The following is a 54,772-nucleotide window of genomic DNA, read 5'->3' on the forward strand; positions in this document are numbered from 1 at the left end:
CCAAAAGCCAAAACGGAGCGAGGCCTCGCGACCAAATCGCTCCGCGAGCCTGTCCTTGCTAACTGCGCAACAGGTCCCTTGTGGGAGAAGGTGTCGCCGAAGGCGACGGATGAGGGGTGCTCCAGGGAAAGCAAGCCTCTCACTCCGCTGGAACACCCCTCATCCGTCTCGGCGCTTGCGCGCCGATCCACCTTCTCCCACAAGGGGAGAAGGAAGAGACCTCAGCTCGCCAGCCGGCTTACCATCTCGTGCTGGGCGTAGGCGCGGCCGAAGCGGTTGGCGAGGAAGGCGTCGAGGGCGATGTCTTCCTGCTTGACAAAGCCCTTCGCCGGCAGCGAGCCGTCGGCCAGCATGTCGAGCACGGCGCAGATACCTGAGGCGGTGGTGATCTGAATGGCGCTGCGCACGATGTTGCCGACGCGCTGCGAATAGATCTTGTTGGCGTAGGTCTCCTGCAGCAGGCGGCCGTTGCGGCGGCCCGAAACGGTGACGAAGACGATGACCACGTCCTGCAGCGTCGCCGGCAGGGCGCTCTCGAAAATGTCCTTCAGGACGTCGCGGCGGTGGCGGAGCCCAAGGTCGTTGAGCAGCGCCTTCATGATCGCAGCGTGACCGGGATAGCGGATGGTGCGGTAGTTCAGCGTGCGCACCTTGCCCTTCAGCGTCTCGGCCAAAGTGCCGAGGCCGCCGGAGGTGTTGAAGGCCTCGTAGGTGACGCCGTCGAGCGAGAACTCCTCGCGTTCCTCCAGCGGCGGCACCTCGATCAGCTCGCCCTCGACGATCGCCTCGCAGGGCTCGCAATATTCGTTGATGACGCCGTCGGTGCTCCAGGTGAGGTTGTAGTTGAGCGCATTCGATGGATATTGCGGCAGCGCGCCGACGCGCATGCGCACGCTTTCCAGCGTGTCGAAGCGGCTGGCGAGATCGTTGGCGACGATCGAGATGAAGCCCGGCGCCAGGCCGCATTGTGGGATGAAGGCGCTTTTGGCGTCACGCGCCAGCTCCTTGACGCGGCGTGTGGAGACGACGTCCTCGGTGAGATCGAGATAATGCACGCCAGTGGCGGCGGCCGCCTCGGCGATGCGCGTGGTGAGGTGAAAGGGCGCGGCGCTGAGCACGGCGAATTTGCCGGCAAGCACGTTTTCGAGCTCACCCGAGGCAGTGATGTCGAGCTCCTGCGTCGCAACGCCGGCCGGCAGTTCGGCGGCGGCAAGCTGAGCCGCCGAGCGGTCGACCAGCGTGACGTGGTAGTCGCCCGTGGCGTTCAGCATTTCAGCGATGGTCGAGCCGATCTTGCCGGCGCCGACGACAACGATGTTCTTCATGATCATATCCCCTGCCAATGCTGAATTCGATTTGGCGAGAATCCTCGCAGCTTGCCTGTCGAAAAGAAGCGTGGAATCTGGCAATATGAAACTTAAGTTTGAGCGATTTGCCGAAAGGTTTCGTCGAAATGATCAGTGAAGCCGAACAAGCCCTGCTTACCTTGTTGCGCGCCAACGCGCGCGCCTCGACCGCCGAGCTCGCGCGCCAGCTTGGCGTGTCGCGCACCACGGTGCAGAGCCGCATCGAGCGGCTGGAGCAGCGCGGCATCATCACCGGATACGGGGTCAGGCTGTCGCCCGATTATGAGCAAGGGCTGGTCAAGGCGCATGTGCTGCTCACCGTCACGCCGAAACTCGCCGACAAGGTGGTGCGCAGCCTGCAGGCCATGCCGCCGGTCCGCACGGTGCATTCGGTGAGCGGTAATTTCGACATGATCGTCATCGTTGACGCGCCGTCGATCCGCGACCTCGACGCGCTGCTCGACAAGATTGGGGCGATGGACGGGGTCGAGCGGACGTCTTCGTCGATTATTCTGTCGACGCGGGTGGATCGGTAGGCGGGGGTCTGAGATGTTGGCGCGAGGCCCCCCTCTCTGTCCTGCCGGACATCTCCCCCTCAAGGGGGGAGATTGGCAGCCTCGGCGCCGGCGCCTTTTCTGCAGCATTGGTGATTGGCGAAAGCCGGCGTGACATCTGATCTCCCCCCTTGAGGGGGAGATGCCCGGCAGGGCAGAGAGGGGGGCGAAGGAATGGGGCGTTTGTTTTTCCTCGCTCCGATCAAGCCCTGCGTCTCTCTGGCCCCTCATCCAGCCACGCTACATCCTCCGGCGTCAGCTTGATATCCAGCGCCCTAAGACTGTCCTCCAGCTCGCCCAGCGTGCGCGGGCCGATCAGCGGGACCGAGGGGAAGGGCTGCGCCAGCACGTAGGCGAGCGCGACATGGATCGGGCTCTTGCCGAGTTTTCGCGCCAGCTCGATGGCGCGGTCGCGGCGGCCGAAATTCTTTTCCGAATACCAGACCCGCACCAGCTCCTCATTTTCGGTCCGGTCGCGGCCGGCGCGGTCGGTGAAGAAGCCGCGGCCCTGGCTCGACCAGGCGAAGTTGGGCATCTGCCTTGCCGTCAGCCAGGCTTTCCAGGCATCCGTGGAGGAGGTGACGCAACCGGCCCAGATCGGCTCCAGCATCTCGGCCAACGAGAAATTGTTGGAGAGCGCGCCGGGCTTCTGCTTGCCGTTCTTTTCGGCATAGGCAATGGCCGCATCCATGCGCTCCATCGTCCAGTTGGAGCCGCCGAACAGGCCGCGGATGCGGCCGGCTTTGGCCTCGCGATCCATCGCGTCGACGAATTCGCCGACCGGCACGTCCGGATTGTCGCGATGCATGAAATAGATGTCGACATGGTCGGTCTGCAGCCGGTCGAGCGACTGTGCCAGCTGCTTGCCGATCACGTCGGGATAGCAGAGCGGCGAATGCGCGCCCTTGGCGATGATCACCGACTGCTCGCGCACGCCGCGATTCCTGAGCCACTGGCCAAGCAGCGTCTCGGTGTAGCCGGCGCCATAGACGAAGCCGGTGTCGAACAGATTGCCGCCGGCCTCGAAATAGGCGTCGAGCAGGATCGAGCCGGAGGAGAAGGTGCGGAAATCCTCGAAGCCCAGCGCCAGCAGCGACATTGCGCGCGGCAGGCCGGGAATGGCGCGCTTGCCGATTGCCTTGCCATCGGTCCGCAGCGGCCGGCCAGAGAGGGTGTTGACGCGCTTAGCCGGCTTTTCGATGTCATATTCCAGGCCCACCGCGGCACGCCATTTGTCGAGAACGCGCAGCGTGCCGAGGCTGTCGGCCCAGCCCATGCCCGGCCAGGCGAACTCCTGCCGTCCGGCCAGGATCGCCTCGCCGGCGGCATCGACCTCGAAGGAATAGACATGGCGGGTCTCGTCGAGGCTGATCACCTCGCGAGCCGCCCCGGACCGGATCACCTCGATCCGGCCCGGTCCGACGTCGCGGTTGCCACCGGCGAACCAGAAATCGGGCACCTCGATCTGACCCTTGGTGCCGAAGATGCGCAGCACATTGTCTTGGTTGAGCGAGATGCTGCAGGAGATCTCGGCGACGATGCCACCCGGGAAGTGCAGCAGCGCCGAGGCCCACTCATCGACGCCCGATTGGCCGAGATGGGCCGCGCCGACGACCTTGTCCGGCTCGAGGAAAGGCTGCCCGGCGGCGGCGCCCGCGATCAGCCGCGCCATCGACACCGGATAGCCGCCGACATCGAGAATGCCGCCGCCGGCCATGTCGTTGGCATAGAGCCGATGTTCCGGCATGAAGCCCGGCATGGCGAAGCCGAAGCTCGACTTGATCATGCGGATCTCGCCGATGGCGCCCGACTTGATCAGCTCGACCAATTGCAGCGTCTGCGGGTGCAGCCGGTACATGAAGGCTTCGCCGAGAAACGTGCCGGCCTTGCGCGCCGCATGCATCATGGCGTCGGCCTCGAAGGCGGTCAGCGCCAGCGGCTTCTCGCACAAGACATGCTTGCCGGCCTCGGCGGCCTTGATCGCCCATTCGGCATGGCCCGGATGCGGGATCGAAATATAGACGGCATCGACTTGCTTGTCGGCGAGCAGCGCGTCATAGCCGTCGAGGATGCGCGCGCCCGGAAAGGTCTGGGCCAGGCCCGGCTTGGCGGGATTGCGGGCGCCGAGCGCGACCAGCTCGCCGTTGCGCGACCCCGCCACGCCGCCGGCAAAGGATTTCGCGATGCTGCCGGGTCCGAGAATGCCCCAGCGGATTTTTCCAGATGTCATGTCGAATTCTCCATGGTCGCCGCTACGCCTGGCGTGCCGGCAAAGAAAATTTTGCGGGTCAGCGGATCCTGGCGCCCGCCTTGTCGAAGAGCAGCGCCCGTTCCGCCTTGATCGAGACCGTGAAATGGTCGCCGCTGGCGCGCTGGCGCGAAGCCTCGCGCTCGACGATCAGCTCCTCGGGTCCCGCATTGGCGTAGACATAGCTCACCGAGCCCAGATGCTCGGCGACGTCGGCCTTGACCGGGATGTCGCAATCGCCCTGGCCGGCCTCGAAGAAATGCTCCGGCCTGACGCCGAGCACGACCTCGGCGCCGAGGGCGGGAAAAGTCTCGCAAAGCGGCTTGCGCAATCTGGCGCCGCCGTGATGGGCGAGCTCGATAATCGCGGCGCTGTTCGTCGTCTCGACGACCTTGGCGCTGAGGAAATTCATCTTCGGCGAGCCGATGAAGCCGGCGACAAAACGGTTGGCCGGGTCGTCATAGAGATCGAGCGGCGCGCCGATCTGCTCGACATTGCCGGCTTTGAGCACAACGATGCGGTCGGCCAGCGTCATCGCCTCGGTCTGGTCGTGCGTCACATAGATCATGGTGACGCCGAGCTCCTTGTGCAGGCGCGAGATCTCGACCCGCATCTGCACCCTGAGTTCGGCGTCGAGATTGGACAGCGGCTCGTCGAAGAGGAAGACCTGCGGCTCGCGCACGATGGCGCGGCCGATGGCGACACGCTGGCGCTGGCCGCCCGACAATTGCTTCGGCCGCCGCTGCATCAATTCGTCGATGCGCAGGATTTCCGCCGCTCGCTTCACCCGGCGCTCGGTGTCGGCCTTCGGATTGCCGTTCATCCTCAGCCCGAAGCTGAGGTTCTGCTCCACCGTCATATGCGGGTAGAGCGCGTAGGACTGGAACACCATGGCGATGCCGCGGTCGGCCGGCTCGACATCGTTCATAACCTTGCCGCCGATGGCGATGTCGCCGCCGCTGATGTCCTCCAGCCCGGCGATCATCCTGAGCAGCGTGGACTTGCCGCAGCCGGAGGGGCCGACGAAGACGACGAACTCGCCGTCGGCGATGTCGATGTTGGCGCCGTGGACGACTTCGAAGATGCCGAAGCGTTTGACGACATTGGTGAGGGTGACGGCCGCCATGTCAGAGCGAGATGTAGTTAGGTTGCATCATTCTGTGTCCCAGTCGGCGAGGCATCTCGCGCTTCCTATTTGACCGCGCCGGCGGCGATGCCGGCGATGAAATGGCGCTGCAAGAGCACGAAGACGACGAGCATCGGCACCGTCAGCATCACGGCGCCGGCCATGATGCCGCCCCACGAAACCTTGGTCAGGCCGATCAGCGTGCCGAGCGCCACCGGCGCGGTCATCGCGCCCGGCTGGCTGTTGATCAGCAGCGGCCAGAGATAGTTGTTCCAGGAGGCGAGGAAGAGGATGATCGCGAGCGCCGCCAGCATCGGGCGGGCCAGCGGCAGCGCCACGAACAGGAAGATGCGCCATTCCTTGACGCCTTCGACGCGGGCGGCGTCGAACAGCTCGGCCGGCATCATCGAGAAAGCCTGGCGCATGAAGAGCACGCCCAGCGAATTGAACAGCGGCGGCACGATCAGCGCGATCCAGGTGTTGGCCAAGGCGAAGTCGCGCGCCACCATGATGAATTGCGGGATCAGCACCACCGCATAGGGAAGCGTGATGGTGCCGAAGATGATGGCGACGACCGCGCCCTTGCCATGGAATTCGTAGCGCGCCAGCGCCCAGCCGGCCATCGAGGTGAGCAGCACCGAAAGGACCGTGTAGGTCACCGCCACCGAGACCGAGATGCCGATGGCGCCGATGAAGTTGGTGTCGCGCTGCAGGTTGGCGACATTGTCGAGGAAATTGTCATGCGGCAGGAGCTCGATGCCGGGGCTGAAGATGCCGTTGTCCGGCATGGTGGAGAACACCACCATCATCCACAGCGGAAACAGCCAGACCAGCGCCAGCGGCGTCAGGAAAAGATGCAGCGCAATGACGCGGCCGAGCCGTCTTTGCGAGCGCGAAGTCATTTCGGCTCCCTCATCAGCCAGAGCTGCACCAGGGTGATGGCGATGGCGAGCCCGGCCATGGTATAGGCAACGGCCGAGGCGTAGCCGAAATTTAGCGAGCGGAAGCCTTGGCGGTAGAGCAGTAGGCCGAGCGTCTCGGTGCCGCCGCCCGGGCCGCCGCGCTCGGTGATCAGGAACGGCTCGGTGAAGAGCTGCATAGTGCCGATGATCGACAGCACGGCGCAAAAGACGATGACCGGCTTCAGCAGCGGCAAGGTGATGTAGAAGAACTGCTTCACCCTGCTGACGCGGTCGAGCGTCGCCGCCTCGTAGACATCCTCCGGGATCGACTGCAGGCCGGCGAGGATGATGATGGCGTTGTAGCCGGCCCAGCGCCAGGTCACCGCGATCATGATCAGCGCCATGGCCGGCGTGACGTTGGAGAACCAGTCGATCTTTGAGATGCCGACGCTCTCCAGGAGCTTGTTGACGATGCCGAAATCGAGGCTGAACATCAGCCGGAAGACGGCCGAATAGGCGACCTCGCCGACCACAACCGGGGCGAAGAAGGCGAAGCGGTAGAGGCCGCGCGCCTTCAACAGCGGCGAGTTCAAAAGCACCGCCATGACGATCGCCAGCGAGATCATCACCGGCACCTGAATGACCAGGATCAGCAGCGTGTTCTTCAGCGCATTGTAGAAGGCGGGGTCGCCGATCAGGCGGCCCCAGTTGAAGGTCGGCGCGAAGCGCCACGGCACGGTGCGCGTCGCCTGGAAGGAGATGATGAAGGAAGAGATGATCGGCCAGATCCAGAAGATGGCGAAGATCAAAAGATAGGGCGTGAGGAAGCGGTACGCGGTGGCGTTCTGGGTGCGCATCAGCTTCCTCCTTTCGTCTGTCTTTGCCTTCTCCCCCTGTGGGAGAAGGTGGCCGCGAAGCGGCCGGATGAGGGGTGTTCCAGGGAACGCCAACGTCTCACTCCGCTGGAACACCCCTCATCCGTCTTGGCGCTGCGCGCCAATCCACCTTCTCCCACAAGGGGAGAAGGTGGAGCGGTGCCTATTTAACCGGCAAACCTGTCGCGGCGGCGATCTGCTTGGCGGCGTCGTCGAGCGCGGCCTTGGCGTCGGGATAGCCGTTGGCCAGATATTTCGTCTGCACCGCGCGGACGATGATCTCGGCGTCGCTCTGGAACTGCGTGCCGCGGCTCGGCACCACCTTGGGCAGCGTGGCCAGGATATCCTTCCAGACCGGCTGGCCGCCCCAATAGGGCTGCGGCTGCGAGACGTAAGGATCGTCGAGCGCCGAGATCAGCGACGGCACCAGGCCGAAATCCTTCAGCATGGTGATCTGGCCGTCATTGGTCTCAAGCGTGTATTTCAGATAGGCGTAAGCCGCCTCCTTGTTCTTGGAGGCCGAGGTGATGGCCAGGGACGAGCCGCCGAGATTGGCGGCGCGCGGGCCGTCGGCGGTCAGGCTCGGCATCAGGTAGACGCCCCACTTGCCGCTCTCCTTCGGCGATTCGGTGCGGATCGTGCCTTCATACCAGCCGCCATAGACCTGGCTGGCGACGGTGCCGGCGGTGTTGTTGGTGATCTTGGTCGACCAGTCCGCCGACGACACGATGCCGGCGTCCTTCATCTCCTTGACCTTGGTCATGGCGTCGACGCATTTCGGCTCGGCCACGGTGATCGACTGGCCGTCCTCGGCGAAATAGGCGCAGCCCTGCTCGTTGGAGATCATGCGGAAGAATTCGGTGTCGCCGTTGAAATCGGCATTGGTCATCGACACGCCCGGATTGGCGTCCTGGATCTTCTTGCCGGCGGCGATGAAATCGTCCCAGGTCTTGATCGAGGCCGGGTCGACGCCTGCCTTCTCGTAGAAGTCGCGGCGGTAGAAGACGGCCACCGGGCCGGAATCCCAGGGCATGGCATAGGCCTTGTCGCCGACTTCGAGCTCGGTGCGCTTGAAATCGGGGAATTTCTTCTGGTCTTCCGCCGTGTAGCCCAGCGTGTGCAAGTCGACGAAGCAGTCCGGGAACTGGCTCCAGTAATTCTCCGCCTCGCCGTTCTCGATCGACACGATATCGGGCAGGCCGACGCCGCCGGCGGCGCAGCCGGCGATCGATTTGTCATAGGTGGGCTGGTTGCCGAGATCCTGAACCGTGACCTTGATGTCGGGGTATTTCTTGTTGAAGCCCTCGACCGTCGCCTTCAATGACGAGGCGGCGATGTTCCAGCTCCAGATGGTGATCTCGCCGGACTGCGCCAGCGCCGGGCCGGAGCCCAGGGCAAGCATAAGCGCGGCGCAGGTCAGTGTAGTGCGCATTGAAATCCTCCCATTTCATTTGCTCTCTCACTGTGAGCGTGGCTAGACTATGCGGCGCGGAAGGCTTGTCGCCGTCAGAGGGAATAAGAAGTTGGCGGAAAGTAAGATGCCGGAGCGTCCATTCTACCAGCCTGGCGCGAGCAGCGTCGAAGGACTGCCGCTCATGCTGCAGATGTTTTACAACCACCCGTTGGTGATGCTGAAACCGCACTGGCACGCCCAGGTGGAGGTGAATTTCATCGTGCAGGGCCGCGTGCATTACCGCATGGCCGAGCATGAGATCTCGCTGTCGGCCGGCGAGATGTGCCTGTTCTGGGGCGGCCTGCCGCACCAGATGGACGATCTTTCCGACGACGCCGTCTATGCCGGCGCGCATCTGCCGCTGGTGCATTTCTTCCGCCTGCATCTGCCGGCCGACATACGCCACCGGCTGATGACCGGCGCGACGCTGGTGACCAATGCGACCGACCAGTCGGACAACGACAATTTCAAGCGCTGGAACGAATATGCGCGCTCGGGCGATCCGGCGAGGGCCGAGCATGCCGTCAACGAGCTGCTGCTGCGGCTCGAGCGGGTACGCTTCGAGCCTTACCGGCTGGTTCCGGAAAGGGTGGCTGGCCAAGGCGCCGGCAATGCCTTCGACCAGCAGTCCTCCCGTAATGTCGGGCGCATGTGCGATTTCATCGCCGAGAATTTCCTCTACGACGTCGACTGCGTGACCATCGCCGCTGCCGCCGACATCCATCCCAAATACGCCATGAGCCTGTTCAAGAAATCGACCGGCATGACGCTCAACGAATATGTCAATCTGCTGCGGTTGAGCTACGCGCAGGCGCTCCTGATGCATGAGGACGCCAATGTGTTGAGGGTCGCCATGGACTCAGGCTTCGGCTCGCTCAGCGCCTTCAACAAATCGTTCCGCAAGCTTGCCGGCATGTCGCCCTCCGATTTCCGCCGGGCGGGCGGCGGGCGGTAAAAATGGCCGACGGTCGCCCACCCGTCGTCGCCCATCGCGATCGTCATTCTAGGGCGGAGCGGGAAGCGAAGCGTACCGCGTAGACCCTAGAATCCATGCCGTGACGTTAAGGCGTTGCAGCGGTTACAGAATCTTCTGCACCGTTGCATTTCCCGGCAGAAGTTAATGGCATGGATTCTAGGGTCTGCGCGCGTCGCTCCGCTCCTTGCTCCGCCCTAGAATGACGACGTCACCGGAGTTCCCACGGCCGGAAAGCTGACGGTCACGCCGAGGCCCGGATTGCGGTCCTCGAGCGTTATCGCGGCGCCATGCAGGTCGGCCACCGCCTTGACAAGGCTGAGGCCCAGGCCGCTGCCGGGCGTCGTGCGGCTGGCATCGAGCCGATAGAGCCGGCGGAACACTTTTTCGCGCTCCTCGGCGGGAATGCCCGGGCCATTGTCGCGGACATGAATGAGGACGTGGTTGCCTGCCCCGGTCACCGCGAGCTCGATCGCGGTGCCCGGCGGGCAATGCCTGAGCGCGTTCTCGACCAGATTGGCCAGCATCTGCATGAGCAGGTCGCGGTCGCCGTGCACATACCATTTTGTATCCGGAACGATCACGGTGGACAGAGACTTGCCGTCGTCCTCGGCGACATCGGCATAGACTTCGCCAATGGTCTCGACGACCGGTCCGACATCGAGATCGACGAAGCGCGCCTTGCGGGCGCCGGCTTCGATCTGGGCGATGCGCAGCAAAGCGTCGAACGTGCTGTTGATCTGCTGGCTCTCGGTGCGGGCGTCGGTCAGCTCGGTCGAGACATCCTCGCCCGACACCGTCTTGTCGGCGGCGGATTCCAGGATCATCTGCAGCCGGTTGAGCGGCGTCTTGAGGTCATGGGCGATGTTGGCGCTCACCTCGCGCATGCCGTCGACTAGGGCAGACAGGCGATCGAGCGCGGAATTCACCTGGGCCGAGACGGCGTCGATGTCGTCGCCATTGCCGGTCAGCGGGATGCGGGCATCGAGACGCCCATGCGAGACGTCGACCATAGTATTGGCGATGCCGTCGAGGCGGCGCTGGACGCGCGAGGCAAGCACGGCGCCGCCGCCGATCGCCAGGACGGTGATGAAGAGCGTGGCCCAGCCGAAGCTCATCAACACGATCCTTTCCAGATCCTCGGTTTCCGAAAGCGAGAAGGCGACCGTCAGCTTGTTGCCGCCGACCGTGCCCGAATAGGCGCGATATTGGGTATCGGGCGGCACGCCCGGCAAGTCGGCGGCGAACATGGAAAAGCCGTTCGGCAGGCTGGAGGCGGTGAAATCCCCGGCGAGACGGTTGCCGTTCCGATCGGTGAGGGAAAAGATTTCGTCCTTGTCCTGGCTGAACTGGGCATGGTCCCTGACGGTTGAAATGAGGTCCTCCTCGTCGCCCTCGGCATGGGTCGCGGCGATGAGCGAATAGGTCTCCTTGATCGATTGATCGAGCTGCCTGGCGAGCGAGGCGCTCATCAGCTGATAGACGATCGCGCCCGACAGGATGAAGGCCAGCAGGAACAGGAAGGCGAAGGTCAGCGCCAGCCGGAACGGCGTGCTGCGCAGCAGGCTGGAGCGCGTCCCGCTCATGCGATCGCGGAAGCGGTTGGCCGCCCCGCGATTGCGGAGGCAAGATCAGGCCGGGACATGCAGGCTGTAGCCGGTGTTGCGCACGGTGTGGATCAACGGCACGTCGAAGGGCCTGTCGACCTTGGCCCTGAGCCGGCTGATATGCGTCTCGACGACACTGGTCTTGGGGTCGAAATGAAAATCCCAGACGCGCTCGAGCAGCATGGTGCGGGTGATGACGCGGCCCTCGCCGCGCATCAGCACTTCGAGCAGGCTGAACTCGCGCGGCTGCAGGTCGATCGGCTGGCCCTGCCTGGTGACGCGGCGCTGGATAAGGTCCATTTCGAGGTCGGCGACACGCAAAGCCGTCTTCTGCTCCTGCGCCGCCGGCCGGCGGCCGAGCGCATGGATGCGGGCAAGCAGCTCGGAAAAGGCGAACGGCTTGACCAGATAGTCGTCGCCGCCGGCCTCGAGGCCCTCGACCCGGTCGTCAACGCCGCCGATCGAGGTGAGGAAAATAGCGGGCGTGCGGATGCCGGCGGCACGCACCGCCTTGATCATCGACAGGCCGTCGAGGCCGGGCACCATGCGGTCGGCGACGATCACGTCATAGGCGTTGCGGGTCGCGGCGAAGAGCCCGTCATGACCGTCGCGCAAGAGATCGCAGACATGGCCGGCCTCGGTCAGTCCCCTGACGATATAATCCGCGGTTCTCGGATCGTCTTCAACAAGCAGAAGTCGCATTGTCCGGTGCCGTCCTTGCCCACCTCAACCATTTGTTTTTACGAGCTTTCAGACCGAGTGCCGCTACACATTTTTGCGAGGGACAGCCGATATCCGTCGCGACCGCCGACGGCAGCGGCGAAGAACCGGGCGGCCGGCGGCGAGAGCGACCTCATGGTCGTCCCGCGCTCGCGCCCAGCGTGAGAAGAAGCTCGTCCAGTTGCCCGAACGTCTCGCCCATCGCATCGGCCGCCCCGGTGCCGGCAGCGTCGAGAGCTTCTTTCGAGGGATAGAGCTCGTGCATCACCAGCAGCGTCTTGCCACCCTTTTCCTCGAAGGTCACCGTGGTGACGGGTCCACCGTCGCCGCCTTCGTCATTGGTCCAGGCGAGGCGCGAGTACGGCACCACATCGACATACCGGCCGAAGAACTCGGCGGGGTTCGAGGCATCATGGCCGAACGCCAAACGGTACCCGCCTCCGACGCGAACATCCATCTCGCAGGAACGCAGGATCATGCCCATAGACTTGGGCGCCCACCACCGCTTGAACAGTTCGGGCTTGGTCCACGCCTCGAACACGATGCGTGCGGGGGCGTCGAAGGTTCGCGTAACGACCAGCTCACGGTCGGACCTCCGTTCTACTGTCGTGCGAGCAGGCTCACTCCGTTCCATCGACTTCCTCCTTCCGTTTCAGTTCCTCGACAACTTTGTCCAGCTCTTCGAAGCGTGCGTCCCAAAGCCGGCGGTAGCTCTCGATCCAAGCCGCCTCTTCCTCCAGTCCGCGCAGGCCGAGCGTGCAGGTCCGCACCCGCCCGGCTTTCCGGGTGGTGACGAGCCCCGCCTGTTCCAAGACGCCGATATGCTTCTTCATGCCTGTGAGGGTCATGTGGAATTTCTCGGCAAGGTCCGTGATCGAGGCCTCCGCGCGTCCGAGCTGCTCCAGAACGCCGCGCCGTGTGGCGTCCGAGAGCGCGGCGAACGAGACATCGAGGCGGGCTTTCGGATACTGAACCATTTGGTTCAGTATCTAGCGCATCGTTGAGCGGTGCGCAAGGGGATAGCGGGCGGGCTGCGCTGCCGGCCCTCCCGGACCGAGCCAGTCTCGCTGCTGCAGCTTACGGTCAATCGCGACATGCTCTAGTCGAGGAGCGCCAGCTCGTCTTCGTCGATCAGTTTTCTCAGCGTCATATGGAGAACGATGGCCACGATGCAGCCGAGGAAAATCAGGCTGGTGAAGGTGGCGCCGAAGCCCAGCCCGCCATAGTCGACCGGATGCGAGAGCAGGTCGCCGAAGGAGGCGCCGAACGGCCGGGTCAGGATATAGGCAAGCCAGAAGGCGAGGACGCTGTTCAGGCCGAGGAAGAACCAGGCAAAAGCGATCGCCGCGATCACGCCGCCGAAGATGAGGCCGGTAGCGAGATAGCCGATATCGAAGCGCTCGGCCACCAGATCGCCGGCAGCCGTGCCGAGCGAGAAGGTGAAGAGGATCGCCAGCCAGTAGAAGATCTCGCGCCTGGCGGTGAAGATGGTGTGGATCGAGAGGGTCCTTTCGCTGGCATACCAGACCGCGAAAGTCAGTGCGAGGGCGACCGAGAAGACGATGGTCGTCGTCTCCAGCCGCACGCCGAAATCGTCGATGAGGTTGTCGGCGACCAGGGTGCCGACGACGCTGATCAGCACGACGGCGAGCCAATAGGCCCAAGGTACATAGCGTTTCTGTGCGAATTGCAGGACGAGCGCGACGATGAGGATGCCGCCCATGATCAAGGACGTGACAGTAAGGCCGAGGCCGAGCTTCACGGCGAGGTAGTCGGCCGCCGTCTCGCCCATGGTCACCGCCATGATCTTGACCAGCCAGAAATCGATGGTGACGTCCGGGACGCGGTTGGGGGTGAGGTTGTCGGCTTGAGAGATCATGGCGCGATCCGTTGTTCGTTCGAGCCGCCTCGAATTCCGTATGGCGGCGACGCCCAAATTAGGCAGGCGAATTCACCGCGGCCTGTCCGCGTTCTTACAAATTCGTAAGGTTGGCCAAAAACATCCGCCGAGCCTCGTCATGCCGCCAGCGAAGAGATAGACAAGCCTTGGCGCCCCCTGGCTGCGCCGGAGCGGTGAGAAGAATGGCATCCCCCAAATCGACGCCGAATGCGTTCGACCAGCATAAGCGCCTGATCGTCGTGCAGCTGGCCGCCGTGCTTGCCGTCATCCTGCTCCTGTTCAGCAAGCCGGCGTTGGCCGAGGGATCGGACGGTCACGAAGTCATGGAGACGATCGGCTTCGCGATGGTGCTGATCTGCTTCCTCGGCCGGCTGTGGAGCATCCTCTTCGTCGGCGGCAGGAAGAATGACGAGCTGATCGTGTCCGGCCCGTTCTCGATAACCCGGAACCCGCTCTATTTCTTCTCGACGGTCGGCACGGCAGGCATCGGGCTGATGTTCGGTTCGCTGCTAGCGGCCGTCATGCTCGGCCTGGCGAGCTTCCTCGTCTTCCGCTTCACCGCGCGCAAGGAGGCCGAGTATCTCGCCGGCAAATTCGGTGCGGCTTACGCGGCTTATGCCGAACGCACGCCGTCCTTCTGGCCAAATCCGCTGCTTTACCGCGACGAGGCGCAGTGGCTGTTTTCGACGGGCGCGCTGCGGAACACGTTCCGCGACGGGCTCTATTTCCTGGCTTTGTTTCCGGTGATCGAGGCGGTCGAATATTTGCGCCTCAGCGGCGACCTGCCGACGCTTTTCACGGTCTATTAGTTTTCCGGTAAAACCGCTTTGTCTGCGCTGGCAGGCGGCATGCCTGAAGATTGGCTGACGCGCTTGTCAGGTCGTCATTCTATGGCGGAGCAAGGAGCGAAGCGACGCGCGCAGACCATAGAATCCATTCCGTGACGTCGAGGCGTTGCCACGGTGCAGAATCTGCTTCGCCGCATTCCTCGGCCAAGGTCACGGAATGGATCCTCGGGTCTGCGCTCCGCTCGCGTCGCTCCGCCCGTGGATGACGAGGCTGGGAGGCTCCAGCCAACCCTCAGCGTTTGCGCTGATTTCGCGGAAAATAAACGCCGGTCAGCGCGCCTTGCCGCGCGCGGCGCGGCGTGTGCTTTGCAGGAGAATTGCCAGGCAGCCGGCGAGAAGCAGGAAGCCGCCGATGAGCGGCGGCAACCCCAAGAACTTCACCGCGGCGGTGACCAGCGCGATCAGGATCAGCGCGAGCAGGGCGAGATTACCGTCGTCGACGAACATGCCGACGAGCTCCTTGAAGACGAGACGGATCATCGGGCAACTCCTTCGGCGGGTGCCGGGTAGGCGCCGCGCAGCCAACGCACGATGGCGAAGGATGCGGCGGCAATGACGGCGAAGATGGCGAGCAGAGCGAGGTCGGCGCCCGGCCATTCGGCGCCGAGGCCTTCGCCGGTCCAGAACACGCCGAAGCTGGTCAGCATCAGCCCGACCACGAATTTCAGCGCATTCTCGGGCACACGCGCCAGCGGCCGGTGCACGGCAAGGCCGATCAGCATCACCAGCACGAAGGCCGCCAGCGCGCCGAGGCCGGCATAGAGCGTCTGCCCGTGCGCGGCGCCGACGGCGATGACGATGAACACCACTTCGACGCCTTCAAGCAGCACCGCCTTGAACGACGCGACGGCCGCCAGATAGTCGGCGCGGCGGTCGGCGGCCTGCCGCTGCAAGGCGGCCGTCTCCCTGGAAAAGGCCTGCTCCTCGTCATGCAGCGCGATCGCGCCGACGCTGCGCAGGATCGCCTTTCTCAGCCAGCGCATGCCAAACAGGATCAAAAGCACGCCGACCACGAATTGCAGGACGGTGATGGGGACAAGCGCCAGCAGCGGCCCGAAAACGAGCACCAGCGCCGCCAGCAGGGCGAGCGCCAGCGCCGCACCCGTCAGTGCCGGTCGCCAGCTGCGCGTCACGCCGACGGCGAGCACGATGGTGAAGGCTTCGACCACTTCGACGAAGGAGGCCAGGAACGAGGCGGTCACGGTGGAAAATATGGGTGTCAGGCCATGCATCAAGGCTTCGTCCAATGCTCGGGAATCATCCGGTCGGCGAGAACGATACAGCGCTCCGGCGCCGGCGAGAATGCCAGGATGAAGCGATCGGCGCCGCCTCCGGCCCCATCACGTCCCGACGCGAGGGCGGACATTTCGCAGAACGCATTGACGGTCTGTATCCGTTCGGTGTCCGTTGTATCGCGGCGCTGCCCTGGCTATCTGCTGGAGCAACAAGAAGTTTTAAGCGGTCGATGGGCCGCTCCAGCAGGAACGGAGCCATGAAGAAGATCGGATTTCTGTCGTTCGGGCATTGGTCGCCCTCGCCGCAATCGGGCACGCGCTCGGGCGCCGACGCGCTGCTGCAGTCGATCGACCTCGCGGTCGCGACCGAGGAGCTCGGCGCCGACGGCGCCTATTACCGCGTCCACCATTTCGCCCGCCAGCTCGCCTCGCCGTTTCCGCTGCTTGCCGCGGCCGGCGCCAGGACCAAGCGTATCGAGCTCGGCACGGCGGTCATCGATATGCGCTACGAGAACCCGCTCTACATGGCCGAGGATGCGGGTGCTGCCGACCTGATCGCCGGCGGGCGTCTGCAGTTGGGCATCAGCCGCGGCTCACCCGAGCAGGTGATCGATGGCTGGCGCTACTTCGGCTACGTGCCGGAAGAGGGCAAGAGCGATGCCGACATGGCACGCCGGCACTCCGAGATCTTCCTCGACCTGTTGCGCGGCGAGGGCTTTGCCCAGCCCAATCCGCGGCCGATGTTCCCCAACCCGCCCGGCCTGCTCAGGCTCGAGCCTTTCTCGGCCGGCCTACGCGAGCGCATCTGGTGGGGCGCGGCCACCGACGCAACTGCGGTATGGGCGGCCAAGCTCGGCATGAACCTGCAAAGCTCGACGCTGAAATTCGATGAGACCGGCGAGCCGCTGCATGTCCAGCAAGCCAAGCAAATAAGAGCCTACCGCGCCGCCTGGAAGGAAGCAGGCCATGCCAGGGAGCCGCGCGTCTCGGTCAGCCGCAGCATTTTTGCCCTCGTCAACGACATGGACCGCGCCTATTTCGGCGGCAGCGAGGGCGAGGACCATTTTGGCTATATCGAGCCGGAGAAGCGCGCCGTGTTCGGCCGCACCTATGCCGCCGAGCCGGACGTGCTTATCGAGCAGTTGAAGGAGGATCAGGCGATCGCCGAGGCCGACACGCTGCTGCTCACCGTGCCCAACCAGCTCGGCGTCGACTACAACGCCCATGTCATCGAGTCGATCCTGAAGCACGTCGCGCCGGCGCTCGGCTGGCGGTGATGTGGCGAAAACCGCAAAACGCGTAATCTCCCCCGCAAGGGGGAGATCAGACTTCACGCCGGCTTTCGCCAATCACCAGCGTCAGCCTTGGCACCGCCTTCCCTCTCGTCCTTCCCTCGACGTTGACATCTGATAAAATAGCAATCTACTCTGGCGCGTAATCGGTTACGTAACCGATTACGGCTCAATCAAGTGGAGGAGACTAATGAGCAAGTTCTCAAACACGCATGGGCTTGGCCCGTTCTCGCGCCGCCAGTTCCTGAAGACCAGCGCCTTGGCTGCCGGCGCGCTGGCGCTGCCGCTCGGACCGGTTCTCGCCGCCGACAAGCCGAAGGTCGGCCTGGTCATGAAGTCCCTGGCCAACGAGTTCTTCAAGCAGATGCAGGCTGGCGCGGAGGAGTATGCGGCCAAGAACAAGGACAAGTTCGATTTCGCCGCCGTCGGCATGAAGGACGAGCGCGACTTCGCCGCCCAGGTCGACGCCATCGAGAACTTCATCACCCAGAACTACAACATCATCGTCGTCGCCCCGGCCGATTCGAAAGCCATGGTTACGCCGATCGCCAAGGCGCTGAAGGCCGGCATCAAGGTCATCAACATCGACGTTGCGCTCGACACCGAGGCCAAGAAGAAGGCCGGCATCGACCTCGCCTTCTTCGGCCCGGACAACCGCGCTGGCGCCAAGCTGGCCGGCGACGCGCTCGGCAAGGCGCTGGGCAAGGGCGGCAAGGTCGTCATCCTCGAGGGCAATCCCGAGGCCGACAACGCCAAGCAGCGCAAGCTCGGCTTCGACGATTCGGTGAAGGAATACGGCCTCGACCTGCTCGACTCCAAGACCGCGCATTGGGAGACCGAGGAAGCCAACACGCTGATGACCAACTTCCTCACCCAGCATCCCGACATTCAGGGCGTGATGGCGGCCAACGACTCCATGGCGCTCGGCGTCGTCAAGGCGATCGACGCTGCCGGCAAGTCCGGCCAGATCAAGGTCGTCGGCTTCGACAACATCCCGGCCGTCGGTCCGCTGCTGAAGGAAGGCAAGATGCTCGCCACCGTCGAGCAGTATGGCGCGAAGATGGCGGCGATGGGCATCGACTACGGCCTGCGCGAGCTGGCCGGCGAGAAATTCTCCGGCTGGGTCAAGACCGACGTCAAGCTGGTCACCGCATGAGGCGAGCCGGGGCGCCGGCGCTCCCTTCCGGCGCCAGGCTTCGCCTCTCTCGTCACCGCCGCCGCCAGTTTAGGCGGCGGTGACGGAGCGCCCGCCGCTGTCGTCGCCGACGGGCACGGTTTAGGATTCTGCCGCCCATGGATGCGATTCTCTCTCTTGAAAGAGTCGGAAAGATCTTTCCCGGCGCCGTCGCGCTGAGCGACGTGTCGCTGTCGATCGCGCGCGGCGAGACCCATATTATCCTGGGCGAGAACGGCGCCGGCAAGTCGACGCTGATCAAGCTGCTGGCCGGCATCTACCAGCCGGACTCCGGCACGATCGCCTTCAACGGCCAGCCCTATCAGCCGAAGACGCCGCATGATGCGCAGCAGAGCGGCATCCGCGTCGTGCACCAGGAGCTGAACCTGTTGCCCTATCTCAGCATCGCCGAGAATCTGATGCTGGAAAGCCTGCCGCGCCGCGCCTTCGGCATCGTCGACCGCAAGGCGCTCAATAGCCGCGCGGTGGCGCTGCTCAAGCAAGTCGGGCTCGACATCGATCCGCGCATACGCGTCGAGGCGCTCGGCGTCGCGCAGATGCAGCTGGTCGAGATCGCCAAGGCGCTGAGCTACGACTCGAAGCTTCTGGTGCTGGACGAGCCGACCGCGACGCTGACGCCGCCGGAGATCGAGCGGCTGTTTTCCATCATCAAGCGGCTGAAGGCCAAAGGCGTCACCACCATCTACATCTCGCACCGGCTGCACGAGGTGTTCGAGATCGGCGACCGCGTGACCGTCTTGCGGAACGGCAGGCTGGTCGCGACGCGCGACCTGCACGGCCTCACCGTGCCCGACCTGGTGCGCATGATGATCGGCCGCGACATCGCCGACGAATATGGTTTCGATGCCAGGGTCGTACCGGGCAAGGTCGCGCTCAGCGTCGCCAATCTGAAGCGCGACGCCTCCACCCCGGAGATATCGTTCGCCGTACGCCATGGCGAGATCCTCGGCGTCGCCGGCCTGGTCGGCAGCGGCCGCACCGAAGCTATGCGCGCTCTGTTCGGCGCCGACGCAAAACTCGACGGCGTCGTCGAGATCGACGGCAAGCCCGTGGCGATCGCCGCGCCGAAGGACGCGGTGCGGCATGGCTTGAGCCTGCTCACCGAGGACCGCAAGGGCCAGGGCCTTCTGCTCGACATGGCCGTCGACAAGAACATCACCATCACCAATCTCAGCAAGGTTTCGCGCAACGGGCTGCTCAACCGAAGGGCGGAGAGCGCGGCAGCAAACGATTTGGTCGGCCAGCTGCGCGTCAAGGCGAGCTCGATCGAGCAGGCGGTGCGCAACCTCTCGGGCGGCAACCAGCAGAAGGTGGTGCTGGCCAAATGGCTGTTCCGCGGCACCTCCACGCTGATCCTCGACGAGCCGACGCGCGGCGTCGACATCGGCGCCCGGCGCGAGATCTACCAGCTGCTGTGGATGCTGGCGGCGCGGCAGAAGGGCATCATCATGGTGTCGTCCGACCTGCCCGAATTGATGGGCATGTGCCACCGCATCATCGTCTTTTCGAAAAACAGGATCGTCGGCGAAGTGCCGCGATCCGAATTCGACCAGGAGCGCATCCTGTCGCTCGCCTATCAGGAGTATGTGCGACCATGAGCGAGACATCCGAGATAGCCGTGGCGGCGCCTGTTTCTCCGGGCCGGGCGAAGTTCCTGCGCTTTTTGGTGCGCGATGCCGGCGTGCTCCTGGCGCTGGTGCTGATCACGCTGTTCTTCTCGGCCACCGCGCCCTATTTCGCCACCTCCGGCAACGCGCTGAAGATCTTCGTGCAGATCGCCATCAACACGGTGCTGGCGGCCGGCATGACCTTCGTCATCCTCACCGGCGGCATCGACCTTTCAGTCGGCTCGGTGCTGGCGCTGTGCACCGTGGTCGGCGCCACCGTCATGATCAACGAGAGCCTGTCGCCGGCCGTGGCGATCACGCTGGCGCTGCTGGCCTGCATGGCGACGGGTGCGGTCTGCGGCTTCCTCAATGGCTGGATCTCGACGCGCTGGAAGATCCCGTCCTTCATCGTCACGCTGGGTATGCTCAACATGGCGGCGGGCGCCGCGCGCGTGGTCAGCGACAATTCCACCATCACCGGCCTGCCGCAGAGCTTCGTCGATTTCGGCAATCTGATCATCGGCGGCTTCCTGCCGTCGATCTTCCTGGTCGCCGTGCTGGTGATCGCGGCCGGCTGGTTCGTGCTGCGCTTCACCGTCTTCGGTCGCATGATCTTCGCCGTCGGCACCAATGACGAGGCGGTGCGGCTGTCTGGCCACAATCCGGATTTCTACAAGGTCGCCGCCTTCACCATCAGCGGGCTCACCGCCGGCATCGCGGCGATGGTCTATCTGTTGCGCCTCAACATCGGCAGCCCGATCGCCGGCGTCGGCTACGAGCTCAACGCGATTGCCGCCGTCATCATCGGCGGCACCAGCCTCAGCGGCGGCAAGGGCTCGATCATCGGCACGCTGGTCGGCGCCTGCATCCTGCAGGTGCTTTCCACCGGATTGCAGCTGCTCGGCGTCGGCGACAATTTCAAACCGATCGTGATTGGCCTTGTCATCGTGCTCGCGGTCATCCTAGACGCGTACCGGGAGAGGCTGTTGCGGAAAATCCGCTGAGGGGAACGGGCCATGACGACGATTGCCGATGTCGCGCGCCGTGCGGGGGTGTCCGTCGCCACCGTCTCGCATGTGATGAACCATACGCGTCATGTCGAGCCGGAAACGGCCGAGCGCGTGCGCGCCGCGATCGCGGCGCTGCGCTACAGCCCGAACTCGGTGGCGAGGAGTCTCAGGCGCGGCGAAACCAAGACCATCGGCCTGCTTCTTCCCGACAATTCCAATCCCTTCTTCGCCAGCGTGGCGCGGCAGATCGAGGATGCCGGCTTCGTTTCCGGCTACACGGTGATCCTGTGCAACTCCGACGGCAATGCCGAGAAGGAGGAGCGCTATCTCTCGGTGCTGATGGCCAAGCAGATCGACGGGCTGATCTTTGCCGGCTCGTCCGACCACGCGCGGGTGTTCGCCCGCCTCTTGCCCAGCGTGCCGGCGGTGCTGCTCGACCGCGAGATCCAGTCGGTCAATGTCGATTCGGTGCTGGTCGACCACGACCATGGCGGCTATCTCGCCGGCAAATACCTGGCCGGGCTCGGCCACAGGAAGATCGCCGTCATCGGCGGTCCGCGCGATTCGAGCTCCAGCCCGGCCCGCCTGCGCGGTTTTGTCCGCGCGCTTGGCGAAGCAGGCGTTGAGCTGCCGGCGTCGTCAATCGTCGATTCCGACTATCATTTCGCCGGCGGCCGCCTGGCGATGGATCAACTTATGGTACAGGCGCCCGGCATCACCGCGGTGTTCGCCTGCAACGACCTGATGGCGATGGGCGCGGTCACCGCGCTGCGCTCGCGGGGCATGCACGTTCCCGACGACATGTCGATGATCGGCTTCGACGACATCCCTTATGCCGTCACCACCTGGCCGCCGCTGACGACGATCGCGCAGCCGGTGGAAAAGATCGGCACGCTGGCGGTGAGCCTGCTGCTCGAGAGGCTGGGCGAGCCGGAAGCGCCGTCAAGGCGCGAGGTGCTGGCGCCGGTTCTGGTGGAGAGGGAAAGCTGCGCGGCGCGGGGGTAGTCTGGCAATCGTCGACGTAGGCACTGCCCCCTCTCCGTCCGCTTCGCGGACACTCTCTCCCATTTCATCTACGGCATGCACACCTTTCAAAGCGGCCGGCCTTTGGCGATAGCGTGCATGGCAGCGCGCTGGTCGACCCCACTCCGTCTCGGCTTCGCCGAGCCACCTCTCCCCCGATCGACGGGGTAGAGGAAAGGCGCCAAGCCTTTTGCCGTCAGCGCCCGTCCAGCTCCCTTCCTTTCCCTCCGGAGGGGGGAAAGGTGGCGCTGCGAAGCAGCGACGGATTGGGGGAACCACGTGGCAATCAAGCGTCGGCCTGATCAGTCGCGCCAGTCACAGAAGATGTGCTTAACGTAGACGAAGTGGTGAGAGGTGGCTCGGCGAAGCCGAGACGGAGAGGGGGAGCGCTCTATGCGGTTATCCCGCCGTATGAAGTCGCCTTAGCGAACCCCTTCAAGCCGCCGGCTGCATGGCGGCCCTGAGCAGCATGCCGAACAGGTCGCGCGGCTCATCGGGGTCGGCGAGCAGGTCGAGCTCCTCATAGAGGCCGGTGGCCTGGAGCTGGTCGCGGACATAGCGTAGCGCGGAAAAATCTTCCGTGGCGAAGCCGACGGAATCGAACAGCGTGATCTGCTCGGGCGACTTGCGGCCCTCGGCCTTCCCGGTCATCACCTGCCACAGCTCGGTCACCGGATAATCGGGGTCGAGCTGCTGGATCTCGCCTTCGATACGGGTCTGCGGCGGGAACTCGACGAAGATGTCGGAGCGCAAAAGGATGTCGCGGTGCAGCTCGGTCTTGCCGGGGCAGTCGCCGCCGACGGCGTTGATATGGACGCCGGCGCCGACCATGTTGTCGGTGAGGATCGTGGCATACTGCTTGTCGGCGGTAACCGTGGTGATGATGTCGACGCCTTCCACGGCATCCTGCCCGGTCGAGCAGATGGTGATATCAAACCCCTTGCCGGCGAGGTTGCGGGCACATTTTTCCGAGGCCGAGCGGTCGATGTCGTAGAGCCGCAGCCGGTCGATGCCGACGAGCGCCTTGAAGGCGATGGCCTGGAACTCGGACTGGGCGCCATTGCCGATGATGGCCATGGCGCGGGAGTTCTTCGGCGCCAGGTATTTTGCCGCTACCGCCGAGGTGGCGGCGGTGCGCAGCGCCGTCAGGATGGTCATCTCGGTGAGCAGCATCGGATAGCCGGAGCCGACATCGGCGAGCACGCCGAAAGCGGTGACGGTCTGGCGTCCTTCGCGCATGTTCTTCGGATGGCCGTTGACATATTTGAAGCCGTACATCTTGCCGTCGCTGGTCGGCATCAGCTCGATGACGCCGTCATGGCTGTGCGAGGCGATGCGCGGCGTCTTGTCGAACAGCTCCCAGCGGCGGAAATCCTCCTCGATATAGGCGGCGAGCTCGGTGAGGAAGCGCTCGACGCCGATGGCGAGCACCAGCTTCATCATGCGATCGACGCTGACAAAGGGAACGATGGCAAGGCGCGAAGGCTGGGTCATGATCAGAGGTTTCCGGAATGGCTGCGGGTTGGGCGGTCCATGATGCGGCGGCCCATCAGGCTGGCAGTGAGGTCGACCATCAGGGTGGCGGTACGGCCGCGCTCGTCGAGGAAGGGGTTCAGTTCGACCAGGTCGAGGCTTGAGACGAGGCCTGAGTCGGACAGCATCTCCATTACCAGATGCGCCTCGCGGAAGGTGGCGCCGCCGGGCACGGTGGTGCCGACGGCCGGCGCGATCGAAGGGTCGAGGAAATCGACGTCGAGGCTGACATGCAAGAGCCCGTTCTCCTCCTCGACGCGGGCCAGGAAGGCGCGCAGCAGCGGCGCGATGCCGTGCTCGTCGATGGCGCGCATGTCGTGCACGGTGACGCCGGCTTCAGTGAGCGCGCGGCGCTCGGCCGGATCGACGCTGCGCAGGCCGATGGCGCAGATGCGGGCCGGGTCGACGGCTTGCGGCAGATCCGGGAAATAGCCCTGAAAACCGGCCTGGCCGCTGGCATAGGCGAGCGGCACGCCGTGCAGATTGCCGCTGGTGGTGGTGTCGAGCGTGTGGAAATCGGGATGCGCGTCGAGCCACAGCACGAAGAGCGGCCGTCCGCGCTCGGCCGCGCGGCGCGCCACGCCCGACATAGTGCCGGCGGAGATCGAATGGTCGCCGCCGAGGAAGATCGGCATGGCGTCCCGCGAAGCCGCGTAGGCGGTCTCGGCGATTGCCGCCGTCCAGGCGGAGATCTCCGGCAGCGCCTTCAGCGCGAGATTGCCGTGCGCCACGGGCCGCGCCGCGGCTTTCTCGACCGCGCCCCAGTCCTCGACCTCGTGGCCGAGCTCGGCCAGCACCGAGACCAGCCCTGCTGTGCGCAGCGCGCTCGGCCCCATCTCGCATCCCATCCTGCCCGCGCCGTCCTGCACCGGCGCGCCGACGATCCTGCAGCGCATCTTTTCTCACCTTGCGATTGATCGAAGGAGTGAACCATCAGCTGCTGGCGGCTTGAACAGTGAAAATTGGCATTTCGAGAAGACTAATCTATCATGATGGTCAGACGATTTGATCGAAATGGAAGCCATGGACGCGCTGGACGAGAAACTGGTGACGCTGCTGAGGCACGATGCGCGGCGCAGTGTATCCGACCTCGCCATCGATCTCGGCGTGTCACGCGCCACGGTCAGGTCGCGCATGGAACGGCTGGAAAAGTCCGGCGAGATCATCGGCTACACTGTGGTGCTGCGCGCCGACGCGGTCGATCAGAAGATACGCGGCGTGATGACGATCGAGATCGAAGGCCATGCCGCCGACCGCGTCGTCAAGGCACTCGGCGGCCTCGCCGAGGTCTCGACCATCCACACCACCAACGGCCGCTGGGACCTGGTGGTCGAGCTCGGCACCGCCACGCTGACGGACTTCGACGCGGTGCTGCGGCGCATCCGGCTGATCCCCGGCATTACGGGGAGCGAGACAAGCCTGCTGCTGGCGACGCCAAGGACGACGCGGGCGCGGCTGGCGTAGGCGCATGATCGGTGACGGCGCGGTGAGGCGTGAAGCGGTTCGGCGATCTTGCGAAACGCCGGGCCGCTTCAGGTTCTTATTTCGTGCGACGCGGGCCGAAGGCGACGGGCCGGGCCGCGGTCCGGCTTTCCCGGAATTGCTCCATGACTGCCGCATGGCACCGCTCATGCAGGCGGTCAGCCGTTCGGATAATAGCCGCCGTCCGAGCCGTCGCCCATATAGTTTCCCTGGCCGGTAGCGTTTCGGAGCCGCTGGTCCAGCTCATTGATCCGCCCGATCGCCGAACGGCCTCCGGTGGGCTGGATGCCATCGGCCTGCCGCATCAGGTCGCGAGCCTGTTCCTGCGTGATCTTGCCGGCCTGCCTGGCCGCACGGATACCTTGCTTCACGCCAAGCAGCTGCTGCGTCGCGGCTCTCGCTTCGGGCTCCGCCGGCACTGACGCCGTGGTCATTGTGTCGACCTGCGCCCTATGGTGGCGGTGCACGGCATAGGCGCTCGAAAGCGGTATGGCCGCGAAGATCGAGGCGGCCGCGATGAGTTTTGGGGTGGAAGAACGCATGATGACATCTCCTCGTGATGGAGGAAGCGGCAAGACCGCTTTTTCCGAAAACGGGCCGTCCGGTCGCGTCGTGTCGCGGTGCTGGCCATTCGCCGCCGGCGGATCTCGGCCCAGGGAGGAGATATAGAAACCGCCGCGGCGTTGAAATGGAGCAGCACGCAAACGTTATCCGATGTGATCTGGGGTTGAATCGCCGATGCGCCGTCGGCGAGGCGGGTTCCCAAGCCCAGCCGTCTTCAGGCGACGCTGGCGAGCGGGATCGGCCAATCGATCGCCTGCCCGATTAGCCCGGCATTGGCCTGGTCGGCAAGTCGCTCGGCTTCGCCTTGCGTCAGCCCGATCAGCAGCCGGCCTGCTATCTCCGCCGGGAGATCGGAAACCAGATCGCAGACAAGCCAGTCGTCGCAAGGATCCTGTATTGCCGCGAACCTCATAGGCGCTCCTTGTTTTAGCGCAAGCTAAAGTTCTGATGATGCCCAATCGTTCCATTGCGGGGCGATCAAATATCGAGAAAGAGGCACGGCCGAGCGCGGCACCGAGAGGAATTCATCTGCCTGGCCCGCGAGCTGCTCCGCCTCCTCGCGAATCGGGCCAAGCAGCAACATGTCCGGCATTCGCGCCGGGAAACCCGACCGTAAATCGAACACCATCCATTGGCCGCACGGATCCTGAAAGGCTGTAAACCTCATGGCCGACGTTCTATGTTTGCTTTGACGCAACTCCGAACGGAAGACTACGGCGAAGTCGCCGAGCATAACCGCTCACACTTTCCTGGAATTGCTCCAGCTATGCCCCAACGTAACGACTTGCGGGAATGCCTCCCGCGAGACTGCCCGGCCGGATTAATTCCAGCACTTTCACACAACATATAGTTGTCGGACCCCTGGCAAAAGAGGCTCTACAGTCCCTTCGGCATGCGACTCAAGTCTGATGGGCAGCGGATACTTTCCGGATGGGGAAGCGTGGCTGTTTGAAGGAAAATATCGCGTGAACTATCTGCTGGATGTCTTGCGGGAGATCCGTGGGGATGCGGCAATGCGCGTTGCCGACGGTCCAGACGTAACTCCGGCGCTGTGCCGCGGGTGGGTTTCCCGCTAGCCGCAAACGCGAAAAAGCCGCGGAGACCGCGGCTTTTCGTTTGCTTGATCCCTTGAAGGAAACTGGAGCGGGTGAGGCGATTCGAACGCCCGACCCCAACCTTGGCAAGGTTGTGCTCTACCCCTGAGCTACACCCGCTCGCGCGGCCTTGGGCCGCAAGCCGCGCCTATATGGCCGAAGAGCGCGGCGATTGCAACAGGGAAATGACGGTCTTTTTTGGCGCGAATTCTTCCCGCGGCGACGTTCGCGTCGAAAGCACCGAAGCGGCGGCGAAACCGGACTGCTCGCAAATCCGCAGGCAAGCCGCCGCCCGCTTTGCCCGCAATGGCTCCGGCGGCCTTGCCCCGATGGCACCGTTGGCCGTAAACGGCATGAGCCCTTTTTTGACCGCGCGAGGACCGATGCCGAAGACCGAAGCCGAGCTCAACGAATTTCTTGCCGATCTCGGCATTTCCGTCTCGACGGTCAGGCACCCGCCGCTGTTCACGGTCGCCGATTCGCAAGGCCTGCGTGGCGAGATTCCCGGCGGCCACACCAAGAACCTGTTCCTCAAGGACAAGAAGGACAATTATTTCCTCGTCACCGTCGGCGAGGACGCCGTGGTCGACCTGAAGCAGATCCACCACCTGATCGGCGCCGCCAGCCGGGTGTCGTTCGGCAAGCCGGAAATGCTGATGGAGCTGCTCGGCGTCATCCCCGGCGCGGTCACCGTTTTCGGCCTGATCAACGACACGGAAGGCAAGGTCAAGGTCGTGCTCGACGAGGCGTTGATGAGCCACGACGTCATCAACGGCCATCCGCTGACCAATGAGGCGACGACCTCGATCGCCGCCGCCGACCTTATCAGATTCGTCGAGGCAACCGGCCATGATCCTGTTATCCTGAAAGTCTCATGACCTTGAAAGTGCCCTTGCCTTGAAGGCCTTATTGCCTTGAAACTCGGGGGCTGATCGCCACATGGAAGGCGGTTGCGAAATCCGACAATGACGCGCCGGGCGCCGACGCCTGAGAGCGTGACCGAAAGGGCGACAAGATGAGTGACAACAATCCGTATAGCGGCGCGTTTGGCGGCAATGGCGGCCAGTATGCCCAGACGGTGCAATATGGCGGCGGCGACCGCGCCAAGGTTTCGCTCGGCGACGGCCCGGCGGCGGCCGACCTTATCAAGGACACCACAACCGCGACTTTCGCCGCCGACGTCATCCAGGAATCGCGCCGCCAGCCGGTGCTGGTCGACTTCTGGGCGCCATGGTGCGGGCCTTGCAAGCAGCTGACGCCGCAGCTCGAAAAGGCGGTGAAGAACGCCGGGGGCAAGGTCAAGCTGGTCAAGATGAACATCGACGATCACCCCTCGATCGCCGGCCAGCTGGGCATCCAGTCGATTCCCGCGGTCATCGCCTTCAAGGACGGCCAGCCGGTCGACGGGTTCATGGGCGCGGTTCCGGAAAGCCAGGTCGCCCAATTCATCGAGAAGGTCGGCGGCAAGGGAGGCGGCGCGCCGCAGATCGCCGACGCGCTTGCGGCGGCGGCCGAGGCGCGCACGGCCGGCGACGTCCAGACCGCGGCCGACATTTACGACGCGGTCCTCGAGCAGGCGCCGGAGACGATCGAGGCGGTCGCAGGCTTGGGCGAGATCCTGTACGATGCCGGGGACGTGGAAGGCGCCGAGGCCGTGCTGGCGCGAGCGCCCGAGGACAAGAAGGACGCACCCGCGCTGGCCGCGCTGCGCGCCAAGATGACGCTTGCCGCGGAAGCGGCCGCGCTCGGCAATCCGGCCGAGCTCGAGCGCCGGCTCGCCGCCAACCCCGCCGACCATCAGGCGCGCTTCGATCTGGCGATGATCCAGAACGCGCGCGGCGAGCGCGACGCGGCCGCCGACAATTTGCTGGCGATCGTCAAGGCCGACCGGACCTGGAACGACGACGGCGCCAGGGCGCAGCTGTTGAAGCTGTTCGAAGCCTGGGGAATGACCGACGAGGCGACGCTCGCGGCACGCCGCAAGCTCTCGTCGCTGCTGTTCTCGTAGGACGGTTTCGGCGATTCACAGAGCCGCCGAACCGCTTTAAGTTCGGTTTGCGCAATTCCGGACGGAAGGCTGCGGCGAAGTCGCCGACCCCAACTGATACTTTCCCGGAATTGCCGTGAATTTTTTGCCGGCTGTCGCGGCCGGCAGGCTTGCGCAGCGGGACATCAGCGCCAGATAAGGGCGGGGCCGGATGCCGATCGTGACGAATTCGCCGGTGCGAGAGGAGATTGCAGCTTGATACGCTTGCCGGCGTTGCTTTGGGAGGGTCGCGGTGCGCGTCGGTAACGCACTTTACAGGCTTGCCAAGGATCTGCCGGCGGCAATCCCGGTTTTCCCGCTCGCCGGCGCGCTGCTTCTGCCGGGCGGCCGCATGCCGCTCAACGTTTTCGAGCCGCGCTATCTGCAGATGATCGATCTGGCGATGGCCGGCTCGCGGCTGATCGGCATGATCCAGCCCAGCCTCGACGGCGCATTGCGCGACGACGGCGAGCCTGAACTGTGCAGCGTCGGCTGCGCCGGGCGCATCATCTCGCTCGCCGAGACGGGCGACGGGCGCTATTTGATCTCGCTGCAGGGCGTGTGCCGGTTTCGCATTGTGCAGGAGCTTACGGCAAAGGCGCCGTTCCGGCAGTGCAAGATCGCGCCGTTTCTCGCCGACCTCGAGGAAGACCCGGCCGGCGCCGACGTCGACCGGCCGGCGCTGCTCAAGGCTTTTCGTTCCTATCTGCAGGCCAACGACCTCGAGGCCGACTGGGAAAGCGTCAGCCGCGCCGAAAACGGCATGCTGGTCAACGCGCTGTCGATGATGGCGCCCTACGGGCCGGCCGAGAAGCAGGCGCTGCTGGAAGCGCCGGACCTGAAGACGCGCGCCGAAACGCTGATCGCCATCACCGAAATGACGCTGGCGCGCGAGGATGATGAGTTTGGCTCGAGTCTACAATAAGTGTATTGATATTCAGGTGAGCCCGGCCTGCGAACGGCAGCTTCCTGCGCTTCCGGTGCTCACGTACGTTAAGTACGCTCCGCTCCGGTTCTCGGAAGCCACCGTTCTCGACTCGGCCTGACCTGAATCTCAACACACTTAGACCGTATAGTGGACAAGGGAAGAGTGCGATGGCGGCGGACGGACGCGACGGACGAAAAGCCACGGTCGACCCGAAGCTGCTGGAGCTGCTCGCCTGCCCTCTGACCAAAGGACCGCTAACCTGGGACCCCGAGCGCAACGAGCTGGTCTCGCGCGTGGCGAAGCTCGCTTATCCGGTACGCGACGGCATCCCGATCATGCTGCCCTCGGAGGCGCGCACGATCTCGGCCGAGGACATGCTGACCCCACCGCCGCCCCGGCTCGGCGGGGCTTCGTGAAGACCCTTTGCTGACAACCGGAACGCTGGCGGGACAGCACCCCCCTCTGCCCTGCCGGGCATCTCCCCCGCAAGGGGGGAGATTGGCAGCTTGGGCGTCGCGCCCTTCTTTCGACGTCGCCAATTGGCGAAAGCCGCGCAACATCTGATCTCCCCCCTTGCGGGGGAGATGGCCGGCAGGCCAGAGGGGGGTGTGAAGGAACGCGGCTTCACAATTCTTCCTCATCTTGGCGTCTTCGCTCCGATTGAGGTCGAAGGCCTCTGCCTCACTGAAAATTCCGCCCTTTCGGCATGACTTGTTGCGCGGCACCCGACAGGGTCTCGATCTCCTGATGGACAGGCCGGCCACGGCTTGCGGCGGCTCCAACCGGCCGTTCGGCGGGATTATGCTCGATGACCGGCCGATTGGCGGTCTCCAGCAGCACGCTCAGCCAGGACGTCAAATCCTCGATCCGGTCGGCGACGATGTGGATGACGTCCGATTCATGCTGCAGCTTGCCGGTGACGCGGATGAAGCGCGCGCCCATGACCACCGGGCGGAAGCGGTCGAAGACGCGTGGCCAGATGATGACGTTGGCGATCGATTTTTCGTCTTCCAGCGTGAGGAAAATGGCATTGCCCTTGCCCGGACGCTGGCGCACCAGCACCAGCCCGGCGACGGAAACGCGGCGGCCGTCGCGCACAGACGGCAGGCGGGCGTTGGGGGTGACGCCGGCGCGATCCAGCCGTTCGCGCAGGAAGGCGACGGGGTGTTCCTTCAAAGATAGGCCGAGCGAGCGGTAATCGTGGACGACATGCTCGCCGAGCGGCATTTTCGGCAGCTTCGTTTCCGGCTCCAGCTCGCGCAGGCGAAGCGAGGGCTGGTCGAACAACGGCAATTTCTCGGCGGCGCTCTTGCCGTCAAGGGCGCGGACTTCCCAGAGCGCGGCACGGCGGTCGAGGCCGATCGAGCGGAAGGCGTCCGCTTGCGCCAATCGTTCGATCTCGCCGACATCGAGGCCCGAACGCAGCCAGACGTCCCTGACCGAGCGATAGCCGTCGCCGCGGCGGGCGACGACTATATCCATGCGCTCTTCGGACAGGCCCTTGATCTGGCGGAAGCCGAGGCGGACGGCGTGAGCCGTCTCGATGACGCCGCGCATCGAGGCGTGGCGCTCGAGAATGCGGGACGGATCGAAGGCGGTTTCCTCCAGCGTGCAGTCCCAGACGGAATGGTTGATGTCGACCTCGCGCACCTCGACGCCATGGTCGCGCGCATCGCGCACGAGCTGGGCCGGCTGGTAAAAACCCATCGGCTGGGAATTCAGGATCGCGGCGCAGAACACGTCCGGATAAAAGGTCTTGAACCAGCAGGAGGCGTAGACAAGCAGCGCGAAGGAGGCGGCGTGGCTTTCGGGAAAGCCATATTCGCCAAAGCCTTCGATCTGCTTGAAGCAGCGCTCGGCGAACTCTCTGGGATAGCCTTTCTTGACCATTCCCTCGACCATTCGCGTTTCATAGTTTCCTATCGTGCCGGTGCGTTTGAAGGTCGCCATGGCGCGGCGCAACTCGTCTGCCTCACCCGGCTTGAAGCCGCCGGCGACAATGGCGATCTTCATCGCCTGCTCCTGAAACAAAGGCACTCCAAGGGTCTTGCCGAGAATCTCTTCCAACTCAGGCTTGGGGTATTCGGCCTTCTCCTTGCCCTGCCGCCGGCGCAGATAGGGATGCACCATGTCGCCCTGGATCGGGCCGGGGCGCACGATCGCCACCTCAATGACGAGGTCGTAGAAATTCTTTGGCTTGAGGCGCGGCAGCATCGACATCTGCGCACGCGACTCGATCTGGAAGACGCCGAGCGTGTCGGCTCTTTGGATCATGGCGTAAACGCGCCTGTCCTCTTCGGGAAGGGTCGCGAGCACATAAGGCTGTCCAAATGGATCCCGCGCCCGCGGATAATGATCGGTGAGCAAGGTGAAGGCGCGCTTCAGGCAGGTCAGCATGCCGAGCGCCAGCACGTCCACCTTGAGGATCTTCACCGCGTCGAGATCGTCCTTGTCCCACTCGACCATCTTGCGCTCCTCCATCGCCGTCTTGACGATGGGCACGACCTCGTCGAGCCGGTCGCGGGTGATAACGAAGCCGCCGACATGCTGGGAAAGATGGCGGGGAAAGCCCATGATCTCGTTGGCGCGTTCCAGCACCTGACGTGACAACGGATCGGTGCGGTCGAGGCCGCCGGCATTGGCTTCCCTTTCGCCGAGCTCGGAGGTCGACCAGCCCCAGATGGTGCTGGAGAGCGCGCTGCGGACATCCTCCGACAAGCCCATGGCCTTGGCCACCTCGCGCAGGGCCGAGCGGCCGCGATAGCTGATGACGGCGGCGGCCAAGGCGGTGCGCTTGGCGCTGTATTTCGTATAGATGTACTGAATGACCTCTTCGCGCCGCTCATGCTCGAAGTCGACGTCGATGTCGGGCGGCTCGTTGCGTTCCTCCGAGATGAAGCGCTCGAACAAGGTGTCGATGCGCTCGGGTCCGACCTCGGTGATGCCGATGCAGAAGCAGATGATCGAATTGGCGGCCGAACCGCGGCCTTGGCAAAGGATGCCCTGGCTGCGGGCGAATTTGACGATGTCATGGACGGTGAGGAAATAGCGGGCATAGTTCAGGCGCTCGATCAAAACGAGCTCGCTGTCGATGCGTTTCAGCACATCCTCGGGAACGCCGGCCGGATAGCGAACGGCCGCGCCTTCCCGCGCCAACCGTTCGAGCTCGGCCTGCGGTCCAAGCCCGGATTCGGTCGGCTCGTCCGGATAATTGTATTCGAGGTCGCTGAGCGAGAAGGCGAGCTCGTCGGCGAAGCGCAGCGTCTCGGCCAAAGCCTGCGGGTGACGGCGGAAAAGCCGCGCCATCTCCAGCGGCGGCTTCAGGTGGCGCTCGGCATTGGCCATCAGCTCCAGCCCGACCTCGGAAACCGGCGTGTTGAGGCGGATCGCGGTCAGCACGTCCTGCAGCGGACGGCGATCGGCGGCATGGTAGAGCACGTCGTTGGTCGCCATCAGCGGGACGCGGGCATGCTCGGCCATCGCGGAAGCCTGCTCGATGCGGAAACGGTCGTTGCCGGCATAATCCGGCGCCACGGCCAGCCGGAGCGCCGCGCCGAAGCAATCCTTAAGCCGGCTAATGAATGCCAGGTTGTCTTGTGCGCCTGCCGACAGATCGGGCAGGATCGCCAGCGACATCCGATCGCCCCATTCGAGCAGGTCGCTCAACTGGAGCAGCGTCGCGCCCTTCTCGTTCTCGTCGCGCAAATTGGCTTGCGTGAGCATGCGGCAGAGATGCCCCCAGCCCTGGCGGTCGCGGGGATAGGCGAGGATATCCGGCGTGCCGTCGCCAAACACCAGGCGGCAGCCGGGATGATAGGCGAGCTTCTCCACCTTGGCCTGTTGCCAGGCACGCACGACGCCAGCGACCGTGTTCCTGTCGGCAAGCCCGATCGAGGCAAAGCCGTAGAATTTCGCCGTGACCACCAGCTCCTCGGGCTTGGAGGCGCCGCGCAGGAAGGAGAAATTCGAGCTTATGCCGAACTCGGCATAGGGGATGACGGTCAGCGCATTCATGCGAACACCCCATGCATGAACCAGCGCGGCGGCGCGGCCTGCGCGGCGCTGCTGTAAAGGCCCTGGCGGTAGAGCCAGTAGCGGCGCCCCTCGCTGTCCTCGATGCGGTAATAGTCGCGGGTCGGCGCCTCTTCCTCGCCGGGCAGCTGGCGCCACCATTCGGCGGCGATGCGCTCCGGCCCTTCGGCGCGGGCGACACGGTAGAGCGCGCGCCGCCAGCGGAAATTCATCGGCGGTCCCTCCGGGATCTCGGTCGCCGGCACCTCGATCGGCTCGGGCGAGCGGAACAGGCGCACCGGCCGCTCCGGCGGGTAAACGGTCATCGGTGGCGCTGTTCGGGGCGGCGGCGTCCGTCCGGCCGCCGGGGCGCGTCCTTGCGGCGCTTCGGCGAAAGGTACGGTTTTGACGGCGCGTTCCGGCAGATGGCTTTCGACGACCACCGGCTTCAGCACGGCGGCTTCGCCGAGACGGGCGCGGACGCGGTCGGCAAAGAGCGCGATGTCGGCGTCATCGTCGTCGGTCTCGCCGGTGAGGTCGCCCTGAGCCAAGTCGAAGGCCGCGACCGACAGCACGGACAGCCGCACGAGATCGAAGCCGAAGCCGGCGTCGATGCTCTGCTCCAGCGCGGTGAGCCGCTCATGGAACAGTCTTTGGATCAGCCGCGGCTCGCGCATCGGGCGGGAGGTGCCGACGGCGATGCGGTTGACGGCGCCATCGACGCGGAAGAGAAGCAGCGCCAGCGTCCTTGCGCCCTCGCCGCGGCGTTCGAGGTCGGTCTTCAAGGCGATCGCCAGCCGGCTCACCAGCCGCTCGATGTCGTCGGTGAGCACGACCGGCTCGGCAAGATGGCGCTCGACCGAGAGCGGCGCCACGGGAAGGCGCGGCGACACGGCCTCGTCGAGGCGGCCGAGCGCCTGGTCGAGGCGCAGAAGCAAGGTGGCGCCGAAACGGCGGGCGAGCGGCGCGCGGGGTGCTGCCATCACCGCGCCGGCGGTGCGCAAGCCCACACTTTCCAGGCTGGCGCGGGTCTCCGGCGCGATGCGCAGCGCCGACAAGGGCAGTGGCGAAAGCAGCGCCTCTTCCTCGCCGCCGGCCACGATGCGATCGCCATGGAAGCGCGCCGCCGCCCAGGCGGCGCCCGGCGTCGAGGCCAGCCCGGCGCGGACATCGAAGCCCTGCTGGAAGAAGCGGGCGAGGATCTCGTCCTGCATGGCGCGCTCGCCGCCGAACAGATGCGTGCAGCCGGTGACGTCGAGGAACAGCCCGTCCTCGCCGTCGATCGCCACCAGCGGCGTGTAGCGGTCGCACCAGTCGGCAAGGCCTTCGAGCAGGCGGCGGTCGGCTTCCGGATCTGCCTCGACCACATCGATCGAGGGATGCATGGCGCGCGCATCGGCGATGCCCATGCCGCGCTTCAATCTGAGCGCCTCAGCCCGCTCGTCGAGGGCTGCGATGCGCTGGGTGTTGTTGTCGCGATGGCTGATCACCAGCGGCGGCTGAGGCGACGGCAGGCGATGCGAGGGCCGGGAACGCCAGGACCGCCCCAGACGCTGGCGCAGGATCCGCTCCGCGGCCAGATGCGGGAACCACAGCGACAGAATTCTCTGTTCTTTCTGCAAAAGCGTGCTCATCGGGGTTCCACTCCAGTGTGAACTGTCCAGGCAGGGCCGTGCGGCTCTTGCCGATATCGACTTTGAAGGCCGGGCGGCCGATCGAGCCGGCGAGCGGCCCGGCGAGGGTCTCGCGGCTTGCCGCGGGCGCCGCCGAAACGATGAGGCGCACCGGAGCGGCGGTGGGATCGGCCTCGCCGGCCTGGCGCAGCAAAAGCAGCGGGCGGCCGGCGCTCCGGGCCCGCGCATGCAGCCGGCGCGTGGCGGTGAGGTCGAGAAGCCGCTGACTGCCGCGGATCTCGAGGATGACCGCGGCAAAGGCCGTCATGCGGGCCGCCTCCTCGGCGATCCACAGCGCGTCGAGCAGCTTCGGCGCCTCGGAAAACAGCAATTGCCCAGGCTCGATGCCGAACAGGGCATGAAGGCCCCTGGCATAGGGCATGCCGGCCTCGTGGAAGATTTCCGCCGTGCCGACCCAGAGGATCGGCAGACCCTGCTTCTCCCTGAGGACCAGGCTTACGAGCGAGAGCGCGAAGCCGGCAACGGCGCCGGCATCGCGGGTCTCCAGGCCATGGATTTCGCTGAGCGCCGCCTTGGGCAGGCCGCCGCCAAGCGCTGCATCGAGCCTATCGATGCCGGTGTGCAGGAAGGCATCCGCCGAAGCCACGGCAAGGCCGCGCCGGACAATCGTCATGTCCGGCCCGGCGGCATCGCTGGGTGTTTGGTTTTGCGCCATTCCGGACGGAAAACTGCTTCGCACTTTTCCTGGAATTGCTTCGGGCGCGCACCCCGAGGGCGCCTGCAGGCGCTCGGGCAGCGTTCCCTCGATCTTCGCGATCTGGCGGCGCAGGGCAAAAACAGTGTCCCGCGCCACGGCGCTCATCGCCATGACGTTCACTTCCAGCAGCAATTGTTCCTGTTATGTTCCTATAGATTCCAGAGGCGCCCGGAAGAGTCAAGCAGAGTCGCAAGGAATTTATTCCTTCGTCTTTTACCCTGAAAGCGAACACCCCAGCCGGTCCATTTGCCTCAATCGGCGTGAAAGCCTATATGCCGGGATTAAAGGACATTTCATGGCCCGCATCTACAAGACCCGCACCTGGCACGACCAGCTCTCGCCGTCGATGGACGAGATGGAGCTTCTGGCGCTGGAGGCCTATGCCCATCTGCCGGACGAGTTCCGCAAGCTCACCGGCGAGATCATCATCCAGATCGCCGAGTTCCCGACCGACGAGATCATGGACGATCTGTCGCTGGAGACGCCCTTCGACCTGCTCGGCCTGTTCGAGGGGCGCGGCATCGCCGAGCGCTGGAACCCGCAGACCGGCGAAGGTCCAAACCGCATCACGCTCTACCGCCGCGCCATCCTCGACTACTGGGCCGAGAATGAAGAGACGATGGGCGACATCGTCACCCATGTGCTGATCCATGAGATCGGCCACCATTTCGGCCTGTCGGACGACGACATGGAGCGGATCGAGGAGGCGGCGGAGCAGGCGGCGGCTGGGTGAGCACGCACTTCGTCATCCTAGGGCGAAGCAAGGAGCGAAGCGACGCGCGTAGACCCTAGGATCCATGCCATTCATCAACACCAAGCCCGCGGTGCAGAACGGAACGCCTGCCGCCCGATACCGCAATTTCCCTATATTCTGGCCCGCCGCGCCCTTCGGCAGAGGGAACGGAATGGATCCTAGGGTCTGCGCTCCGCTTCGCGTCGCTACGCCCTAGGATGACGAATGAGAGAGCCTGCTGCCCTCCTACCAGTCGCTGAGCTTGGTGTCGGCTGTGTAGTCCTGGCCTTCGACGTCCTTCACCACGGCCTGGCCGCAGCGCATCGACTTCGTCTGCTGGTCAAAGGCATAGGTCGGCGAGCCGAACAGGTGCCAGCCCTTGTTCAGGGCTGCCGTCACCTTGTGGCAGAAAGTTGAATCGTCCGGACCGGACAGAAAGCGGTAGAGTTTCATTTATCGAGCCTATCTTGAAGACCGGCGCATCATGCGCCGATGATCGCGGCCTTCGCCAGAAGTTTCTCGGCTTCCGCCAGATGCAGCCGTTCGACCATGCGCCCGTCCATCGCAATCACGCCCTTGCCGGCATTCTCGGGCCGCGCGAACGCATCCTTGATCGCATGGGCCGCAGCCAGCCTCTCGGGCGACGGCGAAAAAGCGCGGTTCGCCGGCTCGATCTGGGCGGGATGGATCAGCGACTTGCCGTCAAAGCCCATGGCGGCCCCGTCGGCGCATTCGCGGGCAAAAGCGTCGAGATCGCGAAAATCATTGGCAACGCCATCGATGACGTCGAGACCGCCGGCCCGCGCCGCAAGCACCAGCTGCATCAGCCACGGCATCAGATAGCGTCGGTCGGGCGTCGCCAGGATGCCGGTCGCCTTCACCAGGTCATTCGTTCCGGTCACGAAACAAGCCAGCCTCGAAGCCGGATCGCGGCCGAGTTCGGCGATGGCGCCGATGTTGAGCAGCGCCTTGGGCGTCTCGACCATCGCCCATAGTTTCACGCTGTCCGGCGCGAAATTGTCGTCGAGCAGGTCGCCGGCCTCGAGGATGTCGCGCGGCGTGGCGATCTTGGGCAGAAGAATGCCGTCGGGCTCGGCCTTGGCCACTGCCAATAGGTCATGGGTGCCCCATTCGCTGGCCAAAGGATTGATGCGCACCACCATCTCGCAGCGCCGTTCGGGGCGCGCAGCCAGGATGCCGGCAATCTTGTCGCGCGCAACTTTTTTGCCGGCGGGCAGGACGGCATCCTCGAGATCGATGATGACGGCGTCGCAGGCCAGGGAGCCGATCTTCGCGAGCGCCTTGTCGTTCGAGGCAGGAATGTAGAGCACCGAACGGCGCGGGCGGTAGGGTTCTTGAGCCATCGCCGATCTATGCCGGGTGACGGCGGATGAGGCAAGGCGGAGGGGACAGGACAATCGCATATGGCAGCGCCAGCCCCCGCTCCGTCTCGGCGCTGCGCGCCGAGCCACCTCTCCCCCACTTTATGGGGGCGAGGAAACGCTAATCGCCGAGGGCGCGCGACCTTCGCAGGCCTGGGTTCCTCGCCCCCGCCAGAGGCGGGGGAGAGGTGGCTCGGCGAAGCCGAGACGGAGAGGGGGAGCGCCCTACGCGATTATCCCGCGAAAAGGCGACCTGCCTGCACTAAATCTGCAAATCCCTGCTGAAAAGCTCCAGGATTCCGCCGCGCACTTACCGCACCGGCCGGCGAAACCGGCGCCATGCGAACACCTCATACATCCCGCTGGTCGCTGCCGCGCCGGCTCCGCAATGAAGGCTGGTGGCTCGTCGAGCCGCAAAGACCATGCCATGGGGCGGGTATCCTGCTTTTCGCCCCGAGGCCGCTCCACTCCGGATCGAAAACAATTTCGCATTTTTCCCTGGAATTGCTCTAATCCTGCCGCATCCAACCTTACGCGCCGGGCCGCTGATTTCATGCCGCACAACATTCTCGTCGCCGACGACGACCCGCATATCCGCGAGATCATCTGCTTCGCGCTGGAAAAGGCCGGCATGAAGACGGCCGCCGTCGCCGACGGCGCAGCGGCGCTGCAAGCGGTCGAGCGCCGCGCGCCCGATCTCATCGTGCTCGATATCGGCATGCCGGAGATGGACGGGCTGGAGGTCTGCCGCAGGTTGCGGCAAAAGTCCGACGTGCCGGTGCTGTTTTTGTCCGCGCGCGACGAGGAGATCGACCGGGTGCTCGGGCTGGAGATGGGCGGCGACGATTATGTGACGAAACCGTTCAGCCCGCGCGAGCTGGTCGCCCGCGTCAACGTCATCCTGCGGCGCGCGCGTCCGGCGCCGGTCGAAGAAGAAGCCGACGACCGTCAATTCGCGCATGGCAAGCTCATGCTCGTCCCGGCAAGCCATGAAGCCAGCTTCGACGGCAAGCCGCTCATCTTGACGGCGATCGAGTTCGCGATCCTGAAGGGCTTTCTCGCCCGCCCGCAGCATGTGCTTGGCCGCGACGCGGTGATGGCCAATGCCTATGCCTCCAACATCCATGTCTCGGAGCGCACGGTCGACAGCCATATCCGCAATGTGCGGGCCAAGCTGGCGGCGGTCGGCTGTCTCGACGCGATCGCGACGGTGCATGGCGTCGGCTTCCGGCTCGGCCGATGCGGTGGTTGAGCAAGGAGAAGTGGCGGCCCAGGCTTGCCACTGTCGTCGTCGTCATCCTCATCCTGGTGATGGCGCTGCCGCTGGTCGGGCTGTTCTTCTTCCGGCTCTACGAGAACCAGCTCATCCGCCAGACCGAAGGCGAGCTCATCGCGCAAGGCGCGGTCGTCGCCGCCGTCTATGCCCAGGAGGTGCGCGCCGCAGGCATTCCCCAGGAAAAACTGGGGTCGCCGATCTCGGCCGATCCGGCAAGGGACAACAACTATCCCTATGATCCGATCGAGCCGCGCCTCGACCTTGCCTCGGACGATGTCATGCCGACGCGCCCGGCGGCGCTTCCCGCCACCGCCGATCCGGCCTTCGCGGCAATAGGCGCGCGGCTCGACGGCATTCTCGACGAGACGCAGAAAACGACGCTTGCCGGCTTCCGCCTGCTCGACCCGCGCGGCGTGGTGATCGCCGGCGGCGACGAGGTCGGCCAGTCGCTTGGCGATGTCGAGGAGGTGCGGACCGCGCTTTCAGGCGCTTATGCCAGCGCGCTCAGGCTGCGCATTCCCGACCAGCCGCCGCCGCCACTCTACTCGGTGAGCCGCGGCACCAGGGTGCGCGTCTTCGTCGCCCTGCCGGTCGAGCTCGACGGCCGGGTCGCGGGCGTGGTCTATCTGTCGCGAACGCCGAACAACATCGTCAAGCACCTCTATGGCGAGCGCGGCAAGGTGACGTTGGCGGCGATCGCCATCCTCGGCGGCACGCTGCTGATCGCGCTGGTGTTCATCCGTACTGTCAGCCGGCCGATCTACGCGCTGATCGAGCGGACGAAACGCATCGCCGCCGGCGACCGCGAGGCGATCAGGCCGCTCGCCCATCACGGCACGCGCGAGATGGCGGCGCTGTCGGCGGCGTTCCTCGACATGGCGCAAAAACTGCAGGCGCGCTCCGACAGCATCCAGACCTTCGCCACCCATGTCTCGCATGAGCTGAAATCGCCATTGACTGCGATCCAGGGCGCGGCGGAGCTGCTGAGGGATTCCGGCGGCGCCATGGACGAGGCCGAGCGCAAGCGTTTCTCCAACAACATCGTCACCGACGCCGGGCGGCTCAATCTCCTGGTGCGCCGGCTGCTTGACCTGGCGCGCGCTGAAAATCTGGAACCGAGCGGCGAAGACACGACACTTCGTGCTGCGTTGGCATCCTTGCCGGTCGACACAAGGCTGGAAACGCGGCTTGAAGGCGGCGGCGATATCAGGCTCGGCATCTCGGCTGAGAATCTCGGCATCGTGCTCGCCAATCTCATCGACAATTCGGCACGACATGGCGCCCGGCAGGTGGCGATCCATGCTTCAGCCGATGGCGAGCGCGCGTCGGTCCAGATCGGCGACGACGGCGACGGGATCTCGGCCGCCAACCGCGCCAGGATCTTCGAGCCGTTCTTCACCACGCGGCGCGAGACCGGCGGCACCGGCATGGGGCTCGGCATCGTGCTGGCCCTCCTGAAAGCGCATGATGGCACGATCAGGCTGGTTGACTCCGAGCGCGGCACGCGCTTCGAGATCGATCTTCCTGCATTGATTTGAGCGTGCGAACCCGAGCGTCGGGATCATGCTCTGAAGTCGGAGAACCAAAAGCGTGCGCTACGACATCGTCATCATCGGCGGGGCCATCGTCGGGTCCTCGGTCGCCTATTATTTGCGCGAGGAGGGCTTTACTGGTTCCATCGCGCTGATCGAGCGCGATCCGCAATTCTCGCATGCGGCGACGACCTTGTCCTGCGCCTCGATCCGCCAGCAATTCTCGATCCCTGAAAACATCCGCCTGTCGCAGTTCACGCTGAAACTGTTCCGGCGGCTGAAGGAAACCTTCGGCGCCGATGCCGATATCGGCTTTCGCGAGGGCGGCTATCTCATCCTCGCCGGCGAGACCGGGCTGCCGATCCTCAAGGCCAATCACGAGACGCAGGTCGCCGAGGGCGCCGACATCGTGCTGGAGGATGCCGGCCAGCTGACGCAGCGTTTCTCTTGGCTGTCGGCCGAAGGCATTTCCGCCGGCGCCTATGGCCGCAGCGGCGAAGGCTGGTTCGACGCGCATGCCATGCTGATGCTGTTCCGCAAGGCGCTGCGCGACAAGAAGATCGATCTCATCACCGCTTCCGTCACCGCCATCGCGCGCGACGGCAACCGCGTCACCAGTGTAAGCCTCGACAATGGCGAGACGCTGGAAGCCGGCATTGTCGTCAACGCGGCCGGGCCGAATGCCGGCAAGGTCGCCGCCTTGGCCGGGCTGGCGCTGCCGGTCGAGCCGCGCAAGCGCAATGTCTTCGTCTTCGAAGCGCGCGAGAAATTCGCCGACATGCCGCTGCTGGTGGATCCGTCCGGCATCTATGTGCGGCCCGAGGGCTCGGTCTACATCACCGGCGGCGCCGAGCCGGAGGAAGGCGATCATGCGCCCGATCCGACGGATTTCGAGGTCGAGTGGCCGCTGTTCGAAGAGGTGATCTGGCCAGTCCTAGCCACCCGCATCCCGGCCTTCGAGGCGATCAAGCCGACGCGCGCCTGGGTCGGGCATTACGACTACAACACGCTCGATCAGAACGCGGTGATCGGCCCGCATCCGGAGGTGGAGAATTTCCTGTTCGCCAACGGCTTCTCCGGCCATGGCCTGCAGCAGGCGCCGGCGGTGGGGAAGTCGATCGCCGAGCTCATCGTGCATGGCGGGTATCGGACGGTGGATTGCAGGGCGTTCGGATATAGCCGTGTGGCGGAAGGAAGGGCGTTCAGGGAACTGAATGTGATCTGAGGGGCTGCCCCCTTCCCCCCTTGTGGGGGAAGGTGTCGCCGAAGGCGACGGATGAGGGGTGTTCCAGGGAAAGCCAACGTCTCACTCCGCTGGAACACCCCTCATCCGTCTCGGCGCTGCGCGCCGATCCACCACCCGGCCCTTCGCAGGCTCAGGGCGTTCGAAGCTCGACAAGCCAAGCAATTGGCTTTTCGTCCGCTGCGCGGACCGCTTCTCACCCCACAAGGGGAGAAGGTGGCGCTAAGCCGCCTGCCGTCCGTCACTAAAATATGTTTGCAGCCATCCAAGCACCCGCGCCCAGCCTTCGGCATGTTCCGCCGCGGCGTCCGGGAAACCTGCGAAGCCGCCATGGCAGATAGTGAGCCGCGTGCCGCCGGCGATCGGCTCCAGCAGATAGGCGAGGGTCGTTTCGCGCCGGCCGAGCGCCGGATGGTCCCAGTCGTAGCGCCGCGTCTGCACGATCCGGCGCGGCATTTCGATTTCGAGAAACTCTCCGCCGGCGGGCAGGCGCCTGCCGTCGGCGGTTCGCACCGTGACACGCCAGCTTCCGCCGACGCGCAGATCGGCGTTCCAGCCGGTCATGCGGTAAGTTTCGGGCGAACCCCACCAGCGCTCGACGTCGCTGGTTATCAGCGCCGCGCCAACCTCGTCCGGCGAGGCGGGAAGCTCGGCCGAGGCCATGACCGTGTCCGCATTCGCCATGGCTTGCGGCAAGGATAATTGAAGCATCGAATCCACCTCTGCCAACAATTGTCTCGTGTCCGAACGAACCTTTACTCCTTCGACGGCGGGCGCTCGAAACCCTTGCCGGTCTCGAGCAGGCTCTTGAGGCTCGCCAGCACCAGCGGCCAGCCCTTGGCGACGTTCTGGATCAGCCTGTGCGGCCCGTCGGCCTCGTGGGTGACGGCGAGCTTCATCAATTCGCCGTCGGGCTCGATGGTGAAGGTGCAGCGGGTGTAGCCGTCCTCCTTCACCTCGGGCATCCATTCGTTGCGCCATTTGATCACCAGACGCCGCGGCGGGTCGATCTCGAGGATCTCGCCGGAATCGGCGATGCGGCCGTCGGGGAAGACCAGTTTCCAGCTCGAGCCGACCTTCCAGTCGCTCTCCTGGTAGGAGCTGAGGAAGAACCGCCGGTTGAATTCCGGGTCAGTCAGCGCCTGCCAGAGTTTTTCAGGCGTGGTGCGGATGTAGGTGACATAGACAAAACTGTTCTCGCTCACGGCTCTTCCCTTTCAAGGCGTTGCTTCAGGTCGCTGAGAGCGGCAAGCCGCCCCCGCTCGAACTTGCCGATCCAGCGCTCGGCGATCTCGTTGATCGGAACGAGGTTGAGGTAGTGCTCCTTCTCGCGGCCTCGGCGCATAGTGGTGACGAGGTTCGCCTCCTCGAGGATCGCCAAATGCTTGGTCACCGCCTGGCGCGTCATCTCCATATGCTCGCAGAGCGCGTTCAGCGTCTGCCCGTTCCGGGCATAGAGGCTGTCCAGCAATTGCCGGCGGGTCGGGTCGGCCAAAGCGCGAAACACAGCATCCATGCTCATGACTTTAATATGCAACCATTTGGTTGCATGTCAAGCGCTAGCGAAAATATTCTGCAGCCTGATTGCTGCTTGCCTGAGTTTTCTTGCTTCCCGGATTGTGCCTGTCTTGAGGCGGCTTCGATTTTGAGCAGCGCCTTCCCCCACTCCGTCGCTGCTTCGCAGCGCCACCTCTCCCCCCTCCGGAGGGAGAGGAAGGGAGCCAGGCTGAATGAAGTTCGCGTCCTTCCTCTCCCCCGTCGATCGGGGGAGAGGTGTCGAGCGAAGCTCGACGGAGTGGGGGTCGATCTGGCTTGCCGGTTCCAGGCAGGAGTCAGCTCCGATATCGGTGGCGGTTCAGGTCAGCGCTTGCGGGAGAACCAGAACGCGTCGGTCATGCGCGTCATGCCGATGCGCTCGTAGAAGCCGACGGCATTGGGCATCGAGATCAGGCTGATGGCGACCGAAGGGCCAAGGTGGCGCTGTGCTTCGTCCATCAGGCCCTTGCCGACGCCGAGCCCTTGCGCCGTCTTGGAGACGGCGAGCTCGGAGATGTAGCAGACCCAGGAAAAATCGGTGACGCCGCGCGCGACGCCGATCAGCGGCTTGCCTTCGATGTCGAGCCGCGCTGTCAGCACCAGATTGGCATTGCCGAGCATTATCTTCAGGCGCGCTTCGTCGTCGACGGGCCGTGTTGCACCGAGGCCGGATTCCACCAGCACGCGGCGGAATTCGGCGACGTCGAGCGCGGGTTCGCTGGCGTAAAGGACTTTTGAAGGATCGGCCATGGCCGCAGATTGCACCAGCCGGCCAGGATTTCGAAGCCGTTTTTTGAGGTGTTCCAGCTCCGGCGCGCATGCCATGCTCGACATTGGCCCAAGGCCCGCGCACGAACAGTTGCCTTTCATTTGCCGCCGGCTTTGTGTAAACCGTCCGGCAAAATTCCCCGCAAGCCACGAAGAAGACGGGCAAGGACCATGGATAAATTCACCAAGCTCACCGGCGTCGCCGCGCCCATGCCGATCGTCAATGTCGACACCGACATGATCATCCCCAAGGATTATCTCAAGACGATAAAGCGCACCGGGCTCGGCACCGGGCTTTTCGCCGAGATGCGCTACAATGAGGACGGCTCGGAGAACCCGGATTTCGTGCTCAACAAGCCGGCCTACCGCAAGGCGCAGATCCTGGTCGCCGGCGACAATTTCGGCTGCGGTTCGAGCCGCGAGCACGCGCCCTGGGCGCTGCTAGATTTCGGCATACGCTGCGTGATCTCGACCTCGTTCGCCGACATCTTCTACAACAACTGCTTCAAGAACGGCATCCTGCCGATCACCGTCAGCCCGGAAGACCTCGACAAGCTGATGGACGACGCCTCGCGCGGCGCCAACGCAACGCTGTCGATCGATCTCGAGGCCAAGGAAATCCGCGGGCCGGATGGCGGCGTGGTCAAATTCGACCTCGACGACTTCAAGCGCCACTGCCTTTTGAACGGCCTCGACGACATCGGGCTGACCATGGAGAAGGCCGGCGCCATCGCGTCCTTCGAGAAGAAGAATGCCGAGCAGCGCCCCTGGGCCTGAGAGACCGTTTGGAAATTCTACTCCGGCGGCCATCTGATGGCGGTTTCTGCGCTTCCGTTGCTCACGGACCAAATGTCCGCTGCGCTACGGTTCTCGAAACCACCACCATATGACTCGCCAGAGCGAATTTCGAAACAGTCTCTGGGCGGCATGGCTTAAATCAATAGGCTCCGGCCTTCGCAGGCCGGGTCGTGGCGGCTGAATGGAGGGACAGTCATGACACGCTTGCTTCTGGCCGCCGCTGGCACATCGGCGGCAATCCTTCTCGCCACGGTCGGCGCCAATGCGCAGACCACCGCGCCGGCCACGCAGCCGGCGCCCGCCGCGTCCGACCAGCCGGCGACCGATCAAGGCGCGTCCGACCAGGGCAACGACCAGGCCGCGTCGGATGACGACAAGCAGGCGCCGATCCCGTTCGAGGGCGGGCAGCTCACCATCACGCAGCCGGAGCAGGACAGCGAAAGGGTGCTTGCCTATGACGGCAAGCAGTTGGCCAGCAATTACGACGTCTTCTTCGACAAGATCGTCAAGATCGGCGACGTCAATGTGGCGCTGGTCGATGTCGGCGACGGCGGCAACCAGTGCGGGCCGGCCAAGGTCATCGTCTGGAAGCCGAAGGACGGCGAGATCCAGACCACCACGGTCGAGCAGGACGAATGCGGCGCGCCGCCGGCAGCAGTCTCCGACAGCGCCATCTATTTCGTGCCCTATCTGCTGCCGGGCGAGTCCAAGCCGGCGCTGCAATGGTCGCCCACGGAAGGGCTGACGACCTCCGGCACCCTGACCTACACGCCGGAGCCCGGCACCGGCTGGAAGGATGTCGACCCGTCGAAATTGGATAACATCATTGATGCCTTCCACAACGAGGCCGTCTACAAGGCCGGACAGGCGTTGCTGGGCAACGACATGCCCGACATGGCGACCAGCCTTCTGGTCGGCGGCGGCACCGAAAAGACGGCGTCCGGCGCCTTCTACGCCACCGGCTGCGTGCCGCATGACTGCGGCGGCAATGACGGCTTCATGGCCGTCGACCCGGCCAAGCAGAAAGTCTATTTCGCCCGCCGCGGCGACAATGGCGAGCCGCAGGCCTGGCCGTCGATGAAGGATTGGCCGGACGACATCAAGAAGGCGTATGACGACGCGCAGGGGAACTAGGGATTCGGTTCAGCGCGGCTTCGTCATCCACGGGCGGAGCGACGCAAAGCGGAGCGCAGACCCGAGGATCCATGCCGTGACCGCTGCCGGAGAGCGCGAGGGTCCAGAATTCTGCACGGTTGGCGGCGCTTCGGCGTAACGGAATGGATTCCAGGGTCTGCGCGCGTCGCTTCGCTCCTTGCTCCGCCCTGGAATGACGACGGGAGGGACGGCCATCGCTAATCTCCGAGGCCTGCGCTTGCCTTCGTGACAATCGTCCGTCCGGCTTGGCCCACGACCTGACCCGTCTTCCCCTGCTAAGACCGATGCAACCAACGCGAGGCCACCCCATGCGCAAGCTCATCTCCACCGGCTCGCCCTTCGAGAAAACCGCCGGCTATTCGCGCGCGGTGGTGCAGGGCGACTGGTGTTTTGTCTCCGGCACGACCGGCTATGATTATGCCACTATGACCATGCCCGACACGGTCGAGGCGCAGACGCGCAATTGCCTCGCCACCATCGCCAAGGCGCTCGCCGAGGGCGGCTTCGACATGACCGATGTGGTGCGGGCGCATTACTACATCACCGACCAGGCCTATGTTGACGTGGTCTTCCCGATCCTCGGCGAGGCATTCGGCGACATCCGCCCGGCGGCGACGATGATCGTGTGCCAGCTCAACAAGCCGGAGATGAAGATCGAGATCGAGGTGACGGCGCTGAGGCGCACGGCATAGGAGCCGAGGGATGGCGGTTCGGCGCATTGTAACCAACATCGCCACACAGGATATCGTCGCGGCGAAGCGCTTCTACCATGACGTGCTCGGCCTCGATCTGCTCATGGATATGGGTTGGATCGCCACCTACGGGTCCGAGGAACGGATGCAGGTGCAGGTGAGCTTCATGGCGCAAGGCGGATCCGGCACGCCGGTGCCGGACCTGTCGATCGAGGTCGACGATGTGGACGCGGCGCTCGACGCAATGAAGGCCGCCGGCTTCGCCGTCGAATACGGCCCGGCCGACGAGCCCTGGGGCGTGCGGCGCTTCTATGTGCGCGATCCGTTCCGGCGGCTGGTGAATATTCTGTCGCATCGGTAGCTGGGGTTCCTCGCCCCACGAAGTGGGGAGAGGTGGCTCGGCGAAGCTGAGACGGAGAGGGGAGCGCCCTACGAAGGCCCCCTCTCCGTCCGCTTCGCGGACACCTCTCCCCCGCCTCTGGCGGGGGCGAGGAAACCAAGCTTCGAGACATCCCCTTGCGCCGCAATCACTTGGCGTTTAGCAAGGCCGCGGTTTCACCAGATACTATTGGGACGGTTCTCCATGGCTTCGAAAAATCTCTTCCTGCTCGCCGGCGACGGCATCGGCCCCGAGGCCATGGCCGAGGTGAAGAAGCTGATCAAGGCCATGAACGACAGGCTGGGCAGCGGCTTTGCCACCGATGAGGGCCTGGTCGGCGGCTGCGCCTACGATGCGCATGGCGCGGCGATCTCCGACGCCGACATGGCCAAGGCGATGGCGGCGGACGCCGTGCTGTTCGGCGCCGTCGGCGGGCCGAAATGGGATGCCGTGCCTTACGAGGTGCGCCCCGAGGCAGGGCTCTTGCGCCTGCGCAAGGATATGGAGCTGTTCGCCAATCTCAGGCCCGCGATCTGCTACCCGGCGCTGGCCGCTTCCTCCTCGCTCAAGCAGGAGGTGGTCGAGGGCCTCGACATATTGATCGTGCGCGAGCTCACCGGCGGCGTCTATTTCGGCGAGCCGAAGCAGATCATCGATCTCGGCAATGGCCAGAAGCGCGGCATCGATACCCAGGTCTACGATACGTTCGAGATCGAGCGCATCTCCGGCGTTGCCTTCGAGTTGGCGCGCACACGCAAGAACCACGTCACCTCGATGGAAAAGCGCAACGTCATGAAGTCGGGCGTCTTGTGGAACGAGGTAGTCTCGCAGACCCACAAGGCGCGCTATTCCGACGTCAAGCTCGACCATATGCTGGCCGATGCCGGCGGCATGCAGCTGGTGCGCTGGCCGAAGCAGTTCGACGTCATCGTCACCGACAATCTGTTCGGCGACATGCTCTCCGACATCGCCGCCATGCTTACCGGTTCGATCGGCATGCTGCCTTCGGCCTCGCTCGGCGCGCCGGATGCCAAGACCAAGAAGCGCAAGGCGCTCTACGAGCCGGTGCACGGCTCGGCGCCCGACATCGCCGGCAAAGGCATCGCCAACCCGATCGCGATGATCGCGTCCTTCGCCATGTGCCTGCGCTATTCCTTCGGCATGGTGGCCGAGGCCGACAGACTGGAAGCGGCCATCGCCGCCGTGCTCGACGACGGCCTGCGCACCAAGGACATTCTTTCCCCGGGCATGAAGGAAGTCGGCACCACCGAGATGGGCGACGCCATCATCGCCAAGTTCCTGGGATGATCGTATGACCGTCGACATTCGCTGGGCGAGGGTCGACATTGCGCGTCCCACGCGTTCGTCATTCTATGGCGGAGCAAGGAGCGAAGCGACGCAGCGCAGACCATAGAATCCATTCCGTGACCTATGAGCGTTGCAGAACGGCTCCCTGTTCTGCGTCGTCCCTATTCTTGGCGCGAGGTCACGGAATAGATCCTCGGGTCTACGCGTCCGCTTCGCTCCGCTCCGCCCGTGGATGACCGAAGTTCGGATGCTTCGGCCAATCTCGGAGGTTGCGATTTGCCGCTGAAAAGAACGCCGGCGCTCGCCGCGGGCCTGCCTTCCGTCGCGATCCTACGCTGGCCGCTTCTTCTGCTTCTTGCGCTTTGCCGGCTGGTCGGGTTTCGGCCCCTCGAACTTTGGCTTGTCGAACTTCGCCTTTGCCGGCTTCTTCGCCCAGGATTTTGACCCCGGCGCCGCGGCAGGCTGACGCTCGCCTAGCGCCCGCTTCTCGAATCCGGGCGCGCCCTGGTCGAAAGACCGCTTGCCGCGATGCGGCTTTTTCTCCGGCCTCTGTGGCTGGTAGCCGGCGCGCGACAGGTCCGGCGTGCCGTCGATCCGCCTGACCGCGATACTGCCTTGCAGCTTGCGGTCGGGGCCGATCGCGGCGACGAACCGGTCGGCCCAGTCTGCGGCGATCTGCACGAAGGTTTCCTCCGGCTGCATCTTGATGGCGCCGATCTCGCGCTTGGACATGCCGGCGGTGCGGCACAGCATCGGGATCAGCCAGCGCGGCTCGGCATTCTGCCGGCGGCCGACCGAGAGCGAGAACCAGACGCTGTCGCCGAAATCGTCGCGGCGGCCCGATGTTTCTTCCCCGCGGCCCGATGTTTCTTCGCGGCGCGCGAACTTCTCCTTCGAGGGCGCGAAGGGCGCGACATCGATCAGGTCCTCAGGCGCCGAGCGGCTTGCACGGCAAAGCCGCACGAAGGCGGCGGCCACCAGCTCGGCGCCGTGCCGTTCGAGAAGCGCTGTGGCGAAGTCGCGCTCTTCCTCCTTCACCGGCTCGCCGAAGGAAGGATCGGCCAGGATGCGCTCGTCGTCGCGCCGCAGCACCTCGTCGGCTGAGGGAGGGCTCGCCCAGGCCGCGGTCAGGCCGGCATTGGCGAGCAGCCGCTCGGTGCGCCGGCGCGCATTGCCCGGCACGATCAGTGCGCTGACTCCCTTGCGCCCGGCGCGGCCGGTGCGGCCGCTGCGATGCAGCAGCGTCTCCGGGTTGCTCGGCAGGTCGGCGTGGATGACGAGATCGAGATTAGGCAGATCGATGCCGCGCGCGGCGACGTCCGTCGCGATGCAGACCTTCGCGCGGCCGTCGCGCATTGCCTGCAGGGCGTGGCTGCGCTCGTTCTGGCTGAGCTCGCCGGAGAGCGCCACCACCGCAAAATTGCGGTTGTTGAAACGCGCTGTGAGATGGTTGACGGCGGCGCGGGTATTGCAGAACACCATCGCGTTGCCCGCCTCGTAATAGCGCAGCACGTTGATGATGGCGTTCTCGCGATCGGCGGGCGCGACCGAAAGCGCCCGGTACTCGATATCGAGATGCTGCTTTTCCCCGCCGCCGGCCGAGATGCGCACGGCGTCGCGCTGGTAACTCTTCGCCAGCGTGGCGATGGAGCGCGGCACGGTGGCGGAAAACATCAGCGTGCGGCGCCCGGCGGGTGCTGCGTCGAGGATGAATTCCAGGTCCTCGCGAAAACCGAGATCGAGCATCTCGTCGGCCTCGTCCAGCACCACCGCCTTCAGCGCCGACATGTCGAGCGCGCCGCGCGTGATGTGGTCGCGCAGCCGGCCCGGCGTGCCGACGACAATATGGGCGCCACGCTCCAGCGCGCGCCGCTCGGTGCGCATGTCCATGCCGCCGACGCAGGAGGCGATATGCGCGCCGGTCAGCTCGTAAAGCCATTCCAGCTCGCGCCGCACCTGCAGCGCCAGCTCGCGCGTCGGCGCCACGACCAGGCCGAGCGGCGCGCCGGCGTCGCCGAAGCGCTCGGCGCCACTGAGCAGGGTCGGCGCCACGGCAAGACCGAAGGCGACGGTCTTGCCGGAGCCGGTCTGCGCCGACACCAGCGCGTCGGCCTCGCCGAGCTCAGGCCCAAGCACCGCCTTCTGCACCGGCGTCAGCGCGACATAGCCGCGTTTTTCCAGCGCTTGCGCCAGCGCAGGAACAATCGTTTCGAAACTGGACATTTTCTTCTTTCGGAATTCGGGGTTCTGCGCTCGTCATGGAGCACAAGGCCGGCACTGCGCCAGCCAAACGAAATTTGAGCCGTTCGTACTTCCTGCAGCCGCCATTGTACAGAGCAGGCGGCACCGCCTTTCCCTTCTCCCCTTGTGGGAGAAGGTGGCCGCGAAGCGGCCGGATGAAGGGTGTTCCAGGGAAAGCCAACGCCTCACTCTGCTGGAACAACCCTCATCCGTCTCGGCGCTGCGCGCCGATCCACCTTCTCCCACAAGGGGAGAAGGAGAGGCGCTACGCCAATTGACTCTTTTGCCAAACTGCGTAAAAGCCCGCGTCGAACGGGATGGTTTCCGATGCGCGGCCTTTCGATGGCTCTTCTTGCATTCGACTCCCCCAGCCACAATGTAACGCATTGGGCTGGGCGCTTAGACGCGTCCGTCCGTTCCAGCAAAACTACGGCCAAAACCACCACCAAAACGGTGTGATTCCCTTGGCCTAACCACCCTCTCCCGGGTACGGCCCGGGGGGCGAAACCCGCATGAGGCCGGCGGGTTTTCTCCAACAACCAAGCGGAGAGGGACAGGAGATACCAGATGAGTTTCAAGGTTGCGGTAGTCGGCGCCACGGGCAATGTGGGCCGCGAAATGCTCAACATTCTGGACGAGCGCGGCTTCCCGGTGAGCGAGGTGGTGGCGCTGGCGTCGCGGCGCAGTCAGGGCACCGAAGTGTCCTTTGGCGACCGCACGCTGAAGGTCAAGGCGCTCGATCAGTATGATTTTTCCGACACCGACATCTGCGTGATGTCGGCCGGCGGCAATGTGTCGAAGGAATGGTCGCCGAAGATCGGCAAGCAGGGCTGCGTCGTCATCGATAATTCGTCCGCCTTCCGCTACGATCAGGACGTGCCGCTGATCGTGCCGGAAGTGAACCCGGACGCGATCTCGCTGTTCACGCGCAAGAACATCATCGCAAATCCGAATTGCTCGACGGCGCAGCTGGTCGTGGCGCTGAAGCCGCTGCATGACGTCGCCACCATCAAGCGCGTCGTCGTCGCCACCTACCAGTCGGTGTCGGGCGCCGGCAAGGAGGGCATGGACGAGCTGTTCACGCAGACCCGCGCGGTGTTCGTCGCCGACCAGGTCGACGTCAAGAAGTTCACCAAGCGCATCGCCTTCAACGTCATCCCGCATATCGACGTCTTCCTCGACGACGGCTTCACCAAGGAAGAGTGGAAGATGGTGGCCGAGACCAAGAAGATGCTCGACCCCAAGATCAAGCTGACGGCGACCTGCGTGCGCGTGCCGGTGTTCATCGGTCATTCGGAAGCGGTCAACATCGAGTTCGAGAAGCCGATCACGGCGGATGAGGCGCGCGAGATCCTGCGCGAGGCGCCCGGATGCCAGGTGCTCGACAAGCGCGAGAACGGCGGCTACATCACGCCGCTGGAATCGGCCGGCGAGGACGCCACCTTCGTCTCGCGCATCCGCGAGGATTCGACCGTCGACAACGGCCTGTCGATGTGGGTGGTCTCCGACAACCTGCGCAAGGGCGCGGCGCTTAACGCCGTGCAGATCGCCGAACTCCTGGTCGAGCGCGGCCTGATCCAGCCGAAGAAGAAGGCGGCCTGACGGCAGTTTGTTTTCGCTCACGGGCCGCACCGCCGCTGCCGCGGCTGGCCCTGCGCGGGCGCGCCGGACGACCGGCGGCCCGCAGTCGCAGGCTCGGCCTTCGGCCGTGGCGGTTCTTCCTTCTCCCCTTGTGGGAGAAGGTGTCGCCGAAGGCGACGGATGAGGGGTGTTCCAGGGAACGCTGACGTCTCACTCCGCTGGAACACCCCTCATCCGTCTCGGCGCTGTCGCGCCGATCCACCTTCTCCCACAGGGGGAGAAGGGAACGCTCGCACTTTTCGGGTCAGCTGAGCTCATGATCGGTCCGGCTTCCAATATCCTCCTGCGTCCGGCCATCGCTTCCGACGCGGCCGCCATCGCCAAGCTGATGCGCGCGTCGGTCAATGCCTTCGACTGGATGCCGGTGTTGCACACGCCGGAGGAGGACCTGTTCTTCATCCGCGATATCCTGCTGCCCGAGCAGCAAGTGACGGTCGCCGAGGCCGCCGAATGCATCGTCGGCTTCATCGCCGCCCAGGGCGAATGGGTCGAGCAGCTCTATCTCGATCCGGCCTGGACTGGACAAGGCATCGGCAGCCGGCTGCTTGCTCAAGCCACCGCCGGCATACCTGTGGTCAAGCTTCATTGCTTCCAGGCCAATACCGGCGCGCGCCGCTTCTACGAACGCCACGGTTTTCGCGCCGAGGCCCTCGGCGACGGCTCGGCCAATGAGGAAGGCTTGCCGGATATTCTTTATGTCCTCAGGCGCTGAGCTCAGGCCCATTTTCGGCCGCCAGGCCGCGCAATATCGCCAACGCTTCCTCCGCCCGCTCCGCCGGCACGAACAGATGGTCGTGATAAAAGGCCGAGACCGGATTGACCCCCATGCCGGCCGCCGCCAACCGCGTCGTGATGGCGGCGAGGAAGCCGACGGCTTCCAGCGAGGAGTGGATGTCGAGCGTGATCATCCGGCTGCGGAACGTGCCGGCAAGGCCGGATGCCTTGGCTTCGTCTTCGGTCACGATCAAGGTCAGGCCTTCGCGCTCGCGGAATTGCAGGACGGGGTCGAGTCCTGCCGGGACCGACGTGTCCGGCGTCAGCGTCGTGAAGACATAGACGTCGGCGAGCAGTTGCGGCGTCATCGAAGCCAACAGCCTGCCCAGGTCGGTCTCGCCGGTCATCTTGCCTCCTCCGTTCCATGCACTGAACCACGCTTTTGAAAAAAGCGCACCTGACCCGTAGGATCGCCGCACGTTTCTCCGTCCTTGGTTCGAAGCTGGCAGAAAGCCAGCCCTTGAATCAACAGGAGGGAACATCCGTGAGCATTTCCGAAACCGCGCCTGTCTCGAACGGCGCCTTGTGGACCGGGCGCGTGCTTAGCGCCGCCGTCGTCCTGTTCATGACTTTCGACGGCGTCATCAAGCTGCCGCCGCTGGATGTTGTCACCCGGACGATGACCGAACTCGGCTGGCCGGCCGACGCCAATGTCGCGCGCCTGATCGGGGTTATCGGGCTGATCTCGACCGCGCTCTACGCCATTCCGCGCACATCGGTGCTCGGCGCCATCCTGCTCACCGCCTATATGGGCGGCGCGATTTCGACCCATGTGCGGATCGGCAACCCGCTGTTCTCGCACAGCTTGTTTGGCGTCTATCTCGGCATCATCCTGTGGGGCGGGCTCCACCTGCGCGACCAAAGGGTGCGCGCGCTGATCCCGTTCTCGCGATAGAGGAGCAAAAGAAATGTTTGCCACCATCCTCATCATCCTGGTCGTCATCGTCGCCGCGGTGCTGACCTATGCCGCGACCCGGCCGAACGATTTCGTCGTCACGCGTTCGGCCAGCATCAAGGCGCCGGCCGAGACGATCTTCCCGCTGATCAACGATTTCCGGCGCTGGCCCGAATGGTCGCCCTTCGAAAAACTCGACCCCGGCATGAAGCGCACGCTGTCGGGCGCCGAAAGCGGCAAAGGCGCGGCCTATGCCTGGGAAGGCAACTCCAAGGCCGGCAAGGGCCGCATGGAGATCACGAATTCGGTGCCGTCATCGCTGGTGTCGCTCAAGCTCGACTTCGAAAAGCCGTTCAGGGCCAACAACAGTGTCGACTTCACGCTTTCGCCGTCCGGCGAGGGCACGACCGTCACCTGGGCGATGCGCGGGGCAAGGCCCTTCATCGCCAAGCTGATGGGCCTGTTCATGAATTTCG

Annotated in this window: 55 protein-coding genes and 1 tRNA gene (1 of these 56 cut by a window edge); 26 read left to right on the forward strand and 30 right to left on the reverse strand. The window is 64.7% G+C overall.

Annotated features, from left to right (window positions below):
- Positions 1–221: 221 nt before the first annotated feature.
- Positions 222–1,325 (reverse strand): saccharopine dehydrogenase family protein, encoded by a 1,104-nt coding sequence (locus FJ423_RS26520; protein ID WP_140845923.1) that lies wholly within the window; start codon positions 1,323–1,325, stop codon positions 222–224.
- A 128-nt stretch (positions 1,326–1,453) separates the two neighbouring features.
- Here FJ423_RS26520 and FJ423_RS26525 point away from each other — a divergent pair, with 128 nt between their 5' ends.
- Positions 1,454–1,882, forward strand: coding sequence for an Lrp/AsnC family transcriptional regulator (locus tag FJ423_RS26525; protein ID WP_140845924.1), 429 nt, complete (start codon positions 1,454–1,456; stop codon positions 1,880–1,882).
- Between the two features lie 220 nt (positions 1,883–2,102).
- On the opposite strand, the gene FJ423_RS26535 is transcribed toward FJ423_RS26525, so the two are convergent.
- The 5 genes from FJ423_RS26535 to FJ423_RS26555 form a co-directional block, all read right to left on the reverse strand.
- Complete coding sequence (locus tag FJ423_RS26535) at positions 2,103–4,130, reverse strand: aldo/keto reductase (RefSeq protein WP_140845925.1); 2,028 nt, start codon at positions 4,128–4,130, stop codon at positions 2,103–2,105.
- 58 nt (positions 4,131–4,188) lie between these two features.
- The gene (gene ugpC, locus FJ423_RS26540; RefSeq protein WP_140845926.1) at positions 4,189–5,274 is read right to left on the reverse strand and encodes a sn-glycerol-3-phosphate ABC transporter ATP-binding protein UgpC; all 1,086 of its coding nucleotides are present in this window, start codon (positions 5,272–5,274) and stop codon (positions 4,189–4,191) included.
- 65 nt (positions 5,275–5,339) lie between these two features.
- Entirely contained in the window at positions 5,340–6,176 is an 837-nt protein-coding gene (locus tag FJ423_RS26545; protein WP_140845927.1) for a carbohydrate ABC transporter permease, read from the reverse strand.
- Positions 6,173–7,033, reverse strand: coding sequence for a sugar ABC transporter permease (locus FJ423_RS26550; protein WP_140845928.1), 861 nt, complete (start codon positions 7,031–7,033; stop codon positions 6,173–6,175). The genes FJ423_RS26545 and FJ423_RS26550 overlap by 4 nt, the downstream gene beginning before the upstream one ends.
- A gap of 181 nt (positions 7,034–7,214) precedes the next feature.
- The gene (locus FJ423_RS26555) at positions 7,215–8,483 is read right to left on the reverse strand and encodes an ABC transporter substrate-binding protein (protein WP_140845929.1); all 1,269 of its coding nucleotides are present in this window, start codon (positions 8,481–8,483) and stop codon (positions 7,215–7,217) included.
- 106 nt (positions 8,484–8,589) lie between these two features.
- Between FJ423_RS26555 and FJ423_RS26560 the strand changes: the two genes are divergently transcribed.
- Positions 8,590–9,459 carry a helix-turn-helix domain-containing protein gene (locus FJ423_RS26560; protein ID WP_140845930.1) on the forward strand — a complete coding sequence of 290 codons (870 nt, stop codon included), beginning with the start codon at positions 8,590–8,592 and terminating at the stop codon, positions 9,457–9,459.
- Positions 9,460–9,674: 215 nt separating this feature from the next.
- Here the strand turns inward: FJ423_RS26560 and FJ423_RS26565 are convergent, their stop codons facing one another.
- The 5 genes from FJ423_RS26565 to FJ423_RS26585 form a co-directional block, all read right to left on the reverse strand.
- Positions 9,675–11,063 carry a HAMP domain-containing sensor histidine kinase gene (locus FJ423_RS26565; protein WP_140845931.1) on the reverse strand — a complete coding sequence of 463 codons (1,389 nt, stop codon included), beginning with the start codon at positions 11,061–11,063 and terminating at the stop codon, positions 9,675–9,677.
- 45 nt (positions 11,064–11,108) lie between these two features.
- Positions 11,109–11,786, reverse strand: a complete 678-nt coding sequence (locus tag FJ423_RS26570) for a winged helix-turn-helix domain-containing protein (RefSeq protein ID WP_140683150.1) — start codon at positions 11,784–11,786, stop codon at positions 11,109–11,111.
- 151 nt (positions 11,787–11,937) lie between these two features.
- Positions 11,938–12,438 carry an SRPBCC domain-containing protein gene (locus FJ423_RS26575; protein WP_140845932.1) on the reverse strand — a complete coding sequence of 167 codons (501 nt, stop codon included), beginning with the start codon at positions 12,436–12,438 and terminating at the stop codon, positions 11,938–11,940.
- Positions 12,425–12,781, reverse strand: coding sequence for a metalloregulator ArsR/SmtB family transcription factor (locus tag FJ423_RS26580; RefSeq protein ID WP_140845933.1), 357 nt, complete (start codon positions 12,779–12,781; stop codon positions 12,425–12,427). Before FJ423_RS26580 ends, FJ423_RS26575 begins: the two co-directional genes overlap by 14 nt.
- A gap of 122 nt (positions 12,782–12,903) precedes the next feature.
- Complete coding sequence (locus FJ423_RS26585) at positions 12,904–13,683, reverse strand: hypothetical protein (RefSeq protein ID WP_140845934.1); 780 nt, start codon at positions 13,681–13,683, stop codon at positions 12,904–12,906.
- Between the two features lie 203 nt (positions 13,684–13,886).
- Here FJ423_RS26585 and FJ423_RS26590 point away from each other — a divergent pair, with 203 nt between their 5' ends.
- Positions 13,887–14,513 carry an isoprenylcysteine carboxylmethyltransferase family protein gene (locus FJ423_RS26590; protein WP_140845935.1) on the forward strand — a complete coding sequence of 209 codons (627 nt, stop codon included), beginning with the start codon at positions 13,887–13,889 and terminating at the stop codon, positions 14,511–14,513.
- Positions 14,514–14,822: 309 nt separating this feature from the next.
- On the opposite strand, the gene FJ423_RS26595 is transcribed toward FJ423_RS26590, so the two are convergent.
- Complete coding sequence (locus FJ423_RS26595) at positions 14,823–15,032, reverse strand: hypothetical protein (RefSeq protein ID WP_140845936.1); 210 nt, start codon at positions 15,030–15,032, stop codon at positions 14,823–14,825.
- The gene (locus tag FJ423_RS26600) at positions 15,029–15,784 is read right to left on the reverse strand and encodes a COG4280 domain-containing protein (protein ID WP_140845937.1); all 756 of its coding nucleotides are present in this window, start codon (positions 15,782–15,784) and stop codon (positions 15,029–15,031) included. Before FJ423_RS26600 ends, FJ423_RS26595 begins: the two co-directional genes overlap by 4 nt.
- 260 nt (positions 15,785–16,044) lie before the next feature.
- On the opposite strand from FJ423_RS26600, the gene FJ423_RS26605 reads away from it, so the two are divergent.
- The 5 genes from FJ423_RS26605 to FJ423_RS26625 all read left to right on the forward strand — a co-directional run bounded on the left by FJ423_RS26605 (position 16,045) and on the right by FJ423_RS26625 (position 21,896).
- Positions 16,045–17,064 (forward strand): LLM class flavin-dependent oxidoreductase, encoded by a 1,020-nt coding sequence (locus tag FJ423_RS26605; RefSeq protein ID WP_140845938.1) that lies wholly within the window; start codon positions 16,045–16,047, stop codon positions 17,062–17,064.
- A gap of 205 nt (positions 17,065–17,269) precedes the next feature.
- A complete protein-coding gene (locus FJ423_RS26610) occupies positions 17,270–18,235 on the forward strand; it encodes a sugar ABC transporter substrate-binding protein (protein WP_140845939.1) in 966 nt (321 codons plus the stop codon).
- A 137-nt stretch (positions 18,236–18,372) separates the two neighbouring features.
- Positions 18,373–19,872, forward strand: coding sequence for a sugar ABC transporter ATP-binding protein (locus FJ423_RS26615; protein WP_181174908.1), 1,500 nt, complete (start codon positions 18,373–18,375; stop codon positions 19,870–19,872).
- Positions 19,869–20,885 carry an ABC transporter permease gene (locus tag FJ423_RS26620; protein ID WP_140845941.1) on the forward strand — a complete coding sequence of 339 codons (1,017 nt, stop codon included), beginning with the start codon at positions 19,869–19,871 and terminating at the stop codon, positions 20,883–20,885. The genes FJ423_RS26615 and FJ423_RS26620 overlap by 4 nt, the downstream gene beginning before the upstream one ends.
- 12 nt (positions 20,886–20,897) lie before the next feature.
- Complete coding sequence (locus FJ423_RS26625; RefSeq protein WP_140845942.1) at positions 20,898–21,896, forward strand: substrate-binding domain-containing protein; 999 nt, start codon at positions 20,898–20,900, stop codon at positions 21,894–21,896.
- 453 nt (positions 21,897–22,349) lie between these two features.
- Here the strand turns inward: FJ423_RS26625 and FJ423_RS26635 are convergent, their stop codons facing one another.
- On the reverse strand, positions 22,350–23,408 hold the full coding sequence (locus FJ423_RS26635; RefSeq protein ID WP_140845944.1) for an ornithine cyclodeaminase: 1,059 nt from the start codon (positions 23,406–23,408) through the stop codon (positions 22,350–22,352).
- A gap of 2 nt (positions 23,409–23,410) precedes the next feature.
- Positions 23,411–24,343 carry an arginase gene (gene rocF, locus FJ423_RS26640; RefSeq protein WP_140845945.1) on the reverse strand — a complete coding sequence of 311 codons (933 nt, stop codon included), beginning with the start codon at positions 24,341–24,343 and terminating at the stop codon, positions 23,411–23,413.
- A 127-nt stretch (positions 24,344–24,470) separates the two neighbouring features.
- On the opposite strand from rocF, the gene FJ423_RS26645 reads away from it, so the two are divergent.
- Positions 24,471–24,911: an Lrp/AsnC family transcriptional regulator gene (locus FJ423_RS26645; protein ID WP_095769871.1), complete on the forward strand. Its 441-nt coding sequence runs from the start codon at positions 24,471–24,473 to the stop codon at positions 24,909–24,911.
- 176 nt (positions 24,912–25,087) lie between these two features.
- On the opposite strand, the gene FJ423_RS26650 is transcribed toward FJ423_RS26645, so the two are convergent.
- The 4 genes from FJ423_RS26650 to FJ423_RS26665 all read right to left on the reverse strand — a co-directional run bounded on the left by FJ423_RS26650 (position 25,088) and on the right by FJ423_RS26665 (position 26,707).
- Entirely contained in the window at positions 25,088–25,471 is a 384-nt protein-coding gene (locus tag FJ423_RS26650) for a hypothetical protein (protein WP_140845946.1), read from the reverse strand.
- Between the two features lie 236 nt (positions 25,472–25,707).
- A complete protein-coding gene (locus FJ423_RS26655) occupies positions 25,708–25,905 on the reverse strand; it encodes a hypothetical protein (protein ID WP_140845947.1) in 198 nt (65 codons plus the stop codon).
- Positions 25,906–25,929: 24 nt separating this feature from the next.
- Entirely contained in the window at positions 25,930–26,226 is a 297-nt protein-coding gene (locus FJ423_RS26660; protein ID WP_140845948.1) for a hypothetical protein, read from the reverse strand.
- A 406-nt stretch (positions 26,227–26,632) separates the two neighbouring features.
- Positions 26,633–26,707, reverse strand: a tRNA-Gly gene (locus FJ423_RS26665).
- Between the two features lie 263 nt (positions 26,708–26,970).
- On the opposite strand from FJ423_RS26665, the gene FJ423_RS26670 reads away from it, so the two are divergent.
- The 4 genes from FJ423_RS26670 to FJ423_RS26685 all read left to right on the forward strand — a co-directional run bounded on the left by FJ423_RS26670 (position 26,971) and on the right by FJ423_RS26685 (position 29,957).
- Positions 26,971–27,465, forward strand: a complete 495-nt coding sequence (locus tag FJ423_RS26670) for a prolyl-tRNA synthetase associated domain-containing protein (protein WP_140845995.1) — start codon at positions 26,971–26,973, stop codon at positions 27,463–27,465.
- Positions 27,466–27,602: 137 nt separating this feature from the next.
- Positions 27,603–28,595: a thioredoxin gene (gene trxA / locus FJ423_RS26675; protein ID WP_140845949.1), complete on the forward strand. Its 993-nt coding sequence runs from the start codon at positions 27,603–27,605 to the stop codon at positions 28,593–28,595.
- A gap of 271 nt (positions 28,596–28,866) precedes the next feature.
- Positions 28,867–29,538 (forward strand): LON peptidase substrate-binding domain-containing protein, encoded by a 672-nt coding sequence (locus FJ423_RS26680; protein WP_095769837.1) that lies wholly within the window; start codon positions 28,867–28,869, stop codon positions 29,536–29,538.
- 170 nt (positions 29,539–29,708) lie between these two features.
- Positions 29,709–29,957, forward strand: a complete 249-nt coding sequence (locus FJ423_RS26685) for a Trm112 family protein (RefSeq protein WP_140845950.1) — start codon at positions 29,709–29,711, stop codon at positions 29,955–29,957.
- Between the two features lie 265 nt (positions 29,958–30,222).
- Here the strand turns inward: FJ423_RS26685 and FJ423_RS26695 are convergent, their stop codons facing one another.
- Genes FJ423_RS26695 through FJ423_RS34315 form a run of 3 tightly spaced genes read right to left on the reverse strand, consistent with a single transcriptional unit; the run spans position 30,223 to position 36,054 of the window.
- A complete protein-coding gene (locus tag FJ423_RS26695; RefSeq protein WP_140845951.1) occupies positions 30,223–33,555 on the reverse strand; it encodes an error-prone DNA polymerase in 3,333 nt (1,110 codons plus the stop codon).
- Complete coding sequence (locus FJ423_RS26700) at positions 33,552–35,042, reverse strand: DUF6504 family protein (RefSeq protein ID WP_140845952.1); 1,491 nt, start codon at positions 35,040–35,042, stop codon at positions 33,552–33,554. Before FJ423_RS26700 ends, FJ423_RS26695 begins: the two co-directional genes overlap by 4 nt.
- Positions 34,984–36,054, reverse strand: coding sequence for a hypothetical protein (locus tag FJ423_RS34315; protein WP_140845996.1), 1,071 nt, complete (start codon positions 36,052–36,054; stop codon positions 34,984–34,986). Before FJ423_RS34315 ends, FJ423_RS26700 begins: the two co-directional genes overlap by 59 nt.
- 184 nt (positions 36,055–36,238) lie before the next feature.
- On the opposite strand from FJ423_RS34315, the gene FJ423_RS26710 reads away from it, so the two are divergent.
- The gene (locus FJ423_RS26710) at positions 36,239–36,676 is read left to right on the forward strand and encodes a metallopeptidase family protein (RefSeq protein ID WP_095769832.1); all 438 of its coding nucleotides are present in this window, start codon (positions 36,239–36,241) and stop codon (positions 36,674–36,676) included.
- Between the two features lie 246 nt (positions 36,677–36,922).
- On the opposite strand, the gene FJ423_RS26715 is transcribed toward FJ423_RS26710, so the two are convergent.
- On the reverse strand, positions 36,923–37,129 hold the full coding sequence (locus FJ423_RS26715) for a DUF1737 domain-containing protein (protein ID WP_140845953.1): 207 nt from the start codon (positions 37,127–37,129) through the stop codon (positions 36,923–36,925).
- A 29-nt stretch (positions 37,130–37,158) separates the two neighbouring features.
- Positions 37,159–38,040 carry a CoA ester lyase gene (locus tag FJ423_RS26720; protein WP_181174910.1) on the reverse strand — a complete coding sequence of 294 codons (882 nt, stop codon included), beginning with the start codon at positions 38,038–38,040 and terminating at the stop codon, positions 37,159–37,161.
- Between the two features lie 571 nt (positions 38,041–38,611).
- Between FJ423_RS26720 and FJ423_RS26725 the strand changes: the two genes are divergently transcribed.
- Genes FJ423_RS26725 through FJ423_RS26735 form a run of 3 tightly spaced genes read left to right on the forward strand, consistent with a single transcriptional unit; the run spans position 38,612 to position 42,091 of the window.
- Positions 38,612–39,310: a response regulator transcription factor gene (locus FJ423_RS26725; RefSeq protein ID WP_140845955.1), complete on the forward strand. Its 699-nt coding sequence runs from the start codon at positions 38,612–38,614 to the stop codon at positions 39,308–39,310.
- Complete coding sequence (locus FJ423_RS26730; RefSeq protein ID WP_140845956.1) at positions 39,298–40,872, forward strand: HAMP domain-containing sensor histidine kinase; 1,575 nt, start codon at positions 39,298–39,300, stop codon at positions 40,870–40,872. The genes FJ423_RS26725 and FJ423_RS26730 overlap by 13 nt, the downstream gene beginning before the upstream one ends.
- Before the next feature lie 52 nt (positions 40,873–40,924).
- Positions 40,925–42,091: an FAD-binding oxidoreductase gene (locus FJ423_RS26735; protein WP_140845957.1), complete on the forward strand. Its 1,167-nt coding sequence runs from the start codon at positions 40,925–40,927 to the stop codon at positions 42,089–42,091.
- Between the two features lie 240 nt (positions 42,092–42,331).
- Here FJ423_RS26735 and FJ423_RS26740 read toward each other — a convergent pair whose 3' ends face one another.
- The 4 genes from FJ423_RS26740 to FJ423_RS26760 all read right to left on the reverse strand — a co-directional run bounded on the left by FJ423_RS26740 (position 42,332) and on the right by FJ423_RS26760 (position 44,395).
- A complete protein-coding gene (locus FJ423_RS26740; RefSeq protein WP_140845958.1) occupies positions 42,332–42,820 on the reverse strand; it encodes an SRPBCC domain-containing protein in 489 nt (162 codons plus the stop codon).
- A 44-nt stretch (positions 42,821–42,864) separates the two neighbouring features.
- A complete protein-coding gene (locus FJ423_RS26745) occupies positions 42,865–43,314 on the reverse strand; it encodes an SRPBCC family protein (protein ID WP_140845959.1) in 450 nt (149 codons plus the stop codon).
- Entirely contained in the window at positions 43,311–43,631 is a 321-nt protein-coding gene (locus tag FJ423_RS26750; RefSeq protein ID WP_140845960.1) for a metalloregulator ArsR/SmtB family transcription factor, read from the reverse strand. The genes FJ423_RS26745 and FJ423_RS26750 overlap by 4 nt, the downstream gene beginning before the upstream one ends.
- 338 nt (positions 43,632–43,969) lie before the next feature.
- Positions 43,970–44,395 carry a GNAT family N-acetyltransferase gene (locus FJ423_RS26760; RefSeq protein WP_140845961.1) on the reverse strand — a complete coding sequence of 142 codons (426 nt, stop codon included), beginning with the start codon at positions 44,393–44,395 and terminating at the stop codon, positions 43,970–43,972.
- Between the two features lie 189 nt (positions 44,396–44,584).
- On the opposite strand from FJ423_RS26760, the gene leuD reads away from it, so the two are divergent.
- The 5 genes from leuD (at position 44,585) to leuB (ending at position 48,745) form a co-directional block, all read left to right on the forward strand.
- Positions 44,585–45,190 (forward strand): 3-isopropylmalate dehydratase small subunit, encoded by a 606-nt coding sequence (leuD, locus tag FJ423_RS26765; protein ID WP_140845962.1) that lies wholly within the window; start codon positions 44,585–44,587, stop codon positions 45,188–45,190.
- Positions 45,191–45,406: 216 nt separating this feature from the next.
- Positions 45,407–46,345 carry a hypothetical protein gene (locus FJ423_RS26770; protein ID WP_140845963.1) on the forward strand — a complete coding sequence of 313 codons (939 nt, stop codon included), beginning with the start codon at positions 45,407–45,409 and terminating at the stop codon, positions 46,343–46,345.
- Positions 46,346–46,674: 329 nt separating this feature from the next.
- Positions 46,675–47,058: a RidA family protein gene (locus FJ423_RS26775; RefSeq protein ID WP_140845964.1), complete on the forward strand. Its 384-nt coding sequence runs from the start codon at positions 46,675–46,677 to the stop codon at positions 47,056–47,058.
- A gap of 10 nt (positions 47,059–47,068) precedes the next feature.
- Positions 47,069–47,419, forward strand: coding sequence for a VOC family protein (locus FJ423_RS26780; protein ID WP_140845965.1), 351 nt, complete (start codon positions 47,069–47,071; stop codon positions 47,417–47,419).
- 222 nt (positions 47,420–47,641) lie between these two features.
- On the forward strand, positions 47,642–48,745 hold the full coding sequence (gene leuB, locus FJ423_RS26785; RefSeq protein ID WP_140845966.1) for a 3-isopropylmalate dehydrogenase: 1,104 nt from the start codon (positions 47,642–47,644) through the stop codon (positions 48,743–48,745).
- A gap of 330 nt (positions 48,746–49,075) precedes the next feature.
- On the opposite strand, the gene FJ423_RS26790 is transcribed toward leuB, so the two are convergent.
- Positions 49,076–50,968, reverse strand: a complete 1,893-nt coding sequence (locus FJ423_RS26790; RefSeq protein ID WP_140845967.1) for a DEAD/DEAH box helicase — start codon at positions 50,966–50,968, stop codon at positions 49,076–49,078.
- A 585-nt stretch (positions 50,969–51,553) separates the two neighbouring features.
- Here FJ423_RS26790 and FJ423_RS26795 point away from each other — a divergent pair.
- Together FJ423_RS26795 and FJ423_RS26800 are read left to right on the forward strand one after the other, a co-directional pair.
- The gene (locus FJ423_RS26795; RefSeq protein WP_140845968.1) at positions 51,554–52,588 is read left to right on the forward strand and encodes an aspartate-semialdehyde dehydrogenase; all 1,035 of its coding nucleotides are present in this window, start codon (positions 51,554–51,556) and stop codon (positions 52,586–52,588) included.
- 295 nt (positions 52,589–52,883) lie between these two features.
- On the forward strand, positions 52,884–53,339 hold the full coding sequence (locus tag FJ423_RS26800; RefSeq protein ID WP_140845969.1) for a GNAT family N-acetyltransferase: 456 nt from the start codon (positions 52,884–52,886) through the stop codon (positions 53,337–53,339).
- Here the strand turns inward: FJ423_RS26800 and FJ423_RS26805 are convergent.
- Complete coding sequence (locus FJ423_RS26805) at positions 53,329–53,748, reverse strand: ACT domain-containing protein (protein ID WP_140845970.1); 420 nt, start codon at positions 53,746–53,748, stop codon at positions 53,329–53,331. The two genes, FJ423_RS26800 and FJ423_RS26805, sit on opposite strands and share 11 nt — an antisense overlap.
- 137 nt (positions 53,749–53,885) lie before the next feature.
- On the opposite strand from FJ423_RS26805, the gene FJ423_RS26810 reads away from it, so the two are divergent.
- Both FJ423_RS26810 and FJ423_RS26815 read left to right on the forward strand, forming a co-directional pair.
- Positions 53,886–54,296, forward strand: a complete 411-nt coding sequence (locus tag FJ423_RS26810; protein ID WP_140845971.1) for a DoxX family protein — start codon at positions 53,886–53,888, stop codon at positions 54,294–54,296.
- A 13-nt stretch (positions 54,297–54,309) separates the two neighbouring features.
- On the forward strand, positions 54,310–54,772 hold the 5' portion of the coding sequence (locus FJ423_RS26815) for an SRPBCC family protein (RefSeq protein ID WP_140845972.1). The gene runs 65 nt beyond the window's last position; 463 of the gene's 528 nt are visible here — the first part of the coding sequence; its start codon is at positions 54,310–54,312; its stop codon lies off the right edge, out of view.

Origin of the sequence: Mesorhizobium sp. B2-8-9 (genome assembly GCF_006439475.1) — a bacterium.
Classification (GTDB): domain Bacteria; phylum Pseudomonadota; class Alphaproteobacteria; order Rhizobiales; family Rhizobiaceae; genus Mesorhizobium.

Excerpts from the sequence above, each read along its gene's own strand:
- FJ423_RS26520 (WP_140845923.1), bottom strand. The coding sequence starts at position 1,325 with ATGAAGAACATCGTTGTCGTCGGCGCCGGCAAGATCGGCTCGACCATC.
- FJ423_RS26525 (WP_140845924.1), top strand. The coding sequence starts at position 1,454 with ATGATCAGTGAAGCCGAACAAGCCCTGCTTACCTTGTTGCGCGCCAAC.
- FJ423_RS26535 (WP_140845925.1), bottom strand. The coding sequence starts at position 4,130 with ATGACATCTGGAAAAATCCGCTGGGGCATTCTCGGACCCGGCAGCATC.
- ugpC (WP_140845926.1), bottom strand. The coding sequence starts at position 5,274 with ATGGCGGCCGTCACCCTCACCAATGTCGTCAAACGCTTCGGCATCTTC.
- FJ423_RS26545 (WP_140845927.1), bottom strand. The coding sequence starts at position 6,176 with ATGACTTCGCGCTCGCAAAGACGGCTCGGCCGCGTCATTGCGCTGCAT.
- FJ423_RS26550 (WP_140845928.1), bottom strand. The coding sequence starts at position 7,033 with ATGCGCACCCAGAACGCCACCGCGTACCGCTTCCTCACGCCCTATCTT.
- FJ423_RS26555 (WP_140845929.1), bottom strand. The coding sequence starts at position 8,483 with ATGCGCACTACACTGACCTGCGCCGCGCTTATGCTTGCCCTGGGCTCC.
- FJ423_RS26560 (WP_140845930.1), top strand. The coding sequence starts at position 8,590 with ATGCCGGAGCGTCCATTCTACCAGCCTGGCGCGAGCAGCGTCGAAGGA.
- FJ423_RS26565 (WP_140845931.1), bottom strand. The coding sequence starts at position 11,063 with ATGAGCGGGACGCGCTCCAGCCTGCTGCGCAGCACGCCGTTCCGGCTG.
- FJ423_RS26570 (WP_140683150.1), bottom strand. The coding sequence starts at position 11,786 with ATGCGACTTCTGCTTGTTGAAGACGATCCGAGAACCGCGGATTATATC.
- FJ423_RS26575 (WP_140845932.1), bottom strand. The coding sequence starts at position 12,438 with ATGGAACGGAGTGAGCCTGCTCGCACGACAGTAGAACGGAGGTCCGAC.
- FJ423_RS26580 (WP_140845933.1), bottom strand. The coding sequence starts at position 12,781 with ATGGTTCAGTATCCGAAAGCCCGCCTCGATGTCTCGTTCGCCGCGCTC.
- FJ423_RS26585 (WP_140845934.1), bottom strand. The coding sequence starts at position 13,683 with ATGATCTCTCAAGCCGACAACCTCACCCCCAACCGCGTCCCGGACGTC.
- FJ423_RS26590 (WP_140845935.1), top strand. The coding sequence starts at position 13,887 with ATGGCATCCCCCAAATCGACGCCGAATGCGTTCGACCAGCATAAGCGC.
- FJ423_RS26595 (WP_140845936.1), bottom strand. The coding sequence starts at position 15,032 with ATGATCCGTCTCGTCTTCAAGGAGCTCGTCGGCATGTTCGTCGACGAC.
- FJ423_RS26600 (WP_140845937.1), bottom strand. The coding sequence starts at position 15,784 with ATGCATGGCCTGACACCCATATTTTCCACCGTGACCGCCTCGTTCCTG.
- FJ423_RS26605 (WP_140845938.1), top strand. The coding sequence starts at position 16,045 with ATGAAGAAGATCGGATTTCTGTCGTTCGGGCATTGGTCGCCCTCGCCG.
- FJ423_RS26610 (WP_140845939.1), top strand. The coding sequence starts at position 17,270 with ATGAGCAAGTTCTCAAACACGCATGGGCTTGGCCCGTTCTCGCGCCGC.
- FJ423_RS26615 (WP_181174908.1), top strand. The coding sequence starts at position 18,373 with ATGGATGCGATTCTCTCTCTTGAAAGAGTCGGAAAGATCTTTCCCGGC.
- FJ423_RS26620 (WP_140845941.1), top strand. The coding sequence starts at position 19,869 with ATGAGCGAGACATCCGAGATAGCCGTGGCGGCGCCTGTTTCTCCGGGC.
- FJ423_RS26625 (WP_140845942.1), top strand. The coding sequence starts at position 20,898 with ATGACGACGATTGCCGATGTCGCGCGCCGTGCGGGGGTGTCCGTCGCC.
- FJ423_RS26635 (WP_140845944.1), bottom strand. The coding sequence starts at position 23,408 with ATGACCCAGCCTTCGCGCCTTGCCATCGTTCCCTTTGTCAGCGTCGAT.
- rocF (WP_140845945.1), bottom strand. The coding sequence starts at position 24,343 with ATGCGCTGCAGGATCGTCGGCGCGCCGGTGCAGGACGGCGCGGGCAGG.
- FJ423_RS26645 (WP_095769871.1), top strand. The coding sequence starts at position 24,471 with ATGGACGCGCTGGACGAGAAACTGGTGACGCTGCTGAGGCACGATGCG.
- FJ423_RS26650 (WP_140845946.1), bottom strand. The coding sequence starts at position 25,471 with ATGCGTTCTTCCACCCCAAAACTCATCGCGGCCGCCTCGATCTTCGCG.
- FJ423_RS26655 (WP_140845947.1), bottom strand. The coding sequence starts at position 25,905 with ATGAGGTTCGCGGCAATACAGGATCCTTGCGACGACTGGCTTGTCTGC.
- FJ423_RS26660 (WP_140845948.1), bottom strand. The coding sequence starts at position 26,226 with ATGCTCGGCGACTTCGCCGTAGTCTTCCGTTCGGAGTTGCGTCAAAGC.
- FJ423_RS26670 (WP_140845995.1), top strand. The coding sequence starts at position 26,971 with ATGCCGAAGACCGAAGCCGAGCTCAACGAATTTCTTGCCGATCTCGGC.
- trxA (WP_140845949.1), top strand. The coding sequence starts at position 27,603 with ATGAGTGACAACAATCCGTATAGCGGCGCGTTTGGCGGCAATGGCGGC.
- FJ423_RS26685 (WP_140845950.1), top strand. The coding sequence starts at position 29,709 with ATGGCGGCGGACGGACGCGACGGACGAAAAGCCACGGTCGACCCGAAG.
- FJ423_RS26695 (WP_140845951.1), bottom strand. The coding sequence starts at position 33,555 with ATGAATGCGCTGACCGTCATCCCCTATGCCGAGTTCGGCATAAGCTCG.
- FJ423_RS34315 (WP_140845996.1), bottom strand. The coding sequence starts at position 36,054 with ATGGCGATGAGCGCCGTGGCGCGGGACACTGTTTTTGCCCTGCGCCGC.
- FJ423_RS26710 (WP_095769832.1), top strand. The coding sequence starts at position 36,239 with ATGGCCCGCATCTACAAGACCCGCACCTGGCACGACCAGCTCTCGCCG.
- FJ423_RS26715 (WP_140845953.1), bottom strand. The coding sequence starts at position 37,129 with ATGAAACTCTACCGCTTTCTGTCCGGTCCGGACGATTCAACTTTCTGC.
- FJ423_RS26720 (WP_181174910.1), bottom strand. The coding sequence starts at position 38,040 with ATGGCTCAAGAACCCTACCGCCCGCGCCGTTCGGTGCTCTACATTCCT.
- FJ423_RS26725 (WP_140845955.1), top strand. The coding sequence starts at position 38,612 with ATGCCGCACAACATTCTCGTCGCCGACGACGACCCGCATATCCGCGAG.
- FJ423_RS26730 (WP_140845956.1), top strand. The coding sequence starts at position 39,298 with ATGCGGTGGTTGAGCAAGGAGAAGTGGCGGCCCAGGCTTGCCACTGTC.
- FJ423_RS26740 (WP_140845958.1), bottom strand. The coding sequence starts at position 42,820 with ATGCTTCAATTATCCTTGCCGCAAGCCATGGCGAATGCGGACACGGTC.
- FJ423_RS26750 (WP_140845960.1), bottom strand. The coding sequence starts at position 43,631 with ATGAGCATGGATGCTGTGTTTCGCGCTTTGGCCGACCCGACCCGCCGG.
- FJ423_RS26760 (WP_140845961.1), bottom strand. The coding sequence starts at position 44,395 with ATGGCCGATCCTTCAAAAGTCCTTTACGCCAGCGAACCCGCGCTCGAC.
- leuD (WP_140845962.1), top strand. The coding sequence starts at position 44,585 with ATGGATAAATTCACCAAGCTCACCGGCGTCGCCGCGCCCATGCCGATC.
- FJ423_RS26770 (WP_140845963.1), top strand. The coding sequence starts at position 45,407 with ATGACACGCTTGCTTCTGGCCGCCGCTGGCACATCGGCGGCAATCCTT.
- FJ423_RS26775 (WP_140845964.1), top strand. The coding sequence starts at position 46,675 with ATGCGCAAGCTCATCTCCACCGGCTCGCCCTTCGAGAAAACCGCCGGC.
- FJ423_RS26780 (WP_140845965.1), top strand. The coding sequence starts at position 47,069 with ATGGCGGTTCGGCGCATTGTAACCAACATCGCCACACAGGATATCGTC.
- leuB (WP_140845966.1), top strand. The coding sequence starts at position 47,642 with ATGGCTTCGAAAAATCTCTTCCTGCTCGCCGGCGACGGCATCGGCCCC.
- FJ423_RS26790 (WP_140845967.1), bottom strand. The coding sequence starts at position 50,968 with ATGTCCAGTTTCGAAACGATTGTTCCTGCGCTGGCGCAAGCGCTGGAA.
- FJ423_RS26795 (WP_140845968.1), top strand. The coding sequence starts at position 51,554 with ATGAGTTTCAAGGTTGCGGTAGTCGGCGCCACGGGCAATGTGGGCCGC.
- FJ423_RS26800 (WP_140845969.1), top strand. The coding sequence starts at position 52,884 with ATGATCGGTCCGGCTTCCAATATCCTCCTGCGTCCGGCCATCGCTTCC.
- FJ423_RS26805 (WP_140845970.1), bottom strand. The coding sequence starts at position 53,748 with ATGACCGGCGAGACCGACCTGGGCAGGCTGTTGGCTTCGATGACGCCG.